Raw genomic sequence first — 57,089 nt, 5'->3', positions numbered from 1 at the left:
GCAGGTACGCGGCCGCGACCACGTCGCCCGTGCCGATCGCGCCGGCCGCGACGCGGTGCGTGCCCACGAGCAGCACCAGGAGCGTGCCCAGGTTCGGCAGCAGGTCGATCACCGGGTCGAACACCGCACGCACGACGCCGACGCGCACGTTCGCGTCGCGCAGCGCCCGGGCACGCGCGGTGAACCGCGCGTCCTCACGGTCCTCGGTACCGAGCGACTTCACGAGCGTCGCGGCCTCGAAGCTCTCGTGCGCGACGTCGGCGACCTCGGCGCGCAGCTGCTGGGCGTGCGTGATGGCCGGCGTCATGCGGCGCTGGAAGACCAGGTTGGCGACGACGGCGAGCGGCAGCACGACGAGCGCCGCGACCGCGAGCCACACGTCCGTGCGCAGCAGCGCGACGGTCGCGACCGCGATCATGACGACGACGCCGAGCGCGAACGGCAACGGGTTGAACACGCCCGTCGCCGCCTCGACGTCGGACCCGGCGTTCGACAGCAGCTGACCCGTGGGGTGACGCCGGTGCCACGACATCGGCAGGCGCAGGTACTGCCGGGTCACGGCGCGCCGGTGGTCCGCCTGGAGGTCCGCCACGCCCATCCCCGCGAGGATGCGTCGCCCGGCGACGGCCGCCGCGAGCGACAGCGCCACCAGCGCGAGCGCGAGCCCGGCCTGCCAGATCCGCCCCTGCGCCTCCTGCGACCCCGCGAGCGCGGGCACCACGACGTCGTCCGTCGCCCGCCCGAGCACGCGGCTCACGGCCACGGTGAGCGCACCGAAGGCGCCCGAGGTCGCGATCGCCGCGGCGTACGTGCGCGGGTGCGAGCGCAGCCCGCGCCACAGCAGCCCGACCGAGCGCCGGGCGACGGAGCCGCGGAGCATCGAGCCGGCAGGGGCGTCGGCGGGCCGGGGGCGCGCGGGCACGGGGGATCACACTCCTGACGGAAAGGGGATACCGCGATCCTCTCACGGGGGTCCGACACGTCGACGGCCGGTCTCGCGCCACGCGCGCGGGTCCCCGACGTGGCACGATCCCGTGGCATGACCTGGCACGAGACCGAGCGCGCGTGGCTGTCCGACGCGCTGCGCGCCGCCGACCCGCACGACCCGACGCTGTGCCGCGGCTGGCAGGCACGCCACCTCGCCGCGCACCTCGTGCTGCGCGAGCACCCCGTCGCCGCCGCGGGAGCCGTGCGCGGCGGTCTCGCCGCGGCGACCGAGCGGCTGGCCGGCACCGCCGCCGACGCCGACGGCTATGCGACGCTCGTCGACCGCGTGGCGCGCCCGCCGGCGCGCTGGAGCCCGCTCGCGTGGGCAGGCGACGCCGTCAACGTCAGCGAGTACTTCATCCACCACGAGGACCTGCGCCGCGGCGACGGGCCCGTGCCCCCGCGCGACCTGCCCGACGAGCTGGTCGAGGTGCTCTGGGCGCAGCTCGTGCGCACGGCCCCGCTGCGGCTGCGGCGGCTGCCGGTCGGGACCGTGCTGGTCCGCGACGACGGCAGGCGCGCCGCCGTCCGCTCGCCGCGGTCCGGCCACGGGTCGGTGGTCCTGCGCGGCGACGTCGGCGAGCTGGTCCTCGCGGTGTCGGGCCGCCTGCAGGCCGCGGACGTGCGTCTCGTCGGCGCCGACGACGACGTCGCGGCCGTCCGCGAGCTCCTCACCGGACCGTGAGCGCGGCGCCGGGCGCCTCGCCCGGGCGCCGCGCGGCGGCGGTCAGCGCACCACGACGTCCGCGGCGCGCAACGCGTCCTTGACCTGCCCGACCGTGAGCGTCCCGAAGTGGAAGACGCTCGCGGCCAGGACGGCGTCGGCGCCCGCCCGGGCGGCCTCGACGAAGTGCTCCACGGTGCCCGCGCCGCCCGACGCGATGAGGGGCACCCGCACGCGCGCCCGCACGTCGGCGATCATCTGCAGGTCGAAGCCCGCGGTCGTGCCGTCGGCGTCCATCGAGTTGAGCAGGATCTCCCCCACCCCGAGCTCGGCGGCACGGTGCGCCCACTCGACGGCGTCGATCCCCGTGCCGCGGCGGCCGCCGTGCGTCGTCACCTCGTAGCCGGACGCGGTGCGCACGTCGCCCGTCGTGCGGCGCGCGTCGACGGACAGGACGAGCACCTGCGACCCGAAGCGGTCGGCGATCTCGGTGATGAGCTCGGGCCGGGCGATCGCGGCCGTGTTCACCCCGACCTTGTCGGCGCCGGACCGCAGGAGCCGGTCGACGTCCTCGGGCGAGCGGACGCCGCCCCCGACGGTCAGCGGCACGAACACCTCCTCGGCCGTGCGGCGCACGACGTCGTAGGTCGTGGCCCGGTCGGACGACGACGCCGACACGTCGAGGAACGTCACCTCGTCGGCGCCCTCGGCGTCGTAGCGGCGCGCGAGCTCGACCGGGTCGCCCGCGTCACGCAGGTTCGCGAAGTTCACGCCCTTGACGACCCGACCCGCGTCGACGTCGAGGCACGGGATGACCCGCAGCGCGAGGCTCACGGCGTGGCCTGCGCGGGGGCGCCGGTCGCGAGGATGTCGATGACGAACACGACGGTCTTGCCCGCGAGCTCCTCGGCGTCGGTGACGCCCAGCGGGTAGGACGGTGGCACGACGAGCATCACGCGGCTCCCGGTCGGCTGGTCGACGAGTCCCTCGGCCCACGGCGGCACGTCCGAGAGCAGGAACGACACCGGCAGGCCGCGCTGCCACGTCGAGTCGAACAGGGCGCCGTCGTCCCACGCGAACCCGCCGTACTGGACCGTGATGACGTCGCCGGCGTTGACCTGCGGACCCGTGCCCCGGACCAGCGGCTGCACCACGAGGTCGTCGGGCGGCGGCGTGCCCGTCGCCGTGAGCGTCGGCACGCCGTCGGCCTCCTCGACCACGGGCAGCGAGGCGTCGGGCGTCACCGGCTCGCCCTCGGCCCGCGTGGGCAGGACGTCGAGGACCGTGACGGTCGGGTAGTCGGCGCCCGACCCGCCCGGCGCGATCTGCAGCAGCCGCGCGCCGACCTGCTGGCCCTTGAGCGTCTCGTACAGGTCGGTGCCCAGGTCCTCGACCGTGAGCATGCGCGGCGTGGGGCTCGTCGAGTAGCTCTCCTTCACCAGGCTCGCGTCGGTCGCGTTCTCGAGCCAGAAGTCGATGAGGACGGGCGCGCCCTCCACGAGCTCGGCACCGGTCCCGGGCCACACGACCTCGCGGTGCGTCGCGTCGACCGACAGCGGCGTGAGGTACGTGACGGTCGGGGCCTGGCCCGCGCTCCCGGTGACCGTGACCTTCGGGGCGTCCGTGACCACCGTCCCGCACGCCGCGAGCAGCAGCCCGAGGACCACCAGGACCACCGCCCGGCGTGCACCCGCCAGCACCCGCACGTCCGCGCCTCCCGAGCTCGTCCGACGCCGCGTCACCTGGTCGCGGCTCGTCCGGCGCTCGCCGGACGGGGCCTCACTGTACGGGAGCACGCTGGGCGTCGTGCCTGCTCGTCCGCGGTCCGTGACGGTGGCGGGCACCACCGTCACATGGACTCGATGAGCCGCTCGACGCGCTCGTCGACGTTGCGGAACGGGTCCTTGCACAGGACCGTGCGCTGCGCCTGGTCGTTGAGCTTGAGGTGCACCCAGTCCACCGTGTAGTCGCGTCGCGCGTCCTGCGCCGCGCGCACGAAGTCGCCGCGGAGCTTGGCGCGGGTCGTCTGCGGCGGCACGGCCGTGGCCTCGAACACGTCGAGGTCGGTCGTGACGCGCTCGACGAGACCACGCGCCGCCAGCAGGTTGTACAGCCCCTCGGTGCGCGAGATGTCGTGGTAGGCGAGGTCGAGCCGCTGCACCCGCACGTCCGAGAGCTCGAGGTCGTGCTTGGCCCGGTAGCGCTCGATCATGCGGTACTTGATGACCCAGTCGAGCTCGCGCTCGACCAACGACAGGTCGCCCGTGCGCAGGGCCCGCAGCCCGCGCTCCCACAGGTCGAGGACCTGCTTGGTGTCGGGGGTCGGGCCCACCTCCGACGCCACGAAGTCCGAGACGCGCGCGAGGTACTCCTCCTGCAGGTCGATCGCGGTGACCGTGCGGCCGGTCGCGAGCGTCACCGGGTGGGTGCCGGTCATGTCGTGGCTGATCTCACGGATCGCCCGGATCGGGTTCTCGAGGGTCAGGTCGCGCATCGGGACCCCGGCCTCGATGAGTCGCAGCAGCAGGTCCGTCGACCCGACCTTGAGCATCGTGGTCGTCTCGGACATCGAGGAGTCCCCGACGATCACGTGCAGGCGGCGGTAGTGCTCGGCGTCCGCGTGCGGCTCGTCGCGCGTGTTGATGATGGGCCGCGAGCGCGTGGTGGCGCTCGAGACGGCCTCCCAGATGTGGTCGGCGCGCTGCGACAGGCAGTAGACCGCACCGCGCGGCGTGGTCAGCACCTTGCCCGCGCCGGTGAGCACCTGGCGCGTGATGAGGAACGGCACGAGGACGTCCGAGAGCCGCGCGAAGTCGCCCTGCCGCCGCACCAGGTAGTTCTCGTGGCAGCCGTAGGAGTTGCCCGCCGAGTCGGTGTTGTTCTTGAACAGGTGGATGCGCCCCGGCAGCCCCTCGTGCTCGAGACGCTGCTGCGCGTCCTCGACGAGCCCCTCGAGGATCCGCTCGCCCGCCCGGTCGTGCGTGACGAGCTGGCGCCAGTCGTCGCACTCGGCCGTCGCGTACTCGGGGTGCGATCCGACGTCGAGGTAGAGCCGCGAGCCGTTGCGCAGGAAGACGTTCGAGGACCTGCCCCACGCCACGACCTTGCGGAACAGGTACCGGGCGACCTCGTCGGCCGACAGCCCGCGACCGTCCTGCGCCGCGCACGTCACCCCGTACTCGGTCTCCAGACCGAAGATGCGCCTGTCCATGCGTGCCTCCCCGTCGGCTCGTCCGCGTGCCCCGTCCGCCTCAGGCGGACGACGGACCCTGTCCAGCGCCCGGCGTCCCCGCACCGTCGAGCACGTCCTCCAGCAGCGCACCCGTGAGCCGGCGGAAGGCACGGCGCGGGCGCGTGCGGTCGAGCACGGCGACCTCGAGCTGCGCCGCCCCCAGCGCGCGCGGCTCGCCGTCGTCGCCCGACGACCCGAGCGCACGCACCGCGACCCCCAGCACCTCCGACAGCGTCATGCCCGGGCGCCACCCGCCCTCGAGCACGCCCGCGAGGCGCTCGGCCTGCCCGCCCATGACGACCCAGCCGTGCTCGTCGGTCACCGAGCCGTCGTACGACAGCCGGTAGATCTGGTCGCCCGCAGGCTCGCGCCCGACCTCGACGACCACGAGCTCGACCTCGAGCGGCTTCGACTCGGTCGTGAACACCGTGCCGAGCGTCTGCGCGTACGCGTTGGCCAGGCCGCGCGCCGTGACGTCGACACGGTCGTAGGAGTACCCGCGCAGGTCGGCGTACCGGACGCCCGCGACGCGCAGGTTCTCGAACTCGTTGTACTTGCCGACCGCGGCGAACGCGATGCGGTCGTAGATCTCGGAGATCTTGTGCAGCGCGCGCGACGGGTTCTCGGTCGCGAACGCGATGCCGTCGTCGTACTGCAGCACGACGACCGACCGCCCGCGGGCGATGCCCTTGCGGGCGTAGTCCGCGCGGTCCTTCATGAGCTGCTCGGGCGAGACGTAGAACGGCATGCTCATCGGACGTCCTCCTCGTCGGTCGCGCCGCGGCGGGCACGCTCGACGCCCGCGACGGCGGCCGCGAGCTCGTCGTCCGCGACCCGCAGGTAGCCGGCGGCCGTCACGGTCGCCACGACCGGCCAGATCTGGCGGACGTGGTCGGGGCCGCCCGTCGCGGAGTCGTCGTCGGCGGCGTCGACCAGCGCCTCGACCGCGACGCGCACCGCGTCCGCGGCGTCCATGCCCGCCTGCCAGCGCTTCTTCAGCGAGCCCCGCGCGAAGACCGACCCCGACCCGACCGCGTGGTGGTCGTGCTCCTCGTAGCGGCCGCCCGTGACGTCGTACGAGAACAGCCGCCCCACGCGCCGGTCGAGGTCGTAGCCTCCGAACAGCGGCACGACCGCGAGGCCCTGCATCGCGAGGCCGAGGTTGCCGCGGATCATCGTCGCGAGACGGTTGGCCTTGCCGTCGAGCGACAGCAGGCTGCCCTCGATCTTCTCGTAGTGCTCGAGCTCGAGCTGGAAGAGCCGCACCAGCTCGATCGCGAGGCCCGCCGTGCCGGCGATGCCCACCGCGGAGAACTCGTCCGCCGGGAACACCTTCTCGATGTGCCGGCTGGCGATCATCGACCCCATGGTGGCCCGCCGGTCCCCCGCCACCACGACGCCGCCGTCGAAGGTCAGCGCGACGATCGTGGTGCCGTGCGGCGCGTGCACCTCACCCGCCGGCAGCGGCCGGTTCCCGGGCAGCAGCTCGGGTGCGTGCCCCGCGAGGAACTCGACGAACGACGACGACCCGGGCGTGGTGAAGGCGTGCGGCAGCCGACCGGACGAGGGCTGCGCGGGACCGGACCAGGAGTGCACCATCGGCGATCACTGACCGCCCTTCTGCACGAAGCCGCGGACGAACTGCTCGGCGTTCTGCTCGAGGACGTCGTCGATCTCCTCCAGCAGCGCGTCGACCTCCGCGTCGCGGGACTGCGCGCTCGCCGCCGCGGGGGCCGGCGTCCCCGGCTCGTCGACCGGCTCGTCGTCGTGACGGCGCCTGACGTGTTCCTGCCCAGCCATGGTGACCTCCGTCCCTGCGGGAACGTGCCGCGTGCCCGCGTGGCCCACCCTAGGCCCAACCACCCGCGCCCGTACCTCGGGCGGCCGCGTCGTGGACGCCGCGCGGCACCGTCGGGACACCCCGGGGCGCCCGGCTGTGGACAACCTGAGCGTCGCGCGCGCCACCTGGCACGATGCGCGCATGACCCACGCCGACTCGTTGTACGCGCGCACGCTCGCCGCGCTGCAGGACGCCACCGTGTGCCCCGCGTGCACGACGCCGCTGCGCGCGGGGCGCTGCCCGGCGTGCGGCCTCGACGTCTCGGGGCCCGACGGGCTCCTGGTGTGGCAGGACAGCCAGGCAGCCGTGCGCGCGCTCGTGGCGCGCGAGCACCGCATCGCGGCCGTGCGGGCCGCGCAGGTCGCGCGGCCCGTCCTTGCCGCACCGGCGGCCGCCCGGCCGGTCGCACCCGCGGCGGTCACCCCGGGCGCGCCGGCGGTCACCCCGGGCGCGCCGGCGGTCGCGCCCACCGCACCGCCCGCGGCGGCCCCGGCTCCCGCACCGACGCCTGCCGCGCCGGTGCCGCACGTCGCCGCCCCGCACGTCGCCGCCCCCGCCGCCGCTCGCCCGGCGCGTCCGAGCGTCCCGGCGCCGGCCGCGCCCGCGCGCCGCCCCTGGCGCGTGCAGACCGTCCTGCAGGTGGTGGGCGCGTCGCTGCTCGCGGCCGCGAGCATCACGTTCCTCGTCTTCGCGTGGGACGTCATGGGGCTGCGCGGCCGCGCGGCCGTCGTCGCCGTCGGCACGCTCGTGGTCTTCGCGCTCGCGTCGTGGCTGCGCGCCCGCGCCCTGCGCCAGGGCGCCGAGGCGGTCGGCGCGGTCGCGGTGGTGCTGCTGCTGCTCGACGCGTGGGCGCTGCGGGCGACCGGTGCCGTCGCCCCGGGCGACGGCACGGCCCAGGCCGCGGTGTCGCTGCTGGTGAGCGCACTGCTCCTCACGGCATGGGGCCGACGGTCGCGCCTGCGCGTCGGGTCCGTCGCGGGCGCGGTCCTGCTGCCGCTGGCGCCGCTCGCCTGGCTCCCGGTGGTCCCCCGCCCGGACGGCGTCGTCGCGCTCCTGCTCGCGGCGTCGGCCACGACGCTCGTGCGGGCGACCGGGCCCTGGGCGTCCGGACGCGCCGAGACGCTGGTCCTGCGCACGCTCGCGGCGCTCACCCTCGGCGTCGCGGTCCCGACGGCGGCCGTCTCGCAGCTCGTCACGCTGCCGTCCGGCGCCTGGCCGTCGGTGGCGCTGCTGCTGGGCGCGGTGCCGCTCCTGGTCGCGCAGGGGCTCACCGACCTCCGTGCCGCGACCGGGGCCGCCCCGCCCCGCCCCGGGACGGTGCTCGCTTGGACCCGTGCCGCCGGGTGCACGCTGACGCTGGCCGGCGCCGGCGCGGTCGCCACGCTCGTCGCGCCGGCCGCCGGGACGTTCGTGGCCACCCAGGCCGGCGCGGCCGCCGCGTGCGCCGTGGCAGCGGCCCTCCTCGTCCGGAAGGGCTCGCCGGACACGCCGGCGGGTGTGGACGCGGACCCCACGGCCCACGGAACGGTGTCGACCACCGCCACCCCGCGCCGGGACGTCCGGGCTCCCGACGTCGCAGCCCACGTGCGTGCGGCGTCCGGGGCGGCGCTCGTGACCGCCGCGACGCTCGCGACCTGGTCGGTCCTCGCGCTCGTCGCGCAGACGGCGACGCGGCTCGCCTTCGGCGCCGACGCGGGCACGGCGCCGCTCGTCGTGCTCGCCCCGACGCTCGCCGTCGCAGCCGCCGTGGGGCTCGCCGTGCTCACGACGCGCCGCACCGGCACCGGCCCCGAGGGCCGCCGGCTCGCGCGCACGTGCGCCCACGGCGGGACGGCGCTCGTCATCGCCACCCTGCCCGTCACGACCTCGGGACTCGTGCCGCCCGCGGCGTCCGTCCTCGTGCTCGTGCTCGGTGCGGCGGCGGCGACCGCCGCGCTGCACGTCGGCGAGCGACGCCTGCACCCGACCGCCGCACGCGCCGGCGCCGTGCTGGCCGGGACGCTGGGCGTCCTCGGGGCGCTGCCCGGGCCGGGGTGGGTCGCCGGTGCGCTCGTCGCGCCGACGGTCCTCGCGGTGCTGGCCCGTCGGTGGTCGCGTGCACCCGGCTCGGCCGGCTCGTCGACCCTGGTCGCGGCCACGCTGCTGCTCGTCGCCGGCACGTGCACCGGCGTCGCCGCCGGGGCGGCCGCCGTCGTGGCGGCCGCCCTGACGGTCGCCCCGGTGGGTGCCGCGCTCCTCGCGCGCGCCGGGGCGCGGCGCACGGGGGCGGCGGAACGGGACTGCGCCCTGACGGGCGTCGCCCTCGCCGGCGCCGCGACGTGGGCCGCGGCGGCGCACCACGCCGCGACGACACCCGGAGCGACGGCGCTCGCGGTCGCCGCGCCCCTCGTGGCGGCCGCCACGTGCGCCGGGCTCGTGGTCGCGCTGCTCGCGGGCTCCCGGCGGTGGGGGCCGCCCCACGCGGTCGTCGGCTCCGCGGCGGTCGCCCCCGTGCTCGCGCTCGCGGTCCTCACCGTGCACCGGTCGGCGGGCGTGCCGCCCGTCGACGCGACCGCTCTCGCGGCCGTCGCGGTCGGCGGCCTGACCGCCGCCGCAGCGGTGCTGCTGGCCCGCACCGGCACGCCCGTCGCGCGGTACGCGGCCGAGGTGAGCGGGTGGCTCGTCGCAGCCGCGGGCGTGGGCGCCGCGGCCGCGACCGGCGCACCCGGGCCTGCACTGGTCGTCGCCGCCGCGTGCGCCGCCGCCTGGGCGCTCGCCCCCGGCCGCGCGCAGGGGTGGTGGCTCACGCTCGCGCTCGGCACCGGTGCCTGGTGGTCGCTGCTGGGCACGCGCGAGGTCGGCGTCGTCGAGCCGTACACGGCGGTCCCCGGTCTCGTCGTCGCGGCCGTCGCGGCGTGGCGCCTGGTGCGCGCACGCCCGCGCGCGTCGCGGCTGCTCGCCGCGGGGCTCGCGGTCGCGACGCTGCCCACGTCGGTGCTGCCGGGCGCGCTCGCCGTCGGCCCCGTGGTCGTCGACCGCGCCACGCTCGCGGCCGCGCTCGCGGCCGCCGTGGTCGTCGCCGGGCTGCTGCTGCGCCGGCGCCCCGCGGCCGCCGAGCTGCTGGCCGGGCTCGGTGGGGCGCTCGTGGTCCTCGGACCCGTGGCTCGCGCCACGGCCGCCGCGATCGGGCTGCCCGGGGCGGTCCCGGGTCCGGAGCTGCCCGACGGCACCGTGCTCGTCGAGGTCTGGACGTGGCCCGCGGCCGTCGCGCTCGCCGCGTGCGCGGTGCGCGCCCGCACCGCGGCGTCCCGGCGTGCCGTCGACACCGGGACCCCGTGGCTCCTGCTGACGGTCGGCGCGCTGCCGACGCTCGTGGCCGCACTCGCCGCGCCGGCGGGCGGTGCGGCAGCCGTCCGCGTGACGGCGCTCGCCGCCGTCGCCGCGACCCTGGCCCTCCTGGGCGGCGCGACAGGGCACCGGCTGCGCGCGCCCGGCGCGCGCGGCGCGGGTCACCCCGGGACGCCGCTCGCGCACCTCGGGCTCGCGCTGACGCTCGCGCTCGTCCCGGTCGCCACCGTCGTGCTCGTCGCGCACCACCCCGCACGCGCGGCCGAGCTGGGCGGGGCCGCGGACGTGCCGGCGACCCTCGCCGCGCTGCTGGTGCTCGCGACGGTCGCGCTCACGGCACGGCGCGCGGCAGCGCCGCGCCCGTGGCTCACGGTGGGGTCCGCGTTGCTCGTGCCCCTCGTGCTCGTCCGTGCCGGCGACGCGCGCCCCGTGCTCTGGGCGTGCGTGACCGCGACGCTGCTCGGGCTCGCGTGGCTCGCGGGCGGCCGCCGACGCTCCTCGGGCGGCCCGACCGACCGCGACGCGCGGCGCCCCCTCACGGCCGCGGCCGCCGGCGTCGCCCTCGCGGGCCCCTGGTGCGCCGGCGTCGCCGCCGCCGTCGCACCGGGCACCGCGACGCCGTGGCGCGTCGAGCTCGTCGCGGTCCTCACGGCGGTCGTCGTGGCGGTCGCCGCGCGAGCGTGGTCGCCCGTCCCGGACCGTCGCGTGACGCGCGCCGCGCTGACCGTGGTCCTCGCGCTGCCCGTCGTGCTGGCCGTCGACGCGACCGGGCTCGGGACGGTCCGTGCGCTCGCCCTGCTCGCCGGCGCGGCCGCGTTCGCGTGGTGGCGGCCGTTCCGGGGCGACGTCACGCTCGGCCTCGCGGTCGCGACCGCGACCGTGGTCGCCGTCGCGCTGCGCGGCGGACCCGAGCCCGTCGACCTCCCGTGGGCCGTCCTCGGGCTGCTCGCGTGCGCGCTCGGCGCCCGGCACCTGCGCGAGCAGCCTGCCGCCGGCTCGTGGTCGGCCCTCGGCGCGCCCGTCGCGCTCGCGGTCGGCGCGCCGCTCGCCGCGCTCTGGCTCACCGGCCCGGGGGCCGTGCGCCTGGCGGTCCTGCTGGCGCTGGCGCTGGCGGCGACGTCCGTCGGCGCCGCGCAGCGCTGGCAGGCACCGTTCGTGCTGGGTGTCGCCGCGACGCTCACGACCCTCGCGGTCGTGCTCAGCCCACTCACGGTGCGCGCGCTGGCCGACGTCGACGGGTGGGTGCTCCTCGCCGTCGGCGGTGCGGTCGTGCTCGGGCTGGGCCTCACCTACGAACGACGCGTCCGGGAGGCGAAGGAGGCCGTGCGCTTCGTCGGCGACATGCGCTGACCGCGCGCACGGGGCACGGGCCGCGCACGGTCCGCCCGGTGCGGGCGCACCGGCACGGTCCTCCCGAGCGTGCTGCCGCGGTCCGCACCGCCCCGCACGCCTGACCGGGCAGCGGGGGTCGGCGCCGCGTACTCAACCGCCCAGGGCGGCCAGCAGCGCGCGGGCGTCGGGGCTGGTGTCCAGCAGGTCGCCCACGTGCGCCCGCGTCCCCCGCAGCGGGTCGCGCATGGGGACGCGCTGCAGCGCCCGCGCCCCGGGCACGTCGAACACCACCGAGTCCCAGCTGGCCGCCGAGATCTGCGTGCCGTACCGCGCGACCGCCTCGCCGCGGAAGTACGCGCGCGTGTCCTGCGGGGCGTGCACCACGGCGTCCTGCACCTGCTCGGGCGTCACCAGCCGCTCGACGGCGTCCGCCGCCACCAGCCGGTGGTACAGCCCGCGCTCGGGGCGCACGTCCGACCACTGCAGGTCGACGGCCGCCAGGCGCGGGTGGTCCCACGCGAGGTGGTCGCGCCGGCGCATGCCGTCGAGCAGCCGCAGCTTGGCGACCCACTCGACCTCCCGCGCGCACGTCGCGGGCTCGTCGGCGAGCCGGTGCAGCAACGACTCCCACCGGTCCAGCACGTCGAGCGTCTGGGCGTCGGACGCGCCCTCCGTCCCGTCGAGCGCGGCGCGCACGGCGGCGACGTACTCGCCCTGCACCTCGAGCGCCGTCAGCCGTCGACCGTCCGCGAGCTCGAGGCGCTCGGTCAGCGTGAGGTCGTGGCTCACGGCGTGCACGGCGCCGACCGGGTCGCGCAGCGCGAGCCGGTCCACCGCCCGCACCGCACGGCACGCCGCGGGGACCCCCGCCTCGGCCTGCTCGACGAGCCACAGCACGAGCGCCGCCGTCCCGAGGCGCAGGTAGGTCGCGACCTCGAGCATGGTCGCGTCACCGATGATGACGTGCAGGCGCCGCCAGCGCGTCGGGTCGGCGTGCGGCTCGTCGCGCGTGTTGACGATCGGACGGCGCAGGGTCGTCTCGAGGCCGACCTCGGCCTCCATGTAGTCGGCGCGCTGGGACAGCTGGAAGCCCGGGTGCTCGCCGCGCTGACCGAGCCCGACGCGCCCGGCACCCGTGAACACCTGGCGGGTCACGAGGAACGGCGTGAGCCGCGCGACGAGGTCGCCGAACGGCACCGCGCGGTCCACGAGGTAGTTCTCGTGCGTCCCGTACGTGGCGCCCTTGCCGTCGACGTTGTTCTTGTACAGCGACACGTCGGGCAGCGCCGGGTTGCTCGCGAGCATCCGGACCGAGTCGAGCATGACGAGCTCCCCCGCGCGGTCCCAGCGCACCGCGTCCAGGGGGTTCGTCACCTCGGGCGAGGAGTACTCGGGGTGGGCGTGGTCGACGTACAGGCGCGCGCCGTTGGTGAGGATGACGTTCGCGGCACCCGGGTCCTCGTACTCCTCGACGTCGGAGCGCGGGAGCTCCTGCGGCGCGTCGCCCGAGGGCGCGGGCACGGTCGGCGAGTCGGTGAGCAGCGACGGGTGCGCCGACGCGCGCTGCAGGTGGAACCCGCGGGCGTCGTGCAGCGGGTCCTCGTCGTCGTAGTCCCACCGCGCGCGTCCCCGGCCCGCCTCGCGCGCCGCGGCGTGGACGGCCACGACGTGGCTCGACAGCAGCATCGGGTTGGCCATGGGCCTGCCCGGCTGCAGGACGCCGTACTCGGTCTCGATCCCCATCACGCGGCGCACGGTCACGCCGACCACCCTAGGTGAGCACGCCGACGGCGGCGGCGCGCGTCCGCGGCCCGCGCACCGCCGCCGCGCGCGGCGGCGGTGCGACCGTCAGAGGTACTGGCCGGTGCTCGTGACGTTCTCGATGGTCCGCGACGCCTCGACGCCCTTCTTGCCCTGCACGATGGTCCGGATGAAGACGATGCGCTCGCCCTTCTTGCCGGAGATGCGCGCCCAGTCGTCAGGGTTCGTGGTGTTGGGCAGGTCCTCGTTCTCCTTGAACTCGTCGACGCACGCCGCGAGCAGGTGGTCCACCCGGATGCCGCGCTGACCGGTCGCCAGCAGGTCCTTGATCGCGGTCTTCTTGGCGCGGTCGACGACGTTCTGGATCATCGCGCCCGAGTTGAAGTCCTTGAAGTACAGGACCTCCTTGTCCCCGCTCGCGTACGTGACCTCGAGGAACCGGTTCTCGTCGGCCTCGGAGTACATGCGCTCGACGACGCGCGCGATCATCGCCTCGACGGCCGCGGCGGCCGACCCGCCGTGCTCGGCGAGGTCCTCGGCGTGGATCGGCAGCGCGGGCGTGAGGTACTTCGCGAAGATCTCGCGCGCACCCTCGGCGTCGGGGCGCTCGATCTTGATCTTCACGTCCAGGCGCCCGGGCCGCAGGATCGCGGGGTCGATCATGTCCTCGCGGTTCGACGCGCCGATGACGATGACGTTGTCGAGCCGCTCGACGCCGTCGATCTCGGCGAGCAGCTGCGGCACGATCGTCGTCTCGACGTCGCTCGACACGCCCGTGCCACGCGTGCGGAACAGCGACTCCATCTCGTCGAAGAACACCACGACGGGATGGCCCTGCGACGCCTTCTCGCGTGCGCGGGCGAAGATGAGACGGATGTGCCGCTCGGTCTCGCCGACGTACTTGTTGAGCAGCTCGGGGCCCTTGACGTTGAGGAAGTACGAGCGCGCGTCGGCCACGTCCTCGCCGCGGGCCGCGGCCGCGGTCGCGGCGAGCGAGTGCGCGACCGCCTTGGCGATGAGCGTCTTCCCGCAGCCCGGCGGGCCGTACAGCAGGACGCCCTTGGGCGGCTTGAGCCCGTGCTCGCGGAACAGCTCGGGGTGCAGGAACGGCAGCTCGACGGCGTCGCGGATCGCCTCGATCTGCGGGCCGAGGCCGCCGATGTCGCCGTAGTCGATGTCGGGGACCTCCTCGAGCACGAGGTCCTCGACCTCGGCGCGCGGGATCACCTCGAACACGAAGCCGCTGCGCGAGTCGATCGTGAGCGCGTCGCCCACGCGCACGCCCGCGTCCGCCACCTGCCCGGCGAACCGCACGACGCGCTCCTCGTCGCCTCGGCCGACCACGAGCGCGCGGCCCTCGCCGAGCATCTCCTTGACGGTGACGAGCTCGCCGACCTGCTCGTAGCCGCCGGCCTCGACGACCGTGAGGGCCTCGTTGAGCATGACCTCCTGCCCGGGGCGCAGGCGGTGCACGTCGAGCGTGGGGCTCGCGCCGACGTGCATCTTGCGCCCCGCGGAGACGATGTCGACCGTGCCGTCGTCACGCGCACGCAGGAACGTCGCGTACGTGCCGGGCGGCTTGGCGAGGTCGTCGACCTGACGCTTGAGCTCGAGGATCTGCTCGCGCGCGGCCACGAGCGCCTCGCTCAGGCGCTCGTTCTTGGCGGCGAGGACCGTGAGCTCGCGTTGCAGGTCACGCCCGCCGGCAGCAGGTTCCGTCATGGTGATCGGCCTCCGTTCCGCGTCGCGGTGCGCCCTTCCTCCGGTCCACCGAGCACCACGCTGTGCCTGCTGGTCCGTCGACCCTAGCCGCCCGTGTCAACGGTGACGCCGCGACGACCCCGTGTCTCGCGACCGTCCCGAGGCGTGGACGCGCTCAGTCGTCCTCGGGCGGCGTGCCGTCCTCGCGCGCGGCGAGGTCGTCGGGCGCGACGTGCAGCTCACGGCGCACGCGGCGGATCTTCTTGGCCGACGTCTCGCGCTCGCCCATCGCCTCGGGCGACCACAGCTCGGCGTCCGGCGCGGGCGTGCCGTCGGGGGCCACGGGGTACGAGCCCTTCGCGGGCCGGCGCTTGCGCTGCGGCGGCTGCACGCCGTCGGCCAGCCGACGCGTCGTCAGGAGGAAGCCGGTGTGCCCGATCATGCGGTGCTGCGGGCGGACCGCGAGCCCCTCGAGGTGCCAGCCGCGCACCATCGACTCCCACGCCTCGGGCTCGGTGTACCGACCGTCGGCGCGCAGGTCCTCGGTGAGGCGCGACAGCTGGGTCGTCGTCGCGACGTAGCAGACCAGCACGCCGCCGGGTGCGAGCGCGGTGGCGACCGCGTCGAGGTTCTCCCACGGCGCGAGCATGTCGAGCACGACGCGGTCGACCGTGCCGGGTGCGGCGGCGTGCGGCAGCTCGTCGGCGAGGTCGCCCAGCCGCAGGTCCCACGCGGGGTGCTCGCCGCCGAAGAACTGCTCGACGTTGCCGCGCGCGATCGCCGCGAAGTCCGCGCGCCGCTCGATCGACACGAGCCGGCCCGCGTCGCCGACGGCCCGCAGCAGCGACAGCGTGAGACCGCCCGACCCGACGCCCGCCTCGACGACCGTCGCGCCGGGGAACACGTCGCCCATCGTGACGATCTGACCCGCGTCCTTCGGGTAGACGACCGCCGCGCCGCGCGGCATGGACAGCACGTGGTCGGACAGCAGGGGCCGCAGCGCCAGGTACTCGATGCCCGACGTGTTCTGGACCACGACCCCCTGCGACGCACCGATGAGCTCGTCGTGGCGGAGGTAGCCGCGGTGCGTGTGGAACGTCGCCCCGGGCTGCAGCGTGATGGTGTGCAGGCGTCCGCGCGGGTCGGTCAGCTGGACGCGCTCGCCGACGCGGAACGGGCCGCGGCGCACGTCCGCCCCGGTCGGTGCGGCGGCGGGCACGCGGTCGTCCGCGGTCTGGTCGGTGGTCACGTGCGCCGAGTCTAGGGGCGGCGTCAGCCGCGCAGCGCCGCGACGACGTCCGCCGTGCGCACCAGCGCGACGACGCGCCCGTCGACCAGGGCCGCGATCACGGGCCCGTGCCGCGACGCGTCGCTGAGCGCGCGCAGCAGCGCGTCGCCCTCGAGCGCGCCGTCGACGGTCGCGCCGACGGGCAGCGGCGTCGCGACCGCGACGACGTTCGTCGTGCCGGCCAGCTCGGCCGGCACGCGCGCGGCCGCGTCGGTGTCGACGTACGCCGCGGGGCGGCCGTCAGGTGCGAGCACGACGACCTCGGCGGCCTGCGCCGCGGCGGCGGTCGCCCGGGCGTGCGCGAGCGACGCCTGCGCGCCGACGACGACGGCGGGCCGCCCGACGGTCCGCAGCGTGAGCGTCTGCACGACCCTGCCGGTGCGTCCGCCCCGGATCGCCGCGGTCGCGCCGGACCACAGGAACGCGCCGATGAGCGCCGCCCACGCGACGGTCACGAGGTCGGGCGTCAGGCCGAGCACGAACGGGCGGCCCAGCACGACGAGCACGAGCCCGACCGCGACGGCACGACCGGCCCACCCCGCGACCACGGCGCCGCGGTGCCGGTCGCGCGTGACGGCCCACACGCCGGCCTCGAGCACGCGTCCGCCGTCGAGCGGCAGGCCCGGCACGAGGTTGAACAGCCCGACGAACCCGTTGGCCGCGGCACCGGCCCACAGCAGGGTCTGCAGCAGCGACCCGGCGGGTGCGAGGTGGTTCGACACGAGCAGGAAGGCGCCCGCGAGCGCGATGCTCGCGACGGGCCCGACGACCGCGACGAGCGCGCTCGTGCCGGGCGTGGCCGCGGCGCTGCGGAACGTGGTGTGCCCGCCCCACAGCGTGAGGACGAACGCCTCGGGCTGCTCGCCGCGGGCCTTGCCGACGAGCCCGTGCGCGAGCTCGTGCACCAGGACCGACGCGAAGAGCAGCACGACGAACGCGAACGCCACGACGTAGGGCAGCGCGCCGCCGCCGGTGGTCCAGGTGGCCGCGGCGGGCGCGAAGACGAACGTGAGGACGACGGCGGCGAGAGGCCAGCTGCGCGCGACGACGACGGGCGCGCCCGCGACGTGGCCGAGCAGCCAGCCGGCGGGACGGTCGTGCCGGGGTGCGTTCACGCACGCCAGCCTACGGTCGTGGGCACGCCACGACCGTCGCCCGGCGCCCGCGGTCGCGACCGGTGCGACCCGTGCGGCAGGAGCGACCCGTGCGGCCTGGCGCGGGACGTCCTGGCGGCGTTGTGGGCGGCGGCGCCTACCCTCGTCGCGTGAGCGTGGACACCGACCGCCCGACCGACCTCGCCGAGCCGCAGCACCCTGTGCCGACGGACGGCTCGGGCCCGGCTGCCGAGCCGCGCGTGCCGGGGCTGTCGCCGTCGCGCGCGAACGACTTCCTGCAGTGCCCGCTGCTGTTCCGGTTCCGCGTGGTCGACCGGCTGCCCGAGCCGGCGTCGCCCGCCGCCGCGCGGGGCACGCTCGTGCACGCCGTGCTGGAGCACCTGTTCGACCTGCCCGCGGCGGAGCGGACCCTGGAGGCCGCGAGCGCGACGCTCCCGGCGCGCTGGGACGCGCTGCTCGACGAGGAGCCGCGCTACCGCGAGCTGCACGCCGACGACGCCGCCCGCGAGGAGTTCCTCGCGGGAGCACGACGCCTGCTGGAGACGTACTTCACGCTCGAGGACCCGACGCGCCTGGAGCCGCGGGCACGGGAGCTGCACGTGCGCCACGACCTCGAGGACGGGCCGCGGCTGCGCGGGGTCGTCGACCGGGTCGACGTCGCGCCGAACGGCTGGGTCCGCGTCGTCGACTACAAGACCGGTCGGTCGCCGCGCCCGGGCTTCGAGAGCTCGGCGCTGTTCCAGATGCGGTTCTACGCGTACGTCGTGTGGCGCACGCGCGGCGTGCTGCCCAAGCGGCTGCAGCTCGCGTACCTGGGCGACGGCGTGGTGGTGAGCCACGAGCCCACCGAGTCCGAGATGCACACGCTCGAGGCGCGCGTGCGGTCGATCTGGGCGGGCATCGAGGACACCGCCCGCAGCGGCGACTGGCGTCCGCGCACGTCGCGGCTGTGCGACTGGTGCTCGTTCCGCGACCGCTGCCCGTCGTTCGGGGGCACCCCGCCGCCCGTGCCGCCCGGTGCGGTCGAACGGGCGATCGGCGTCACACCCGTCTCCTGAACGCCCGCCCATCCGTCGGGCCGTCGGCTCCGAACCCTCCACGACAGGCGAGCGACAAGGAGCGACCCTAAGATGCCCGGCCCCCACCCGACGGACCTCCGCGACGGCGGTGCGGTGCGCACGCGCCGCGCCGGTGACGTGCGGCGTCCGTGCGCGTCGGCGCCGGGCGTGCACCGGCACCGGGCGGCGCCCGCGCACCGGCCCGGTCCGCACCGCGCGCGCCGCGTCCGCCGCACGTCCGCCGCGCCGGGCCCGGCCGGGTGGGGCACACTGGCGCCCGTGCCTGCACCTTCCACCCCGCCACCCGCGGTCGGCTCGGTCGAGGAGCACCTCCTGCGCGTCGCGGGGGGCGACCAGGACGCGTTCGTGCACGTCTACGACACGCTGTCGCCGGTCGTGCACGGCACGGCCCTCGCGGTGCTGCGCGACCCGCACCACGCCGCCGAGGTGACCCAGGAGGTCATGGTCGAGGTGTGGCGCACCGCGGCGCGGTTCGAGCCGGCCAAGGGCTCCGCCCGCACGTGGGCCGCGACCCTCGCGCACCGGCGCGCGGTGGACCGCGTGCGCTCGGTGCAGGCGCAGCGCCGGCGCGACCAGGCGGCGCTGGACGCCGACGTGCCGCGCCCGTACGACGAGGTCGCCGAGGAGGCCGAGGGCAACCTCGAGGCGGCCCGGGTGCGGCACTGCCTCGGCGGCCTGACGGACACGCAGCGCACCGCGGTCGAGCTCGCCTACTACGGGGGCCTGAGCTACCGCGAGGTCGCGGCGCGCCTCGACGCCGCGCTGCCCACGGTCAAGAGCCGGATCCGCGACGGCCTGCTGCGGCTGCGCGACTGCCTGGGGGTGGTCGCGTGAGCGAGCGACCGACCGACGACGCGACGCGCGACCTGCTCGGCGCGTGGGCGCTCGACGCGGTCTCGGACGACGAGCGGGCGGCCGTCGAGGCGCTGCTCGCGCGCGACCCGGACGCCGCGCGCGAGGCCCGCGAGCTGCGGGCCGTCGCGGCGACGCTCGCCGCCGCGACCGCGCGGCCCGCGCCGGAGCACGTCCGGGCCGCGACGCTCGCGGCGGTCGCGGCGACCCCGCAGGTCGGCACCGGCGCTGCGGCCGCCGGTGCCGTCGACCTCGCCTCGGAGCGCGTGCGGCGACGGCGCGCCCCCGTGCGCACGGCCCTCGTCGCGGCCGTGGCCGCCGCGGTGCTCGCGGTGCCGGTGACGGTGGCGTGGCGGCAGGCCGACCGTGCCGCGGTGGCCGAGCAGCGGCTCGCGGCGGTCGAGCGCCTGCTCGGCGCACCCGACGCCCGGCTCGTCGCGGCCGACGTCGCGGGCGGCGGGCGCGCCGTGGCGGTCGTGACGGACGACATCGCGCTCGTGACGGCGTCCGGCGTGAGCGACCCCGGGTCCGACCGGGTCTACCAGCTGTGGCTGCTGCGCGACGGCGCGGCGCTGCCGTCGAGCACGTCGCCCGTGACGGCGGGCGGCTTCGACGTCACCACCGCCGAGTTCCGGCCGGGCGACGCGCTGGCCGTGACCGTCGAGCCGCGGGGCGGGTCGACGGCCCCGACCACGGACCCCGTGGTGGTCCTCGAACCGGCCTGACGTCCGCGCGCGGCGCGCCTCAGACCGAGCGGCGCAGGTCGAGCGTCTCCCCCGCGGCCACGCGCTCGATCGTCGGCAGGTCGACGCGCGCGAGCGAGCCGACGCGCGAGACACCCGCGGGCGGGTCGATCGTCACGTGCGAGTCGACGGCGACGACGCGCGCACCGCTCGAGACCGCGGACGCGAGGCCCGTCGCGGAGTCCTCGAACGCGACGCACGCGCGCACGTCGACGCCCAGCAGCCGCGCCGCCGTGAGGTAGGGCTCGGGGTCGGGCTTCGGGCGCGTCACGTCGTCGCCCGCGACGACCACGTCGAACAGCCCGACAGTCTGCGCGAACGGTGCGGCCAGCACGCCGAACGACGAGGTCACGAGCGCCTGCGGCACACCGGCCGCGTGCAGCGCGCGCAGCAGCTCGAGCGCCCCGGGGCGCCACGGGACACCGGCCGCGACCGCGGCACCCACCGCGGTGTTGAGCTGGTGCGCGATCTGGTCGACCTCGAGCCGCACGCCGCGTGACTGCAGCAGCGCGGCCGACACCGACATCGAGCTGCCGACCATCGCGGCCGCGTCGGACGGCGTCCACACGCCGCCGTGCTCCTCGACGAGCGCGATCTCGGCCGCCATCCAGTGCGGCTCGGTGTCGATGAGCGTGCCGTCCATGTCCCACAGCACGGCGGCGGGCGACGCGCTGCGCTGAGGGGCGGACGGGCGGTGGGCGGGCGACGACAGCGTGCTCAGGACGGCCTCCGATGCCGGGACGGGTGGGTGCGGACCACGGGGGTCGTCCCCCATCATCCCCGCTCGCCGCACGTCCGCCACCGCCGTGCGGCCGGACGTGAGGCGCGCCACGTCCGGACGCGCGGGGACGCCGCGCGCGCGCCGAACGGCACGGTCGCACGCCTCGTCGGCCGCCCCAGCCCTACGCTGGGACCGTGAGCGAGCACGCAGCACCCGACCTCCCGGCCCGCGAGACCGTCCTGCTCGCGGCCTTCGAGGGCTGGAACGACGCGGGCAGCGCCGCGACGGCCGCGCTCGAGCACCTGTACGACGTGTGGGGCGCCGAGCAGGTCGACGAGCTCGACCCCGAGGAGTACCACGACTTCCAGGTGAACCGTCCGGTGGTCGGCCCGGGGCCGGACGGCACGCGTGAGATCACGTGGCCGACGACCGCCGTGGCCGTCGCGACCACGCCGCGCTCGGGCCGGCAGGTCGTGCTGGTGCACGGCATCGAGCCGTCGATGCGCTGGCGCCGGTACTGCAGCGAGCTCCTCGACATCGCCGCGGGACTCGGCGTGCGCGCGATCGTCACGGTCGGCGCGCTGCTCGCGGACGTCCCGCACACGCGACCGATCCCCGTGAACGCGACGAGCGAGGACGAGGAGGTCCGCGAGCTGCTGGGCCTCGAGCCCAACACGTACGAGGGTCCGACGGGCATCGTCGGCGTGCTCCAGCACGAGGCCGGCGTGCGCGGCCTGCAGGCGCTGTCGTTGTGGGCGGCGGTGCCGCACTACGTGGCCGCTCCCCCGTCGCCGAAGGCGACGCTCGCGATCCTGCACCGCCTCGAGGGCCTGCTGGGCGAGCCCGTGCCGCTCGGCGACCTGCCGGACGACGCCGAGGCCTGGCAGCACGGCGTCGACGAGCTCGCGGGCGACGACTCGGAGATCGGCGAGTACGTGCGTCAGCTCGAGGAGGCCAAGGACACCGCCGAGCTGCCCGAGGCGAGCGGCGAGGCGATCGCGCAGGAGTTCGAGCGCTACCTGCGACGGCGCGACAAGGGCACGGGCGGCTGAGCCCGGCGGGTGCCGTCGCGACGCGCGGGCGGGCCTAGAGCCGGACGCCCAGCAGCGCGTCGACCGTGCGCGCGACGACGCCCGGGGCGCCCTCGTGCGTGGGCCCCTGCCCCGCGAGCGCCGCGGCGGCCCACGCGTCGACCACGGCGATCGCGCGCGGCGTGTCGAGGTCGTCGGCGACGGCGGCGCGCACGCCCGCGAGCACGGGCGTCGCGTCGGGCCCGCCGTTGCCGGACATCGCCCGGCGCCACGTCGCGAGCCGCTCGCGCGCCTGCGCGAGGCCGCCGTCGGTCCACTCCCAGTCGTCGCGGTACCGGTGCGCGAGCACCGCGAGCCGCACGGCCATCGGCTCGACGCCGTCGGCGAGCAGCCGCGACACGAGCACGAGGTTGCCGCGCGACTTGCTCATCTTGTGGCCCTCGTAGCCGACCATGCCGCCGTGCGCGTGCACGCGGGCCGCCTGCCCGTCGTCGAGCAGGCGCAGGTGCGACGCGCTGCACTCGTGGTGCGGGAACACCAGGTCGGAGCCGCCGCCCTGCACGTCGTACGGCACGCCGAGCCCGTCGGCGGCGATGACGGCGCACTCGACGTGCCAGCCGGGCCGGCCGCGCCCCACACCCGGGGCGTCCCACGCCGGCTCGCCCGCGCGCTCGGCGCGCCACAGCAGCGGGTCGAGCGGGGACCGCTTGCCGGCGCGGTCCGGGTCGCCGCCGCGCTCGGCGCTTAGCGCGAGCATGGTGGCCTCGTCGAGGCGCGCGACCGTGCCGAACGCGGGGTCGGCCGCGAGGTCGGCGTAGACGTCGTCGCCGCCGTCCGGGGCGGGCACGCGGTAGGCCGCCCCGCGGTCGAGCAGCGTGCGCACGGCGGCGGCGACGCGGTCGACGGACTCGACGACGCCGCGGTACACGTCGGGCGGCACGACGCCCAGCGCGGTCATGTCCGCCGCGAACAGGGCGGTCTGGTCCGCCGCGAGGTCGCGCCAGTCCACGCCCGTCGCGGTCGCGCGCTCGAGCAGCGGGTCGTCGACGTCCGTGACGTTCGACGCGTAGGTGACCTCCTGGCCCGCGTCGCGCCAGGCGCGCCCGAGCACGTCGAACGCGACGTACGTCGCGGCGTGGCCCATGTGGGTCGCGTCGTAGGGCGTGATCCCGCACACGTACAGGCGCGCGGTCGGACCGGGAGCCGCGACGACGACCTCGCCGGTCGACGTGTCGAGCAGGCGGACCGGCTCACCGGTCCCCGGCAGCCGCGGGATCTGAGGGGCGGGCCAGGTCAGCACGTCGGGAAGCCTAACCGCCGTGCCGGGGAGCGGCGGACGCACAATGGGCGGGTGATGGAGCAGGGTGCGGCCCGCGGGGTCGACGACGAGGCCGACGACGGGACGCCGCGCGCGGCGCCGACCCGACCCGTGCGGGTCCGCGGGCGCGCGTGGGTCGAGCGCACGGGGACGTGGCTCCGTGTCGAGCCCGACGGCGACGGCATGCTCGACCTGGCCGCGCTGCCGACCGACGTGCGGACCACGTGGGTCGTCACCGACGACGAGGCGGGGCTGCTCACGGCCACGCGCGCGCTGGCCCCCGACGACCGCACGGTGCACCTGCTGGGGCGGCACCTGCACCGCGAGGGGCGGCCGCGCGCCAAGGTCGTGCGCGGCCACGACGACGCGATCGTGCTGACCGCGCCCACGGTGTCGTTCGTCGACCGCACGGCCGACGTGCACACCGGCTGGATCACGGGCGTCGTGCACCCGGGGCTCGTGCTCATGACCGAGCAGGGCGACGCGGGCGTGCTGGCCGCCGCGGCCGAGCGGCTCGAGGACGACCTGCCAGACCCCGACGACTGCGAGCACGCGGTGCTCGCGACGGTGCTGCTGACGCTCACGCAGGCCGCGGGGGACGTCGAGGCGGAGATCGGCGACGCGGTCGCGCGGGTCGAGCGCACGGTGTTCTCGCAGCACGCGCACCGCGACGTGCTGGCGGACCTGTACGACCTCAAGCGCGAGATCGCGGAGGCGCGGCGCGCGCTCGGCCCGGTCGCGACCGCGCTGCCCGAGCTGGTGGGCGCCGCCGAGGCGCACGCGCGGCGTCCCGAGTGGCTGCGGCGCGTGGAGGCGGCGGTGGACCGCATCGACCGGCACCTGGACGCGCACGACGCGCTGCTGGGCGACATGCTCGCGGTGCACCTCGCGCAGGTGTCGGTCCAGCAGAACGAGGACATGCGCAAGATCTCGGCGTGGGCCGCGATGATCACGGTGCCCACGCTGGTCGCCGGCATCTACGGCATGAACTTCCGCCACATGCCCGAGCTGGGGTGGACGTTCGGGTACCCGCTGGTGCTGCTGGCGATGGCCGGGGCGTGCGTCGCGCTGTGGCGCGCCTTCCGCCGCTCCGGGTGGCTGTGACGCGGTGGCCGTGACGCGTCAGACGCTCGTCAGCTCGGAGACCGGCTCGAGCACGCCCGTGAGCAGCAGCAGCACGACGAGCGCCGCGAGCCCCAGGCGGTAGTACACGAACGGCTTGTAGCTGAACGTCGACACGATCTTGAGGAACGCGATGATCACGACGTACCCGACGACGAACGCGACGAGCGTGGCGACGAGGGTCGCGCCGGCACCGGGCGTGCCCGCGGTGCCGAAGTCGCCGAGGCTCTTCACGAGCTGGAACAGGCCGGACCCGAAGACGGCGGGGATCGCGAGCAGGAACGAGTAGCGCGCCGCCGCCTCCCGCGTGTAGCCCATGAGCAGGCCGCCCGTGATCGTGCCGCCCGAGCGCGAGACGCCGGGCACGAGCGCGAGCGCCTGCCAGAACCCGAACGCGAGCGCGTGCCGGGGCGTCAGCTCGTCGAGCGCGCGCCGCTTCTCCCCCACCTTGTCCGCCCAGCCGAGCACGAGCGCGAACACCGCGAGCGTCAGCGCGACCAGCCACAGGTTGCGGAACGGCCGCTCGATCGCGTCCTGGAACGCCAGGCCCAGCACGACGATCGGCAGCGTGCCGAGCGTGATGAACCACGCCATGAGCGCGTCGTGGTCGACCGGTCCGCCCGCGGGCATGCCGAGCCGCGAGCGCCAGTCCGTGCCGTGGGCGCCGCGCACGGCGGCCCACCACGCCAGGACGATCCGCTTGATGTCGCGGCGGAAGTACAGCAGCACCGCGGTCTCGGTGCCGAGCTGCGTGATCGCGGTGAACGCCGCGCCGGGGTCGCCGGACCCGACCAGCTCCCCCACGATCCGCAGGTGCGCGCTCGAGGACACCGGCAGGAACTCGGTGAGCCCCTGGACCAGCCCGAGCAGGATCGACTCACCCGTACCGATGCCCGTCGTCACGAGGCGCAACGATAGCGCCGCGACCCCGCGGCACGTCACGCGTGGGACGCACGGCCCGCGCGGCTAGGGTGGCGCCCCATGGAGCACCGTCGTCTGGGCCGCACCGGTCTGCGCGTGTCGTCGCTGGCCCTGGGCACGCTGACGTGGAGCCGCGACACCGACGACCACGAGGCCACCGACCAGCTGCGCGACTTCACGGAGGCGGGCGGGACGCTCGTCGACACGTCCGCCGCGTACGCCGACGGCGGCGCCGAGGAGCTGCTCGGCACGCTGCTGGGCGACGTGGTGGACCGCGACGACGTCGTGATCTGCACCAAGGCCGGCGTGCGCCGCACCGCCACGGGCGGCGTGGTCGACGCGTCGCGCGGCGCGCTGCTCGACTCGCTCGACGCGTCGCTGCGACGGCTGCGTACCGACCGCGTCGACCTGTGGCTCGCGACGCCCGACCCCCGCACGCCGCTCGAGGAGACCGTCTCGGCGCTGCGTCACGCGGTGCAGGCGGGCAAGGCGCGCTACGTCGGGCTGTCCAACCACGCGGGCTGGCAGGTGGCACGCGCCGCGACGCTGCTCGAGCCGGACCCGGGGCTCGCGGCCGTCGAGGCCGAGTACTCGCTGCTGCAGCGCGGCGTCGAGCGCGAGGTGCTGCCGGCGTGCGCCGCGCTCGGCGCGGGCCTGGTCGCGTGGTCGCCGCTGGGCCGCGGCGTGCTCACCGGCAAGTACCGCCGCACCATCCCGTCGGACTCGCGCGCCGCGTCGGCGCACCTGGCCGGGTTCGTGCAGCCGTACCTCACGGCGGACGCCGCGGGCGTGGTCGACGCGGTCGTCACCGCGGCCGCGGGGCTCGAGCGCTCGCCGCTCGAGGTCGCGCTCGCGTGGGTGACGTCGCGGCCGGGCGTCGCGTCCGCCGTGGTCGGCGCACGCACCGCCGCACAGCTGCGCGGCGCGCTGGCGGTCGAGGACCTGCGCCTGCCGCCGGAGATCACGGTCGCGCTGGACGAGATCACGGCGCCGCCCGCGGGCTACCCGGAGCGCCCCGGGCGCTGACCGCACGTCGCGCGACGCGCGGGGTCTCGGCGGGCGGGCGCGGCGTCAGGCCCGCGCGTGCGCCGGGTCGTCGTCGAGGTCGAGCTCGTCGTCCTCGTCGTCGTCGTCGTCCTCGAGGTCGTCGTCGTCCTCGTCGAGGTCGTCCTCGTCGTCCTCCTCGGCCAGGTAGAACGGCGTCGCCTCGCCGTGCACCGTGCCGAGCGCGTCGTCGTAGACCTCGAACGCGTCGGCGAGCACGTCGTACGCGTCGTCGACGGCGGGGTCGTCGTCGTCGTGCTTGGCTGCGACGGCGGCGTAGTGCGCCTCGAGGGCGGCCACCAGACGGTCGAGGGCGGCACGCGGGTCCACGGTCATGGCACGACCGTAGCGCCGCGCGGGGCACAATGGCACCGCATCTGCACCGACGGGGCGGCCACCGCGACGGCCGGTCGCGCCGTCGTCACGACGCGACGGGACGAGGTGGGGCGATGACGGCACGCAGGCGCAGCGACTGGGCGACGCAGGGCGGGCAGTGGGAGTACCGCATGCTGACGATCCCGCGCAGCACGTCGCGCAACGACGCCCGGCGCATGCTCACCGACGAGGCCGAGTACGGCCGGTGGGAGCTCGCCCGCACACGCCTGTACGCCGGCGGCGAGCGGCGCGTGTGGCTGCGGCGCAAGATCATCCGGGTGCGCTCGACGCTGCCCGAGACCGTCGGCTGACCTGCGCCGACGGCCCCGGGGGGCGCCGACGGCCCCGGGCCCGGGGCCGTCGGCGCCGGCTCAGCAGCTCGCGAGCAGCCGGTCCAGGACGCGCGTGCCGAACACGAGCGCGTCGGCGGGGACGCGCTCGTCGACGCCGTGGAACATGCCCGCGAAGTCGAGGTCGGCGGGCAGGCGCAGCGGCGCGAAGCCGTAGCCCGTGATGCCCAGGCGGGACAGCGACTTGTTGTCCGTGCCGCCCGAGAGCATGTACGGCAGCACGGTGGCGCCCGGGTCCTCGGCGACGACGGCCGCGACCATCGCGTCGACGAGCGCGCCCTCGAAGGGCACCTCGAGCCCGGTGTCGCGCACGAGGTCCTCGGCGCGCACGTGCGGGCCGAGGAGCGTCGCGAGCGTCGCGTCGAACTCCTCGGAGCGCCCGGGCAGGAACCGTCCGTCGATCGACGCGGTCGCGCCGCCGGGGATCACGTTCTCCTTGTACCCGGCTGCGAGGCGCGTCGGGTTGGTGGTGTGCCGCAGCGTGGCGCCGACGAATCTCGACGCCGGCCCGAGGGCGTCGACGAGCGCGTCGACGCCCTCCGGGTCCTCGGGGTCGAACGGCAGGCCCGTGAGGTCCGCGACGCCCTCGAGCAGCGCGCGCACGGTCGGCGTGAGCTCGAGCGGCCACGCGTGCTCGCCGATGCGCGCGACGGCCGCGGCGAGGTGCGTCACGGCGTTGTCGGTGTTGACCTGGCTGCCGTGGCCCGCACGCCCCTGCGCGACGAGCCGCAGCCACGCCAGGCCCTTCTCGGCGGTCTGCAGCAGGTAGACGCGCCGCCCGGCGACGTCGACCGAGAACCCGCCGACCTCGCTGACGGCCTCGGTCGCGCCGGCGAACAGCTCGGGCCGGTGCTCGACCGCCCAGTGCGCGCCGTACCGGCCGCCGGCCTCCTCGTCGGCGAACATCGCGAGCACGACGTCGCGCGCGGGCCTGCGCCCCTCGCGGACCATCTGCCGCACGACCGCCAGGACCATCGCGTCCATGTCCTTCATGTCGACCGCGCCGCGGCCCCACACCAGGCCGTCGCGCAGCTCGCCCGCGAACGGGTCGACCGACCAGTCCGGCGCGTGCGCCGGCACGACGTCGAGGTGCCCGTGCACGACCAGCGCGGGGCGCGACGCGTCGGCGCCCTCGAGGCGCACGACCACGTTCGCGCGGCCCGGTGCGCTCTCGAACAGCTCGGGCTCGAGGCCGACGTCCTGCAGCAGGCCGACGACGTACTCCGCGGCCGCGCGCTCCCCCGGCCCCGTGCCGTCGCCCGGGTTGGTGGTGTCGAAGCGGATCAGCTCGCGGCACAGGTCGACGACCTCGTCCGCGGCGGTGGGCACGGCCCCCGGCGCAGCCGCGGTCACGCCGACGCCCCCGTCAGGCCGCGACGCGCGAGCAGCGGCGCGATGTCGGGCGCGCGGCCCCGCAGGTCGGCGAACGACCGCAGCGGGTCGATCGACCCGCCGCGCGCGAGCAGCCGGGTGCGGAACGTGTCGCCGTTCTCGCGGCGCAGGCCGCCGTTCTCGGCGAACCACTCGACGGTGTCGGCGTCGAGCACCTCGGACCAGATGTACGCGTAGTACCCGGCCGAGTAGCCCGACCCGAAGACGTGGTTGAAGTACGTCGTGCGGTACCGCGGCGGCACCGGCGCGTACGCCAGGCCGACTGCCTCGAGCGCGGCGGCCTCGAACGGCTCGACGTCGTCGACGTCCGTCGGCACCTGCTCGGGCGTCAGGCGGTACCACGCCTGGTCCAGCAGCGCAGCGGCCAGGTACTCGGTCGTCGCGAAGCCCTCGCCGTCCTGGCGCGCCGCGAGCAGCGTCTCGACCCACTCCTCCGGCATCGGCTCACCGGTCTCGTGGTGCACCGCGAACGACCGCAGCACCTGCGGGTCCCACGCCCACATCTCGTTGACCTGCGACGGGTACTCCACGAAGTCGCGCGGCACGTTCGTGCCCGACTGCGACGGGTACCGCACGTGCGACAGCAGCCCGTGCAGCGCGTGCCCGAACTCGTGGAACACCGTGATGACCTCGTCCCACGTGAGCAGCGTCGGCTGGCCCGGCGGCGGCTTCGGCACGTTGAGGTTGTTGACGACGACCGGCGCGTCGCCCAGCAGCGTGGACTGCTCGACGAACGAGTTCATCCACGCGCCGCCGCGCTTGGCGGGGCGCGTCCACCAGTCGCCGAGGAAGAGGCCGAGGCCGCTGCCGTCGGCGTCGAACACCTCGAACACACGCACGTCGGGGTGGTACCCGACGAGGTCGTGCCGCTCGGAGAACGTCAGCCCGTACAGCAGGTTCGCGGCGTGGAACACGCCGTCGGCGATGACGTGCTCGAGCTCGAGGTACGGCCGCAGCGCGGACTCGTCGAGCGAGCGGTGCTCCTGCCGGACGCGCTCGGCGTAGTACGCCCAGTCCCAGGGCTCGAGCGTCGCGCCCGGGTGGTCGGCCCGCAGCGCGGCCTCGAGCTCCGCGCCCTCGGCGCGCGCGTTCGCGACGGCCGCGGGCGCGAGCCGCGCGAGCATCTGCGCGACCGCGTCGGACGACCCGGCGGTCGCGTCGGCCGCGACGTACGCGGCGTGGTGCTCGAAGCCCAGCAGACGCGCGCGCTCGGCCCGCAGCCGCACGAGCCCCAGGAGGGTGGCGCGCGTGTCGTGCTCGCCGCCCGCGCCGCGCGTGAGCGACGCGGTCATGACGCGCTCGCGCAGGCCGCGGTCGCGCAGCGACGACAGCACCGACTGCTGCGTGGGGAGCTGCAGCTCGAGCAGCCACGCGCCCTGGTGGCCGCGCGCGGTCGCGGCCTGCGCCGCGGCGTCGCGCGCGTCCTGCGGGAGCCCGTCGAGCTCGGCCTCGTCGGTCACGAGGACCGCGGCGGCGTTGGCCCCCGCGAGCAGCAGGCGCCCGAACGCCGCGTCGAGCGACGTGATCTCGGTGTTGATGGCGCGCAGGCGCTCCTGGTCGGCCTCGGGCAGGCCGACGCCGGCGCGCGCGAACCGGCGACGCGTGCGGTCCAGCAGCCAGGCCGTGTCGGGCTCGAGCGCCGTGCCGTCGGCCTCGAGCCGGGCCGCGAGCGCCTCGACGCGCGCGTGCAGCCGCGCGTCGAGCCAGATCGCGTCGGCGTGCGCGGCGAGCTCGGGGGCGAGCTGCTCCTCGATCTCCTGCAGCCCGGGCGTGGACTCGGCGCCCGACTGCACGTAGAACGCGGACGCCGCGCGCGTCAGCAGACGACCGGTGCGCTCGAGCGCCTCGAGCGTGTTCTCGACCGTCGGCTCGGTCGGGTCGGTGGCGATCGCCTCGACCTCGGCGAGCTGCTGGGCCATGCCGGCGCGCACGGCGGGCAGGTAGTGCTCCTCGCGCAGCACGCGGAAGTCCGGCAGGCCGTACGGCAGGTCGGACTCGCGGGCGAACGGGTTGGCGGGGTCGAGCGGCAGCGCGTCGGAGGTCATGGCCCCATCGTCACAGATCGCGCGCACGGTCCGGGGCGGCCGGGCGCCGCGCGTCGTGCGGCGCGCGCGGCCCCGGACCGGACCCGTGGGGCGACGGTCAGCGCGCACCCGAGGCCGCGGCGGGCAGGACGTCGGCCGGCGGCGTCCACACGTACCCGTGCGCGTGCGCGACGGGCGCGTGCAGCAGCGCGCCGGCGTGCGTCGTGAGCCCGCCCGCGAGCGCGGCGTCGGCCGTGACGGCGGCGCGCCAGCCGCGGTCCGCGAGCGCCGCGAGGTACGGCAGGGTCGCGTTGGTGAGCGCGTGCGTCGAGGTGACGGGCACGGCGCCGGGCATGTTCGCGACGCAGTACAGCACGGAGCCGTGCACGCGGAACGTGGGGTCGTCGTGCGTCGTGGGGCGCGTGTCCTCGAAGCAGCCGCCCTGGTCGACCGCGACGTCGACGAGCACGGACCCTGCCCGCATGCGGGACACGAGGTCGTTGCTCACGAGGCGCGGCGCACGGGCACCGGGGAGCAGGACCGCGCCGACCACGAGGTCCGCGTCGAGCAGCTCGCGCTCGATCGCCCACGCGGAGGACGCGAGCGTGCGCACGCGCCCGCCGAACAGGTCGTCGAGCTCGCGCAGCCGCGGCACCGACAGGTCGAGGACCGTGACGTCGGCGCGCATGCCGACGGCGATCTGCGCGGCGTGCGTGCCGACCACCCCGCCGCCGAGCACGACGACCTTGGCGCCGTCGACGCCGGGCACGCCGCCGAGCAGCACGCCCCTGCCGCCCTCGTTGCGCATGAGGTGGTACGCGCCGACCTGCGTCGCGAGGCGCCCGGCGACCTCGCTCATGGGCGCGAGGAGCGGCAGCGAGCCGTCGGGGAGCTGCACGGTCTCGTACGCGACGGCCGTGGTGCCGGCGGCGAGCAGCGCGTCGGTGCCGGGGCGGTCGGCGGCCAGGTGCAGGTACGTGAACAGCGTGAGGTCGTCGCGCAGGTACCCGTACTCCGCCGCGACGGGCTCCTTGACCTTGCAGACGAGCTCCGCGGCCCACGCGTCGGCGGCGGTGGGGACGATGCGCGCGCCCGCGGCGGCGTAGTCGGCGTCGTCGATCGCGGAGCCGGCGCCGGCGCCGGTCTCGACGAGGACCTCGTGCCCGGCCGCGACGAGGTGCTGGGCACCGGCGGGCGTGAGGGCGACGCGGTACTCGCGGTTCTTGGTCTCGCGCGGGATGCCGACCTGCATGGGGCTGCTCCTGTCGGTGACGTCCCGCGGGCGGGACGGGCGGGTGGCGGCGCGGGGCGCCGCCGCTGGGGCGGGCGTGATCCCCGTCACGTTCGAGTGTGAAGTTCGTCTGTTGCCGACGCATGACGACGGGATGATCTTCGGTAACGTCGCCTCATGAGTGCCGAGGATTCGTCGGTGGTGCCCGGCGGTGCGCGTGAGCGCCGAACACCGTTCGGCGTCCTCGACGACCTCGACCGTGCGCTGCTGCGCGAGCTCGAGCGCGACGGCCGCATCTCCAACAAGGACCTCGCCGCCCGCGTCGGCGTCGCCCCCTCGACGTGCCACGCGCGGGTCGCCGCGCTGCGGGCCCGGGGCGTGCTGCGCGGGTTCCACGCGGACGTCGACCCCGACGCGGTCGGCCGGGGCCTGCAGGCGATCATCGCGGTGCGGCTGCAGGCCGCGGCCCGCGCGCGGCTCGGCGCGTTCGCGCGCACCCTGGCGGCCCGCCCCGAGGTGCGCGACGTCTACCTGCTCGGCGGCACCGAGGACGTCATGCTGCACGTGGCGGTGCACGACTCGCGCGCGCTGCGCGCGTTCGTCGTCGAGCACCTGAGCACGCGCCCCGAGGTCGCGCACACGCAGACGAGCCTGGTGTTCGAGCACGTCCACGCCCCCACGACGGCGGTGTGAGCGTGCCGCGCGCGGCCCACCGCAAGCAGCGCGTCGACGCGCCCGCCGGGTTCTTCGCGTGCGAGGCGGCGGGCCTGCGGTGGCTCGCCGCCGCGGGCGGGGCGCGCGTCGTCGAGGTGCTCGACGTCGGCGAGCACCACCTCGACCTCGTGCGCCTCGACCCGGTGGCGCCCACCGCCGCGGCCGCGCACGCGTTCGGCGCCGCCCTCGCGCGCACGCACGACGCCGGCGCGCGGGCATTCGGCGCGCCGCCCGACGGCTGGTCGGGCGACGCGTGGTTCGGCCCGCTCGACCAGCCCCTCACGATGACGACCGGCGAGCACGCGACGTGGGGCGCGTTCCTCGCCACGGAGCGCCTGGACCCGGTCGCCGCGACGCTGCGCGACCGGGGGCTCACGACACCCGCGGACGACGCGGCGTTCGCGCGGCTCGCCGACGCGCTGCGCGACGGCCGCTGGGACGACGACGAACCGCCCGCGCACGTGCACGGCGACCTGTGGCAGGGCAACGTCGTGTGGACCGCCGACGGGGCGACGCTCGTCGACCCCGCGGCGCACGGCGGCCACCGCGAGAGCGACCTCGCGATGCTCGCGCTGTTCGGGCTGCCGCACCTCGACGCCGTGCTCGACGGCTACCGCGGCGCGCACCCGTTGCGCCGCGGCTGGCAGCACCGCGTCGGGCTGCACCAGCTCTACCCCGTCGCGGTCCACGCCGTGCTGTTCGGCAGCGGGTACGTCGAGCACACCCGACGCCTGCTGCACGCCGCGGCGGAGCGTTGACGGTCCTGCCACACCACCCGTCCGGTCCTGTCGCCGGGTCGACGCGCGTGCCACGCTCGGGCACGACCCCCGCCCCGGGGACGTCCGCGCCGGGAGGTCGCCAGGTGTCGTTCGGAGCCGTGCCGCCCACCGCGGACGAGATCCGGCGCGCCCTGGGCCCCGCGCCCGTGCGCCGGTCCCGCGTGCCGGCCCTGCTGACGACCGGCGCGCTGCTCGTCGCCGTCGCGCTCGGGGTCTCCTGGTGGGCGCGCACGTACGGCCCGGCCGCGCGGCCGCCGGCCGGTGTCGAGGAGATCCGCACACCCCTCTCGGCTCCCCCGCTGGTCCCGGCCGGCTCGGGCGCGTACGCGTTCCTGCAGACGCAGGACGACGGCTCGTCCCCCGTCGCGTGGAGCCCGTGCCGGCCGATCCACTGGGTGCTGCGCCCGTCCGGTGCGCCGGACGGCGGCGACGCGCTGCTCGCCGCCGCGTTCGCGGACGTCGCCGCCGCGACGGGCCTGACGTTCGTCGCCGACGGCCCGACCGACGAGGCCCCGGCCGACGAGCGCGACGTGTACCAGCCCGACCGGTACGGGCGGCGGTGGGCACCCGTGCTCGTCGCGTGGTCCGACCCCGGCGAGCACGCCGCGCTCGCCGGGACGGTGGCCGGCAGCGCGGGCGGCACGTCGGTCACCGCCGACGGGTACGCCGTGTACGTGAGCGGTCAGCTCGTGCTCGACGCCCCGCAGATCGCCGACCTGCTGACGTCGCCGAACGGCAGCGCGGTGGCGCGCGCGGTCGTCACGCACGAGCTGGCGCACGTCGTGGGCCTGGCGCACGTCGACGACCCCGGCCAGCTCATGCACCCGACCGCGGACGTCCGGCAGGTCGCGCTGGGACCGGGCGACAGGGAGGGGCTCGCCCTGCTCGGCGCGGGCCGGTGCGCCCCGCACCTGTGAGGACGCACGCCTGTGAGGACACCGTGCAGGAACCGTGACGCGCACCACCTTCCCAGGTTCGCCGCGTAGCCTCCCTCGCGGACACCGCCCCCGACCTCCGCAGGAGCCCGTCATCGCCAGGCCCATCGTGCTCGTCCACGGCACCCGCACGTCGTCGGCGATCTGGTCCCCGCAGGTCGACGCGCTGCGCGCCTCCGGGCACCCGACCCTGGCCATCGACCTGCCCGGGCACGGCACACGGACCGCCGAGCGGTTCACGCTCGAAGGCGCGCTCCGCGCGATCGACGACGCCGTCACGACGTGCACCGAACCGCCCCTGCTGGTCGGCCTGTCGCTCGGCGGGTACACCGCGCTCGCGTACGCCGGCCGGTACGAGCAGCGGATCGCGGGCGTCGTGCTGGCCGGCTGCTCGACCGAGATCCGCGGCAAGCCCGTCTCGCTGTACCGCCGCGCGGCGCACCACGTGACGCGCTGGCTCGGCCTCGGGCAGGGCACGTGGCACGTCGTCACCGACATGCTGACGGCGTTGGCGGGGTACTCGCCGCTGACCGACCTGCGCCGCGTGCTGCTGCCCGTGTGGCTCGTGAACGGCGCCCGCGACCCGCTGCGGCTCGACGAGCGTCGCTACCTGCGCGCCCGGCCCGGTGCCCGGCTCACGGTCGTGCCGCGCGCCGGCCACGACGTGAACTCGCACGCACCCGCCGCGTTCAACCGCGTCCTGCTGGACGCGCTGCGCGAGCTCACGCACCGCACGCCGCAGCCCGTCTGACCCGCCCGCCGCACCCCTGCGGTGCGGGCCCGGCGACGCTGCCGACGGCGGATCCGCCCACGGCAGCACCGACCCCCACGGCGTGCGCGGCGCACGCAGGGTGGGGACATGACCACGCAGACCCGATCCAGCGCCTTCGACGACGAGCTGCTCGCGCGGCTCGCCCACGACCGCGTCCTCGTCCTGGGCACCGCGCTCGACGAGCACGTCGGCAACCGCCTGTGCCACCAGCTCGTGCTGCTCGCGACCGAGGACCCCACCGCCGACATCACGCTGTGGATCAGCTCGCCCGGCGGGTCCGTCGCGGCGATGCTCGCGATCCACGACGTCATGCGGCTCGTCCCCAACGACGTGCGCACCGTCGCGGTCGGCACGGCCGCGAGCGCGGGGCAGTTCCTGCTCTCGGCGGGCACGCCCGGCAAGCGGTTCGCGCTGCCCCACGCGCGCGTGCTGCTGCACCAGGGCTCCGCCGGGATCGGCGGCTCGGCCGTCGACGTCGAGCTGCAGGCCGACGAGCTGCGCCACACGCGCGACACCGTGCTCGGCCTGATCGCGGAGCACACGGGCCAGAGCGTCGAGCGCGTGCGTGAGGACTCGCTGCGCGACCGGTGGTTCACGGCGCAGGAGGCGCTCGCGTACGGGTTCGTCGACGCGGTCGCGGAGCGGCTCGCGGACGTCCGGCCGTCGGGCACGCTGCGCGGCGTCGTCGGCATCGGCGGGACGGGGTTCGGCGCATGAGCGGCTACCTGGTGCCGAACGTGCTGGAGCGGCACGGCGCCGTCGAGCGGTCCGTCGACGTGTTCAGCCGCCTGCTGTCCGAGCGGATCGTCTACCTCGGCACCGAGATCGACGACGGGGTCGCGAACGTGCTGGTCGCGCAGCTCATCCACCTCGAGGCCGAGTCGGCGGAGCAGCCGATCCGGCTGTACGTGAACTCGCCCGGCGGGTCGCCGTCGGCGATGCTCGCGGTGTACGACGCGATGCAGTACGTGCGCCCCGCGGTCGAGACGATCTGCGTCGGTCAGGCCGCGTCGACCGCGGCGGTGCTGCTGGCGGGCGGCGCGCCGGGGCGGCGCGCGGTCCTCGCGCACGGCCGCGTGGTGCTGCACCAGCCGTCGACGCGCGGCGAGGGCACGATCCCCGACCTCATCCTCGCGGCGGACGAGGTGGTGCGCGTGCGCGGCCAGCTCGAGGAGGTGCTCGCGCGGCACACCGGCAAGGACGTGGCGACGCTGCGCCGCGACACCGACCGTGACCTGGTGCTCACGGCGGAGCAGGCGGTCGCGTACGGCATCGCGGACCACGTGCTCGCGTCGCGCGACGCGTGAGGGCGGCGGCGTCCGGGGCCGCCGGGGGTCCCGGACGCCGACGTGCGGCCTCGCCGCGGCGAGCGGCGCGTCAGGCGGCGAGCAGCGCGTCAGGCGGCGAGCAGCACCGCGGCGGCGGGCGCCGCCGGTCCGGCGCCGCTGAGCACGTCCACGGTGGGGCCGTCGGTGAGGACGACGTGCAGGGCCCGGAGCGACGCGTCCCCGGACGACGCGGCCCCCGACCGCGCGTCCCCGAAGGGCGCGGGGGCCGTGGCGTCGACGACGGCCCCGTGGAGCACGAGCGCGCCCGGCTGGACGTCCCTGCGGTCGTCGAGCGGCTGACGGTCGAACGCGCGGCGGGCGTCGTCGCGGGCGCCGTGCCCGCGGCCGTCGTGGTCCCGCTCCGTCCTGCTCGGTGCACGGTCGCGCGTGGTGCGTGCGTCGGCGTCGAGCGCGGTGGCGATGCCGTGCGCGAGGTCGACGAGGGTCAGCCCGAGCGCGTCGGTGAGCGCGGCGAGCACCTCGGAGGACGGCTCCTTGCGTCCGCGCTCGACCTCGGACAGGTACTGGGGCGAGAGCCGCGCACGGGCGGCGACGTCGACGAGGCGCAGCGCACGCTCCTCGCGGGCGGCCCGCAGGAGCGCGCCGATCGTGCGCCGCCACGACGACGGGTGGCGGTGCACGGGCGTGAGCGTCACGGCACGGGGCTCCATGGGCCGAACCTAGCGACGCCCGCCGCCGCACGCGGGTCGATCCGCTGACGGCAGAACGCCGTCAGCGGGACTCCGGGGGCGGCGCCTCGCCGCCGCGGTCGGCCGTCGTCCGCGGCGGCGGTGGATCACCGGTCCTTCTCGGCGAGCTCGCGGAACTCGTCCGGCACCGTGTGCAGGCGCGGCATCGCGGCGGGCAGGTAGCCGACGGCGTGGGCACCGAACCGCGCGCGCACGGCGTCGACGGAGCGGTCGACGGCCCAGCGCGCCGCGCCGTGCTCGGAGCCGGGGCGGCGCGGGTCGTCGGGGTGCAGCGCGAGCTCGAGCTGCAGCGCCTCCTGCTCGACGATGCCGGTGACCGACACCGCGAGCAGCGTGATCTCGACGTCGCGGCCGGGCTGGTCACGGATCGCCTGCCACGCGAGCTGCTCGGCGACCTCGGTGAGGGTGAGCGTCGTCGCGACCGGGCCCGGCAGGGTCAGCGAGCGCGTGACGGACCGCATGCCGGGGAACCGCACCCGGACGGTCACGGTGCGCCCGGCGCGGCCCTTCGCGCGCAGCCGCCCGGCGACCCGGTCCGCGAGGTGGCTGAGCACCTCACGCACGAGCGCGGGCGTCGCGACCTGCCGCCCGAGCGCCGACTGCGCACCCACCGACCGCGCGCGCCCGGCCCCCGCGACGCGGCGCGGGTCGTCGTTGTGCGCGAGGGCCGACATGCGTGCGCCGGTCGCGTGGCCGAGGATCCGCTCGACGGCGTCCGACGGGGTGCGGGCGAGCTCGCCGATGGTCGTGATGCCGCGCTCCGCGAGCCGCTCGCGCGCGACGGGCCCGACGCCCCACATGAGCCCGACGGGCAGCGGGTCGAGGAACGCGCGCTCGCGCTCGGGCTCGACGACCACGAGGCCGTCGGGCTTGGCGACCTGCGACGCGATCTTGGCGAGATGCTTGGTGCGTGCGACGCCCACCGAGATCGGCAGGCCGACCTCGGCGCGGACGCGGCGGCGCAGCAGCGCCGCGATCTGCGCGGGCGGCCCGAACAGGTGCGTCGAGCCGGAGACGTCGAGGAACGCCTCGTCGATCGAGATCCGCTCGACCGCCGGCGTGACGTCGCCGAAGATCTCCATGACGCGGTCGGCGAGCGGCTGGTACTCGCGGAACCGCCCGGGCACGAACCGCAGCGCCGGGCACAGCCGCGCGGCCCGCCACCCCGGCATGCCGCCCGCGACGCCGTACGCCTTGGCCTCGTACGACGCGGCGAGCACCACACCGCCCTGCGCGCTGCCGCCGACGGCGATGGGGCGGCCGCGCAGCGTCGGGTCCAGCAGCTGCTCGACCGACGCGTAGAACGCGTCGAGGTCGGCGTGCAGGATCGTGGCCCCGGACATGACCCGAGACTACTCGAACACCTGTTCGACCGACAACGCCCCAACACACCCGCCCCCACCCCCGCCCGCCTGCCGAGCGCGGGGTTCAGCCGGTCACGGGGCGCGAGAAGCGGCCGAACCCCGCGGTCGACCGGTGCGAGAGGGTCGAGGCCGAGGGGGTACCGGGCGGGGTCAGGTCGACGAGGCGGCGGGTCCGCCGTCGGGCGTCCGGGAGTCGGCGGGACCGGCGGTCGCGGGCTCGCCGTCGGCCTGCGTGGCGACGACCCGCTCGCCGCGAGAGTCGTTCGTGGAGTCGCCACGGACGCCCTCGTCGCGCGCGTCGTCGGCGTCGTCCTCGCCCTCGTCCATCGGCGGGTCGAGCGTGCGCAGGTGCGAGTAGACCGCCCACGCCACGGCGACCAGCGGCACCGAGATCACGGCGCCGAGGATGCCCGCGGTGAGCGTGCCGGCGGTCACCGCGAGCGCGACGACCACGGGGTGCAGGGACACCTGCTTGCCCATGATGAGCGGCTGCAGCACGTGCCCCTCGAGCTGTCCGATGAGCGCGATCCCGACGCCCACGAAGACGGCCGACCACAGCCCGTTCGCGGCGAGCGCGACGATCATCGCGACGACCATGGCGGCCGGTGCGCCGATGAGCGGGATGAACGCGCCGATGAACACGAGCACCGCGAGCGGCGCGGCGAGCGGCACGCCCATGATCGTGAGCAGCGTGAACGCGAGGATCCCGTCGGTGAACGCGATGATCACGGTGCCGCGGGTGTAGCCGGAGAACGTGTACCAGCCGGCCGCTCCCGCGGTCATCCAGGTCTCGCGGTTGCGGGCGGGGAGCTGGTTGAGGAACCACGTCCACATCGACGACCCGCGCGCCAGGAAGAAGATCGTGCAGAAGATCGCGAGCGCGAGCGCGGTGAACCCGACGGCCACGGAGCCGGCGCTGGCCGCGGCCTGGCTCGCGAGGTCGCCCGCGTGCTCCTGGACCCACTTCAGCCCGTTGTCGATCCACTCGGCGATCTGCTCGTTCGTGATCGTGAAGGGCAGCGACCCGCTCTCGAGGTACTGGGTGATCTGGTTGATGCCGCTCGCGAACTGCTTGCTGAGGTTGTCCCACTGCGTCGCGATCGAGTACCCGACGTACGTGAGCATGCCGAGGAAGAACAGGATCCCCGCGAGCAGCGACAGCGCCGTCGCCAGGCCGCGCGGCATCACCCGGTCCATGACGTCGACGAGCGGCCGCAGCACGGCCGTGAAGACGAGAGCGAGGAACACGGCGACGAACAGCAGCGTGACGCGCGACGTGGCGTAGAACACGACGACCACGGCCGCGAGCACCACGAGCAGCCGCCACGAGACCCCCGCCGAGCGGCGCAGCCACCGCGGGGCCGTCTCCTCGTGGCCCGTGACGGCCGCGTTGCGCCGCCCGCCGGCGACCTTGCGTGCCGCGGGGCTGATGGCCCCGGCCGCCGAACGGGCCCCTGCTGCCTCGCCCATGCCCTGGACCTCCCGCCCGTCGTGAACGCCGTCACGTGCAGTCTGCCCCCGGCGGCGACCTGCGGCCCGACGACCCGCCCACGTGGTGCGGGCCTCACGCACCGGTGCGAGGACCACCCCCGCACCGTGGTATGTTTTCTGCCGCGCCGAGGCGCCCGGAAGGGCACTCGACGACCACCTGTCCGGGTGGCGGAATGGCAGACGCGCTAGCTTGAGGTGCTAGTGCCCGCAAGGGCGTGGGGGTTCAAGTCCCCCTCCGGACACGGCCAGCGACACGACTCAGGTCGGCAGTCGCTGAGACGACCTGGGCCTGCGGCTGAAACTCCAGCCGCAGGCCCATCGTCGTGTACAGGGCCCCGCGCTCGTCATCTGTTGCTTCGGCCAGCGCGGATGCGATCCCACCGAGTTCCTCGATGAGCGCCGCGATCTCACGAGCCGTGAACGGGCGTGCCGGGCGCGCGACAGCGGCGATCTCCGCGCGGACCGTACCGTGCGACCAGCCACGTGGGTCGCGGTGGGTGTTGCGCGCAGGGTCGTACGCCGATGGGGAGGGGATGCCGTCGTCGGTGAGCCGCTGCGCGATGGCACGGAAGCCGTCGCCGGCCACGTAGAGGTCGAAGATGCGCCCCACGTGAGGAGCAGTCACAGGATCGGGCTCCAGGCGGTGCGCGCGTTGCCCTGCCGCGGCCTTCGAACGGTTCGGGTGTGGCCCGGCGTCGGCGAGCGCGTAACCGTACGGAGGGCGGCCGCCGAGGTGCCGGTCCGTGGTAGCAGCGAGTTCGTGCATCGACGTCTTCGTGCGCGTCTTGACTCGGTTCCGCTCACCCTTCGCCATGCCGCCGAAGAGGCCCATGCCGATTTCGTGCGCTTCGGAGTCAGGGTCGACCTGTCCGCCGACCTCGGGCACCCACAGCGTCACGCCGTGGTGCGTGAGGAGCGGGAAGGTGAGGCCGAACAGGTTGCCGTAGAAGGCGCGTTGCGGCTCGCCGACGACGATGCCGTCGAAAGAGCGTGCAGGCCTGAGACCGGCTCGCAACGCTCGTTCGCTGCGACCAGGAAGGCGCTGTAGTCGGAGGCAGTGTCGGCGTTGTAGGAGACGAACTCCTCCAGCCCGTATGCGGTGAAGTCAAAGTAGTCGTCGGCTTGCAGGCCGGCGTCCGCCATGACTGCGGGCGGGTACCCGTCCCACAGCAGATCGAAGGCCGCTGCGGCCGGAACGTTGACCGGGTAGAGCGTCTCGTCGATGACAAGCCACCCGGTGCGGTGGGCCGTGCTGCGCGCGAATGCTCCATCGCCGGCGTAGACCACGGAGACGAGCACGCCACGCCCTTTCGGGTTCTCCATCGCGGCCAGGTCATCTCGCGTCAGCAGGTCGAGGAGGTTGTTCCCGGCACCCCCTTCCTCGCCCCAGATCGGGGCCTCGGCGGGGCGGTCACGGGCCGCCAGCACGAGATTCACTGCCGCTTCCAGCTCCGGTGACTCGACGCACGGTGTCGGCGCAGGTGTTGCCTCAGCCGGAGGAGGCCCAGAGCATCCCGCAGCGCACACCACCGCCAGGACGCCTGCTGTGATTACGGGGCGTCTCATGGTTCGCGACGCTACTGCGCGAACGCGTCCCGGGCGGGTCATTCCCCGTTCCGAAGACGACCAGCAACTGATCGGGTGGTGTCACGCACTCGCCTGGCGGCTGTCCCGAATGCGACCGCGCGTGACCTCGCTGGCATCGTCTGGCCCGGTAGCGTCGAAGCAACAGACGGCGAAGGGGGCATCGTGCAGCTGAGGAGGTTGTCGAGAAGAGCACGAGGGGTGGCAGCCACCACCGCACTCATCGGTGGTGTACTCGGCGCATCGGGTTGCTCGTTTGAACAGAAGGTCGATCCGACGGTGCCGCTGGTCGACGTCACCTTCACGGACGTCCGGGCCGGGTTCGCGGCCGACGACTACGCGATCGGGTCGAGTGCGCGCGGGGTCACCGACGGTGTCGGTTCGAGGCTCACGATCAACATCAACGTCACGAACGCGAACGGTGTGGTCATCAACCCGAAGGCCGTCATCACCTACGCCGACGGGACGACCGACACCTGCCAGGAGACCGACCTGCGCCGCCTTCCGAACCTACAGGCGTCCACAACATCATGGGATCTGCCGTGCGGCGACGACTTCCCCGAGGACATCTCTGGCGCGAGCGTTGTGGTGACGGACGACTACGAGTGAGCGGGGGCCTTCCCCACGTCGGCGCTCAGCCGTCGCGGTTCATCGCCCGCGCGTAGTACGAGTCGGGGCCGTAGCCGCCGTCGTAGTCCGGCGGTGCCGGGGCGTCTTCGGTGAGGGCGTCAGCGATCTCGTCGACGATCTGCGCCCAGGTCATCCCCCGGAGCGCGGTCGCATCCAGACCGGCCTCTTCCGCCCGAGCGAGTAGCCGTGCCTTGCGTGCAGCCCGCCGAGTCCTCCAGACCTTGGGCCACTCGACCTCGTCGTCACACAGCAGCGCAGGGTCCTCGAACGTCACCCGCGTCAGGATGTGCTCACGCACCGGATCCAGCGGTGGTAGCTCGGCCTCATCGACGTCGGTGGGCATTGCGTCGGCCTGCGGCATCTGGAAGCCGCCCGGCCCGAACACGACCGCGTCGGTCTTCGCTGTGTGGCAGGACTTGCACAGGTACTGCAGGTTGCTCGGATCCGGTGAGTGCCCCGCGATGTGATCGACCTCAGCGCCGGGCTCGCTGCACTTCTCGCACCGGCCTCCGGCGCGCTCGATCACGAACGCCCGAACCTTAGGTGGAACCCTGCGGGTCTCGGCCTGGTAGCCGCCCATGACCAGCATCGCGAGCCTGACGTGCGCGGTCCGCAGCACTTCGGGGTCGTCAAGCCGGTCCCGACAGGTGACCCTGCGCATCCACCGGACGGTCTCAGCGGCCTCCGCGCACCACGAGGAGCAGAAGAGTCCTGCGATCTCTTCGGGGATCGGGCGCAGGCAGTTCGCACACGCGTCATCCACGAACGCGCGCGTCAGACCATCCAGAACCGGTAGGTGCACGCGAGCACCGTACCGAGATGGCCGGGGCCCAGGGTGCTCGATCGAGCTCCGGCCGGTCGGGAGCCGTCAGCCTCAGTACTCGAAGACGTCCCCGACGCCGAGGGTGTCGAGCTTCGCTCGGGTCGGCAGGTACTCGAACGAGGCTTCGAGCATGTCGGCGACCCCTCGTGCGACGGCTCGTTCGCGGAGTTCGGTGAGGAGCGGGACGAGGTAGCGCACGTCGTTCGCGGCGTACGCGAGCTGCTCGCGGGAGAGGTCGTGGGCGGACCAGTCCGACACCTGCTGCGTCTTATCGATCACGACCCCGAGCAGGCGCTTCAGGGTCGGCTTGAGCGAGTACATCTCGCTGGCGAGGCCCGGCTCGACGACCTTCGCTGCGACCTTGGTGCACGCGATGGATGCGGGTGCGACCTGCCAGGTCTGGACTAGGAACCGCAGGTCGAACGGTGCGTGATGGAAGACCTTGGTGACGGTGCCGTCCGAGAGAAGGTCGATCAGGCGGTCGGGACGGTCGCCTGGACCCACCTGGACGATGGCTACCGAAGAGTGGGTCGCCAGCTGGATCGTGCGGATCTGGTCGGTCCGCCAGTCCAGGCCTGTCGTCTCGATGTCGCACCCGAGCGACTCGACCGTTCGCGCGTGCTTGAGCCAGTCATCGTCGATGTCGGCACGCCGTACCACGACGTCTTGCTTGATCGCGGCCATGTGGGACTGCCTCCTACCGAAGAGTGCTCTGGGCGCAGATGGCGTCGATCTCCTGTCGCACGAAGGCGAACAGTTCACCGCCTGCCAGGACCCAGGTTGGCACAGAGGTCCGACGTTCCCGACCGTGCGAGTACAGCGTGAGCACCGCTCGGCCGTCGAAGCGGTAGGCGCTGAACAGCGCGTCACCTGCTCTGACGTACACCTCGACCACTCCTCCGCCCGGCTGAGCGAGCGACTTGTACTCGGTGATCGCCTCGTTGATCTTCGCTACGACCGACTCCGGGGTGGTGTCGAAGCGTTGGGCGAGGTTGCTCATCGTCTGCGGGTCGTCCGGGTCCGGAAGGAACACCCGGATGCGGGAGTCCTTCGCTCTCGCGACGCGTTCGAGACGCTGCCGGTGCGTGTTGCGCCACGTGTTCGCGTAGGCCACGACGATGTCGATGTGGGCTGCACCTTCGAACAGGTCGCTCCACTCGACGTCGTCGAGGTACTGGTCGGTCACGCGCGTGATCCCGGACTCAACGACGTCGGCGGAGAGTTTCGCCTTCGCGAGCACCTCGGTCGCAAAGGATCGCCGCCCGAACAGGTCCCACACGACCGTGAGCAAGCCGGACGCGACGAGCAGCCCACCTACCTGGCCTAGGAACGCTTCCCAGGTCCCCTCCGCCCAGCGCTGCACGGACAGGTACATGAGCACGAGCCCGACGACGAAGATCGCGCCCGCGATCAGGACTGTCGCCAGGGAGGTGACTTTGCTCTCGATGGGCTGCCGCTTCCTGCGCACGTCCTGAACGTAGGGCCCGCGCATCTGCGCTGGTGTGAGCCGCGCCGGATGCGGGGCTGGAGTGGCGGTGGACCGAGGACTCAGCATGCGGTCCACCGCCACCGATCAGCCCTTGCCGAGCGTGGAGCCGGCCTTCGACTTCGCGCCCTTGCTCGAACCGCTCGACGCGAGCGTCGACCCGGCCTTCGACAGCGCAGCCTTCGACGGCTTGCCCATGTCCTCACCTCCCTCCCCGTGGGGGTCCGACACCAACGACGGTAGGGCGAGGGTCCGACATCGCGTTCCCACAAACGACCGGTTCTGCGACGCCGCTTCCGGCGACGTCGGCTGAGCGTGCGGGCGTGTGCCACAAACGCCTCCACAACCACCCGTGTGGCTTAACCTCCCTCGACCGTTTTTGACGCACCGGTGCGGTGCCGGTAGACCGCGGGGTAGACCCACCCGGCGGCATCAGGAGGACGGATGGCCCAGCTCGGCTACGCACGCGTCTCGACCCGCGACCAGGATCCGACCCGGCAGCACGACGACCTCGCCGCTGTCGGCTGCGACCGGGTGTGGACCGACGCCGGGGTGAGCGGCACGACGACGAGCCGGCCACAGCTCGACGCGCTCCTCGACTACGCCCGCGACGGCGACACGATCGTGGTTACCGAGCTCAGCCGCCTCGGGCGCACGGTTCGGCAGCTCGTCGTTCTCGTCGACGACCTCGGTGCACGTGGGATCGGCGTCCGCAGCCTCACCCAGGCGATCGACACCACCCCCGGCCAGGGCGGCGGCATCGGCACCCTGCTCTTGAGCCTCTTCGCTGCGCTGGCCCAGCTCGAGCGGGAGGTTCTTGTGGATCGCACGATGAGCGACCTCGCAGCGGCGCGTGCACGCGGCCGGGTGGGTGGTCGCCCGACGGTGCTCCCGCCAGACAAGTTGGCTGCCGCTCACGCACTGCTGGCTGCCGGCACACCCAAGACCGAGGTCGCCGCCGCCCTCGGCGTATCACGCTCGACTGTCTACCGCGCCATCGAGCGCGAGCGGGTCGCCATGACGGCTGGTGTCCGATGACCACGCCGGGGCAGATCGGGCCGTACTCGCTCGCACAGGTTCGGGTCGCCGGCGAGGACGAGACGCTCATGTTCGAGGCCGTGCTGCTCTGCGACGGGCAGCCGATCGCGGTTGTCAGCAACAGCGGTACGGGCGGCTGCCACATGTACAGGCCGCTCGACCGGGACGGCTGGGCGGCGATCAGGACCTTCGAGGAGTACGTAACCGAGTGGGGTCGCCAGCAGACGCCGGCGGTCCGGTTCGAGCCGAACGACGCCCTCGTCTACGAACTCATCGACGACTGGTGGGACGGACAACCGATCTACCAGCGATCGAGCGGGCGGTGGCGGCCCTCGTGTACTGCACTCGTCGTGCACACATTCGGGCAGCTCGCTCCCATTCGTCGCAGTGCTTTCAGGCTCTCTCAGCGACGGCCAGGGGTGAGCCGCAGTTCCGGGGGTCGGGTGGACAGCCTTGCGTGTGCCGTGAACAGGGCCTTCAGCCGTGCATCCGTATCGGCTCCGCCACGGAGGCTGAAGGCCCGGTCGACCGCTGCATCTAGCGAGTGATGCGCGCGCAGCAAACCCGGGCTCATGGCGCGGGGGTTGTAGTGCTCCGCAAGGGATCGCTCCGGGTGTTGAGCTCGTGCTTCGAGTACTCCTTGACCTGCCGCGATGATCGAGCCGCGGAGATCGTCAGAGACCTTGGGCAGCGGCAGCGTGTTCCAGACCAGGGTGTTGGCGAAGTTCGGATCCGACTTGAGCCGCCCGCCCACGGTCTTCTGCCACAGGATGAACGCCGCGGACGAGAAGATGGCGAAGGCGAAGCCGTCCGGGTCTTCGCACTTGTAGACCTTGTTGCCTGCGATCACGTTCGGCTGAAGCAGGTCGCAGGTGGCCCAACGCCGGGCCTCTGCGAACACGCTTGGGATCCCGACGTACGACACATCGGGCTGTGAACGCTGCCCGAAGAGGTGCGGGGTCTCGGCCATCTGCCGGGTGGAGGCTGCTCTGCTGGCTAGCCGGAAGTCGCGTACCGCGTCTAGGCGAGCTCTGAGGACGGGGGAGCGCTGGACGTCAGACGGCTCCAGGTCGACGAGCCAGAGGCACCACCGCGGGAGATTGTTGATGAGTTCCTTGCCCATGATGAAGCGGCGCAGGTACTTCGCCGCATACGGATCCGCGGCTACCTCGGTGTGTTCGTCTGGGCCGATGATCAGATGCCCGCCGTCTCGCGGCATGCTGCCCATCGTCACGGCCGGCAACTGCGGAGACAACGGCTCCCTGCGCTGCTCAACGAGCACGTCGGGACCGTCGACGAGGTACGGGTTGATGCGCTCGGACACTGCGTGCCGCTCAGGCTCACCCCGGAGCGTCTTGTAGTCGAAGAGCCACGCCGGCCGACGGGGGTGCTTGTCGAAGCCGACCACGACGCAGTGCACCGCGGCTGCCCCTGGTGCTTCCGAGGTCCACGCGAAGGTGCGATGAGCGAACTTGACGCGCCAACCGGCGTCCAGCACCGGTTTGAACAGCGCGGGGACTGGCTCGCCCTGGGTGATCGAGTTGGTCGAGACGAACGCGAACTCGCCCGCGTAGCCAGGCTTGGCGAAGAGCTGGAGCGCCTTCGCGTACCAGCCGGTGACGTAGTCGAGCCGGCCAATGTCGTCGCGGTGCCAGACGAGTCGGAGTTCGTCGGCTTGCTCGGGTGTCCGAGTTGCGTGACCGAGGAACGGGGGGTTCCCGAAGATGTAGAGGTTCTCCGTGGGAGGCACGACCCCCGTCCAGTCGAGAGTCAGGGCGCTCTCGTTCGCGTGGATCGTGTCGACCTTCTCCAACGGCAGCGTGTCCGGGCCGACGCCGAGTGCGAGCTCCATCGCCTGGTTGGCTTGATGCTCGACGAGGTGGAGCGCTGTGGCCGCGATACGAGCCGGCCACTCCTCGATCTCGATGCCGTGGAAGTTCTCAAGACGCACCGGGAGGTCTTCGGCATCGAACAGCATCCCGGCTGCGGCCTCGCGGCCACCAAGTTCCTGGAGTCGGGTGAGAACCTGAAGGTCGAGTGACCGCATCTCGCGGTAGGCGACGACGAGGAAGTTGCCGCACCCGCACGCGGGGTCAAGGAAGCGCATCTTCCCCATGTCCGTGCGGAGCTTGCGCAGCGCCTTCGCGTCGTGCTGGCTGTGCGCGAAGCGATCCCGGAGGTCGTCGAGGAACATCGGCTCGATGACCTTCAGGATGTTCGTCTCGGTCGTGTAATGCTCGCCCAACTCGCGACGTGCACGCTTGTCCTTCACCGCCTGGAACAGAGACCCGAAGATCGCAGGGCTGATCGCAGACCAGTTGAACTCGCACGCGGAGAGCAAGCGGCCGCGCATCGAGGCGTCGAACGAGGGGATGCTCAGGGTCTCGTTGAACACCCCACCGTTGACGTACGGGAACCGTGCGATCAGCTCGTCGAGGTTGCGCTGACGCTCCTCGGGTCGTCGCGCCATGACCTGGTACAGGAACGAGAGCTGCGAGCCAAGGTCAGCGCCGTCCTCTGCTGTCCGGGTCTCGAGGAACTCGTAGAAGAGGTCCCGCTCCCAGACGCCAGCGTCGTCCGCGTACAGCGCGAAGAGGGTTCGCACCAGGAACACCGACGCCTCATGGTCGGAGTAACCCGTGCCTTCGAGCTCTTCCCAGAGGCCGGCCATGAGCCGCGCGGCGTCGATCGACGCCTGCTCCTGATGCTGGGAGCCGAACTGTCGCACGCCGTACCCGGCGAAGAACGCCAGCCGGTCCGCGTTGAGCGCGAACTCACTGATCGGGAACTCCGCCAGCGGGTCGAACTCCGCCGGCGCGTCAAGGTCGAGCACGCGCATCTGCCGAAAGTCGCTGGTGATCACCCATCGAGGCATCTCGGCGTCGGTGAGGGCGTTGAGGTAGTCCAGCGCCTGGCGCTCGGCCTGCTCGAGGTCTCGCCCGGCAGACTTCATCTCGATGACGGCGACCCCAGGCACCAGGGCGTCGATGTAGCCACGGCCTGCCGTCGAGGCTCGCGTCACACGCTTCTCGTATAGCGCGGCACGTGTCTTCGTGATGCCGTACACCCCGAGCAGGTCTCGGATGAAGCTCTGAGCGTCCTGGCGTTCGTCGCCGGGGGAGTCCTTCCAGTCGAGGGCGAACTGAGCCGCACGGCTTCGGATCTCGTTCAGGGCTAGCGCCTTGGGCATGTTGCCAGGCTATCGGCGCGAGCGTGTCGCCCGTGGCGGGTCACGCTGTTGCCGCCCAGATGGCGGCGGTGCGGCGCATACCGCGTAGGCTGGCCCAGAACTTCCGGGCGATTGCTCGGTACAGGACCGTTGAGACAGCGGACCTGAGGGCGGCGCCGGTACTCCCCGGTGCCGCCCTCAGCGTTTCCGCAGTTCAACGCCTGATCGTGATCACGGTCGACCGTGTCGCTAACGGCCAAGTCCCCCTCCGGACACTCGTTGAGACAGCGACCTGAAGGCCCCTGCACCGCGGAGACGTGGAGCGGGGGCCTTCGTGGTTCCCGCGGTCGTCGTGGTTTCCGGCGTCGCAGCGTCGCGCCCGTCGGGTGTGCCGACCGTCACGCCGCGCCGGCGCCGCTCCCCCGCAGGATCGACGTCATCTTCTTGCCGCGCGCGACCTCGTCGACGAGCTTGTCGAGGTACCGGATCCGCTGCATGAGCGGGTCCTCGACGTCCTCGACGCGGATCCCGCAGATCAGCCCGGTGATGAGCGACGCGTCGGGGTTCATGCGCGGCGCGGCGGCGAAGAACTCCTCGAACGTGACCTCGTCGGCGAGGGCCCGGGCCAGGCCGTCGGCGTCGTAGCCGGTGAGCCACGTGATGACGCGGTCGACGTCGGCCGCGTCGCGGCCCTTGCGCTCGACCTTCGCGACGTACAGCGGGTAGACGCTCGCGACGCTCGTGCCGAAGATGCGGTGACCGGCCATGGTAGTCCTCCCTCGTCGTGCACGATCGTACGGACGGTGGTGTCGTGTCCCGAGCACCCCCGCCGCCCACCTACGCTGTCCCGCGATGATCTCTCGTGCCGAAGGGGCGTTCCTGGGTGCCGTCCGGGCGTTCCAGAACCCCATGCTGGACCTGCTCCACAAGCGGCACGCCCCGCTCGTCGTCGCGCTGCTCTCGCTCGTGTTCACGGCGGAGCGCCCGACCGTGCCCGTCGCCGACGCGCACACCGAGGTCGGCGACGCGCTCGACCAGCTGCGCGCGGCGGGGCACGGCGACGCGCTGCCGGTGGGCAGCGCGCGCGACCTGTGCCGGCAGTGGGCGGACGCGGGGTGGCTCGTGCGGCAGGTGCTCGACGACGACGTCGAGGTGTACCGGCTCTCGGCGCACGCCGTGGGCGCGCTCGAGGTCGCGGGCCGCGCGGGCGGGGCGCGGGCGCGCGTGTCGCAGTCGCGCGTGCGGACGCTGCTGGACGCGGTCGAGCGGCTCGCGGCAGACGCGGACCCGGACGTCATGGTGCGCATCGCGCGGCTCGACGCCGAGGTGAAGCGGCTGCAGGCGGAGATCGCGCGGCTCGAGCGCACGGGCGTGGTCGAGGAGGTCGACGACGACGAGCTGCTCGAGGAGGCCGAGAACGTCCTGCACCTCGTGCGCGAGCTGCCCGCGGACTTCGCGCGCGTCGCCGAGTCGATCAAGGCCATGCAGCGCGACGTCGTGACGGCGCTGCGGCAGGACGAGCGACCGACGGGCGACGTGCTGCGCGAGTACCTGCAGCGCGGCGAGCAGGTCATGGACGCGACGCCCGAGGGCCGCGCGTTCTCGGGCGCGCTGCGCCTGCTGGGCGACCCGCACCGGCTCGACGAGCTCGCGACGCAGCTCGACACCGTGCTGCGGCACCGGTTCGCGGCACGTCTGCCGTCGCCGCGGCGGGCCGAGCTGCGCGACGTCGTGCGGCGCATCGAGCAGGGCCTGGACCAGGTGTTCGCGGCGCAGCGCGAGGCGTCGTACGTCATCACCGCGCAGGTGCGCAACCACGACCCGCTGCGCGACCGGCAGGTCGACGACCTGCTGCGCGACGTCATGACGGGCCTGCAGGAGTGGCTGCCGGGCACGCGCCGCGCGCAGGGCGTCGCACCGCTGCGCCGCCTGCCGGTGGCGGACGTCGAGCACCTGCGGCAGACGCCCGGGGACCTGCGCCCCGCGCAGGCGCCCGACGCGCTGCCCGAGTGGGACGACGACGTGGCCGTGACGGACGCGGACGCGCGCGCGTGGGGCGGCCCGCACTACGCCGACCTCGACGCGCACCTGCGCGCGTTCGGCGCGGACTCCCCCGCGGTCGACCTCGCGGCGGCGTTCAGCGCGGCGCCGCCCGAGCTGCGGCGGCCGGTGGACCTGCTGGGCCTGCTGGAGCTCGCGCACCAGCGCGGCATGACGGAGAGCGACGAGCTGGCGTTCGTGGACGCGGTCCGGCCGGACGGCACGCGCCGCCGGTTCGCGTTCGGCGCGACGAGCACGAGGACGAGGGACGAGAGCGATGACTGACACCGACGTCGTCCGGGACGACGCCGACGGGGACACCGCGGACGGCGGCTTCATCGCGCCGGTCGCGATGGAGGACGACCCGGCCGAGCTGTTCGCGGGCGACACGGGCACGCTCGACGCCGACGTGCGGCGCGTGCTCGTGCGGCTGCTGCAGCGACGGTTCCTGCTGGCCGAGCGGCACCGCGCGCAGTGGCGCACGCTGCTGGAGAACCAGCAGGTCATCGAGTCGCGCCTGCACGACCTGTTCGTGCACCTCGTCGTCGACCACGAGCGCGGCATCGCGTACAAGCGGCAGGTGCGCTCGGCCGAGCTCGACGTGCCGGTGCTGCTGCGCGACGAGCCGTACACGCGCGCCGAGACGCTCGTGCTCGTGCACCTGCGCACGGTGTTCCAGCGCGAGCGCGGCGCCGGTGAGACGTCGGCGCGCGTCGACGTCGAGGAGCTCGAGGCGACGGCGCTGACGTACTTCGACCCCGACGACACGAACGTCGCGGCGCACCAGCGCGAGATCCGCACCGCGATCGCGCGCCTGGTCAAGGACGGCGTGGTCGACGAGGAGTCCGAGGGCCGCTACCGCGTGACGCCGCTGGTCGAGGTCGTGCTGAGCAACGAGCGGCTCACCGAGCTGCGCGAGTGGCTGCGCACGCGCGACGACGCGGGCGCCGCCGCAGGCACGGCGGGCGTCGCCGGCACGGACGACGACGCCCCCGACGACGCGACGGACGAGCCCACGGACGCGGAGCCGGACGACGAGCCGGACGACGACGCGGATCCTGCCGACGGTCGGACCGCGCCGGACGACGAGGACGACGAGGACGGGTCCGGCCCGGGCGCGATCACGCTCGACGACGCCGTGCGCGACGACGGCGTGCGCGACGACGGCGTGCGCGACGACGAGGTCGTCGCGGGCGACGTCGTCGACGGCGGCCCCGACGACGACGCTGCCGGCGACGAGGCGCACGACGACGCGACGTCGGCCGGCGCCGACGCGCCCACCGAGCAGGCGCGCCTGCGCGAGGACGAGGACGAGGACGAGGAGACGGCACCGTGACGATGGTCGACTCGCTGTTCGGGCTGATCCCCGCGGCGTCGACGGGTCAGCAGTGGGTCGCGCTCGACCTGCAGCTCGTCAACTGGGGCGGGTACGACGGCTACCACCGCGTGCGGCTGGCCTCGACGGCGACGCTGCTGTCGGGCGGGTCGGGCTCGGGCAAGTCGACGCTCATGGACGCGTACATCGCGCTGCTGATGCCGCACACGACGCCGTTCAACGGCGCGTCCAACGGCGGCGTCGTGGGGCGTCCGCGCGGCAAGGACCAGCGCAACATCCTGTCCTACGCGCGCGGCAAGCTCGACGAGTCCCGCACCGAGGAGGGCACGCGCGAGCGCGTGCTGCGCGGCGACGGCAAGGACACGTGGTCGGCGATCGCGATGACGTGGGCCGACCAGTCGGGCACGCGGTTCACGGCCGTCCGCGCGTGGTACGTGCCGTCGGCGGCGCGCACGCTCGAGGACGTCGGCGCGGTCCGCGCGACGTGCGACGGGCCGTTCGACCTGCGCGACCTCGAGGCCGCCGCGGGTCAGCGGCTCGTGCGCACGGCGGTCGGCGCGGCGGGGCTCACGTGCTTCGACACCGACCGCGAGTTCACGTCGCGCCTGCACTCGACGCTCGGCATCGGCGCCGCGGGCGACGGCGCCAAGGCCGTCGCGCTGCTGGGTCGCATCCAGGCCGGGCAGCAGATCACGACGGTCGACGCGCTGTACAAGGCGATGGTCCTCGAGGAGCCGGACACGTTCGCGACGGCCGACGCCGTGGTCGAGCAGTTCGACAAGCTCAGCGGCACGCGCGAGCAGATGATCACGGCGCGCCAGCAGGTCAAGGCGCTCGAGCCGATCCGCGAGCACCGGGCCGCGATCGAGGAGGCCGCGGCACGCCTGCGCGTGGTCGACGCGGTCGGCGGGTTCGACGACGGCACGTCGCCCGCCGCGGTGTGGCGCCACGAGCGGCGGCTGGGGCTGCTGCGCGAGGTCGAGGCCGACCTGCAGGGGCGGCACCGCGAGGCGCAGCGGCTCGCGGCCGAGACGTCGGCGCGGGTCACGGCGGCACGCGCCGAGCTCGACGGCGTCAAGGAGACGCTGTGGGCGTCGGGCGGCGACCGGCTCGCGACCGCGCAGCGCGAGCTGCGGGGCGTCGCGGCACGGCTCGAGGAGGTCACGCGGGCCCGCGCACGGCTCGACGAGGTGCTGACGTCGACGCTCGGCGCGTCGGTCGCGTCGCTCGACGAGTTCACCGACCTCGTCGCCCGCGCGCGGCACGCGCTGGCCGACACCGACGCGAAGGCGAACGCGCGGCAGGCGCTGTTCGACGCGATGTCGGAGCGCAAGGAGGCCGCGGCCGACCTCGCGGTGCTGCGCCGCGACCACGGCGACGCGCGGCACCGGCACGACAACGTGCCGGGCGACCTGCACGCGACCCGGGCCGCGGTGGCCGAGGCTGCGGGCCTGACGCCCGAGGACCTGCCGTTCGTCGCCGAGCTGGTCGAGGTGCGCACCGAGCACGAGCCGTGGCGCGAGGCGTTCAACCTCGCGCTCGGCGGGTTCGCGACCCTCATGCTCATCGACGTCGCGCACCTGCAGTCGTTCCGCCGCGCGATCGACCAGGTCCGCACGGGGCGTCGTCTGCGGTTCGAGGGCGTGCCGACGGGGCTGCGCGACGACGTCGGCCTCGACGGGCGCACGATGCCCGGGCGGCTGGACTACCGGCAGAGCCCGTTCACGGGATGGCTCAAGGGTGAGCTCGCGTCGCGGTTCGCGTACGTGTGCGTCGACACGCCGGGCGAGCTCGCGCAGCACGAGAAGGCGCTGACGCGCGGCGGGCAGGTGTCCGAGGGGCGCCGCGGCGCGCACGGCGGGCAGGGCAAGCCGAACGTGCTGGGCTTCACCAACACGCGTCGGCTCGCGGACCTCGAGCGGCAGCTCGAGCGCGCCGAGGAGCGGCTGGCGGCCGCGACCGCGCGCGTCGACGAGGCCGAGGCCGCGTGGGACCGGCACGACTCGACGCTGCGCGCGTACACCGCGGTCGTCGAGCTCACGTGGGACCAGGTCGACGTCGAGGGCGTCACGGCCGAGCAGGCGCGCTGGGAGCGGGTCGTCGGCGAGGTCACGTCGGGCAACCCCGACGTCGTGCAGCTGCAGCGTCGCGCGTCCGAGCTGGAGGTGCTGATCCAGGACCTCACCGAGCAGCTGGGCCGCACCAAGGGCACGGCGACGAGCCTCGGCGAGCAGTGGTCGACGACCACGGACGCGGTCGACGCGGCGCAGGGCGCGCTCGACACCGCGCAGGACGCGGGCACGCAGCTCGACGCCGAGCAGCGCGCGTACCTCGAGCGCGTGCTCGGCGGCGCGGAGCCCGACCTGCCGCGTGCCGGTGAGCACGCGAGCGACCCGGCGGCGGCGCTCGCGACGTTCGACGCCGTGGTGGCACGCGCGGCGGACCTGCTGCGCGCCGACCGGCAGTCCGCGCAGCAGACCGTCGCGGGCGGCCGTGACGCGCTGCGGCGCACGTTCGAGACGTTCGTCGAGCGCTGGCCCGACCCGAACCTCGGCACCGACCCGGACGCGTCGTACGGCGACTTCGAGCGGATCCTCGTCGAGCTGGAGACGCAGGGGCTGCACGAGCTCGAGGCGGAGTGGCGCGCGAGCCTGCTGCGCCTGTCGGGCAACGACCTCGCGGACCTGCACACGGCGCTGTCGCGGTCGGTGCGCGAGATCAAGGAGCGCATCCGTCCGGTCAACGACATCCTCGCGGACCTGCCGTTCGCGGACGACGACCACCGCCTGCGGATCGACGCGCGCGACACGCAGTCCACCGTGGTGGCGCGGTTCCGCAAGGAGCTGCGCGACCTGCGCGAGGTGCTCGCGACCGACGCGACCGACGCCGAGCGCGAGCGCCGCTACCACCGCATGGCCAAGGTCATCGACCGGATCCGGCGCACGTCCCCCGACTTCGTCGACCTCGTCGACGTGCGCCGGCACGTGCGGCTGTCCGCCGAGAAGGTCGACCTCGAGGGGCAGCACGTCGCGCTGTACGACCACATCGGCGAGAAGTCCGGCGGCGAGTCGCAGGAGCTCGTGGCGTTCATCGTGGGCGCGGCGTTGCGCTACCAGCTCGGCGACGCGGGTGCCGCGCGCCCCCGGTACGCGCCGGTGTTCCTCGACGAGGCCCTCATCAAGGCCGACGCGCGGTTCACGGGTCGCGCGATCGGTGCGTGGCGCGGGCTGGGGTTCCAGCTCATCATCGGTGCGCCGAACGACAAGTTCAGCGCGCTCGAGCCGCACGTCGACCTCAAGTACGTCGTGCTCAAGGACGGTGCGGGCCGCTCGCGGACCAAGGCCGTCGCGGGCGTCGCGGCGGACGCGTCGTGACCGCGCACGCCGGCACCGACGTCACGGCCATGTCCGCGCGGGCCGTCGCGGTGCGCGAGCTGTTCGCGCGGCGCGAGGCCGACGCGCACGGGCGCGCGTGGACGACCGAGGAGATCATGCTCGGATTCGTCGGCGACGTGGGCGACCTCGCCAAGATCGTGCAGGGCAAGGAGGGCGTGCGCCCGCGCGCCGACCTCGACGCCGCGCTCGCGCACGAGCTCGCCGACTGCCTGTGGTCGGTGCTCGTGCTGGCCGACGCGTACGACGTCGACCTGCCCGCGGCGTTCGACGCGACGATGGACGACCTGACGGCGCGGCTGTCGTCGCCCCGGTCCTCGACGCCCGGTCCCGGCCCGGCCTGAGGGTCACCCGCGGGCGCCATCGGGGCGAGCCGCTCGCGCGTCTCGACGGCGTGAGCAGGGGCGTCGTACGTGAGCGGGTGAGATGGCGGGCGAAGGCGGTCACGCACCGTTGCGTGCCCGATTCCGCCGCGCCTAGCGTGTGACGCAAGTCACAGTTCGGGGGCGCTGCGACCGGGTCATCCCAGCCCCCGAGGGGGCACGGATGGACCAGCAGAGCTTTGCCCGGATCGTCGAGCGTGCGCAGAAGGACCCGGAGTACCTGAGAGCGCTCGTCTTCGCGCCCGAGACCCTGGTGCCGGACGTCAAGGATCACCTCACGCGACGCCAGCTGGGCGCCGCACTGTCCAAGAGCCCGGCCGAGGTCATCGCCCGGACGATCGGGATCGACCAGTACTGCGGCAACACCTGTACGTCGAGCTGCGACAACACCTGCGGCGGCAGCTGCGGCTTCACGACCAACCTCACGGACGAGGTGGCCGCACGGGTCACGTACTTCGCACGCGACCTCGAGCAGATCGCGGAGTGCGGGAACACCTGCACGTCCAGCTGCGACAACACCTGCGGCGGCAGCTGCGGGTTCACCACGAACCTCACCGACTTCGGCAGCATCGCCGCGCGCGGCGGTCAGGCCTTCCGCTGAGACCGTGGACGCCGAGTCCTTCCGGCGACTCGTCGCCGAGGTCGAGCGCGACCCCGCCCTGCTCGCCGCCCTCCTGACCGGCGGCACGCAGGACACCCGGCTCGTCGACCTGCTGCCCGAGGGGCGCCGCCGCGCCGCCGCGGGCGGTGCGGGCGCCGTCGTGCAGGCACGCCTCGCCCCGGTCCTCGACCGGCGCCGGCTGCTCCTCACGGCGGTCGGCGCGTCGTGCGACGGCAACGTGACGTGCTGCTGCACGTCCGGCACGTGCGGAGGGGTCACGTGCGGGGGCAGCACGTGCGACGTCACGTGCTCGGGCGACAGCTGCGGCAGCACCTGCGGCGACTCGTGCGGCACGACGACGAACCTGCAGTCCGTCGCCGAGCAGGTCACCCGGGGGGCACGCCCCGGGGGCCGCACCGGGAGCGGCTTCCGGTGACGGACGTCGTCACCACCCCCGGGGTCGGCGTGCCACGCACCCGCGCGGACGCCGGCCCCGGGGTCGTCGCCGCGCTCACGGCCGCTGGCCTGGACGTGCGGGTCGCGTGGCCGTGGGCGAAGGTCGGGCGCACCGACCGGCCGTCGGGGTGGAAGCTGCACCTCACGTGCGTGCCGACCCGGCTCGACCACCTGGTGCAGGTGCTGCTCGACGTCGTCGCACCCACGGGCGCGCCGTTCAAGGTCGCGCTCGACGCGACGGTCGTCGCGCTGCTCGACGAGGGCGGTCTCGGTGACAGCCAGGTCGGCAAGGCCGCCACCGTGTACCCCCGCACCGACGCCGAGCTCGGTGCGCTCGCCGCCGCGCTGCGCGAGGTCGACCTGCCCGGTCCGCACGTGCCCGACGACGTCTGGCTGGGCGGCCCGGTGCACGCGCGCTGGGGCACGTTCGACGGCGTCGTCACGCGCGACGTCCTCGGCCAGAGCGTCGTGCAGGTCCGCGCACCCGACGGGAGCCTCGTGCCCGACGCGTACGACCGCGACCTGGCACGGGCACGCTTCGCCACCGCGTTCGCCGGGACGCCGCTGGCCGGTCTGCAGCAGGACCCGCCGCCCGACCCGAGCGGGGT

52 protein-coding genes and 1 tRNA gene (2 of these 53 running past the window's edge) are annotated in these 57,089 nt (G+C 74.7%); 25 read left to right on the top strand and 28 right to left on the bottom strand.

Translation table 11 applies throughout. The features are described 5' to 3' along the window. On the bottom strand, positions 1–880 hold the beginning of the coding sequence (locus tag E4A51_RS03380) for an ABC transporter ATP-binding protein (RefSeq protein WP_134850914.1). 992 nt of this gene lie to the left of the window's left edge; 880 of the gene's 1,872 nt are visible here — the first part of the coding sequence; its start codon is at positions 878–880; its stop codon lies off the left edge, out of view. Between the two features lie 159 nt (positions 881–1,039). Between E4A51_RS03380 and E4A51_RS03375 the strand changes: the two genes are divergently transcribed. Then, on the top strand, positions 1,040–1,672 hold the full coding sequence (locus tag E4A51_RS03375) for a TIGR03085 family metal-binding protein (protein WP_134850852.1): 633 nt from the start codon (positions 1,040–1,042) through the stop codon (positions 1,670–1,672). 42 nt (positions 1,673–1,714) lie between these two features. Here the strand turns inward: E4A51_RS03375 and hisF are convergent, their stop codons facing one another. The 6 genes from hisF to E4A51_RS18215 all read right to left on the bottom strand — a co-directional run bounded on the left by hisF (position 1,715) and on the right by E4A51_RS18215 (position 6,683). After that, complete coding sequence (hisF, locus tag E4A51_RS03370) at positions 1,715–2,485, bottom strand: imidazole glycerol phosphate synthase subunit HisF (RefSeq protein WP_070319654.1); 771 nt, start codon at positions 2,483–2,485, stop codon at positions 1,715–1,717. After that, positions 2,482–3,327: an FKBP-type peptidyl-prolyl cis-trans isomerase gene (locus E4A51_RS03365; RefSeq protein WP_240465651.1), complete on the bottom strand. Its 846-nt coding sequence runs from the start codon at positions 3,325–3,327 to the stop codon at positions 2,482–2,484. Before E4A51_RS03365 ends, hisF begins: the two co-directional genes overlap by 4 nt. Positions 3,328–3,500: 173 nt before the next feature. Continuing rightward, on the bottom strand, positions 3,501–4,862 hold the full coding sequence (gene pafA / locus E4A51_RS03360; RefSeq protein WP_046528510.1) for a Pup--protein ligase: 1,362 nt from the start codon (positions 4,860–4,862) through the stop codon (positions 3,501–3,503). A gap of 40 nt (positions 4,863–4,902) precedes the next feature. Next, entirely contained in the window at positions 4,903–5,637 is a 735-nt protein-coding gene (gene prcA, locus E4A51_RS03355) for a proteasome subunit alpha (RefSeq protein WP_134850851.1), read from the bottom strand. Continuing rightward, complete coding sequence (gene prcB / locus E4A51_RS03350; protein ID WP_134850850.1) at positions 5,634–6,482, bottom strand: proteasome subunit beta; 849 nt, start codon at positions 6,480–6,482, stop codon at positions 5,634–5,636. The genes prcA and prcB overlap by 4 nt, the downstream gene beginning before the upstream one ends. Before the next feature lie 6 nt (positions 6,483–6,488). Continuing rightward, entirely contained in the window at positions 6,489–6,683 is a 195-nt protein-coding gene (locus tag E4A51_RS18215; protein ID WP_046528513.1) for a ubiquitin-like protein Pup, read from the bottom strand. Positions 6,684–6,864: 181 nt separating this feature from the next. Between E4A51_RS18215 and E4A51_RS18210 the strand changes: the two genes are divergently transcribed. Then, positions 6,865–11,400, top strand: a complete 4,536-nt coding sequence (locus tag E4A51_RS18210) for a zinc ribbon domain-containing protein (RefSeq protein WP_167748806.1) — start codon at positions 6,865–6,867, stop codon at positions 11,398–11,400. 132 nt (positions 11,401–11,532) lie between these two features. Here E4A51_RS18210 and dop read toward each other — a convergent pair whose 3' ends face one another. The 4 genes from dop to E4A51_RS03315 all read right to left on the bottom strand — a co-directional run bounded on the left by dop (position 11,533) and on the right by E4A51_RS03315 (position 17,247). Then, positions 11,533–13,143: a depupylase/deamidase Dop gene (gene dop / locus E4A51_RS03330; RefSeq protein ID WP_070320712.1), complete on the bottom strand. Its 1,611-nt coding sequence runs from the start codon at positions 13,141–13,143 to the stop codon at positions 11,533–11,535. An 87-nt stretch (positions 13,144–13,230) separates the two neighbouring features. After that, positions 13,231–14,865 carry a proteasome ATPase gene (gene arc, locus E4A51_RS03325; RefSeq protein ID WP_046528515.1) on the bottom strand — a complete coding sequence of 545 codons (1,635 nt, stop codon included), beginning with the start codon at positions 14,863–14,865 and terminating at the stop codon, positions 13,231–13,233. A gap of 154 nt (positions 14,866–15,019) precedes the next feature. Then, complete coding sequence (locus tag E4A51_RS03320) at positions 15,020–16,093, bottom strand: tRNA (adenine-N1)-methyltransferase (protein WP_240696355.1); 1,074 nt, start codon at positions 16,091–16,093, stop codon at positions 15,020–15,022. A gap of 23 nt (positions 16,094–16,116) precedes the next feature. Then, positions 16,117–17,247 (bottom strand): site-2 protease family protein, encoded by a 1,131-nt coding sequence (locus E4A51_RS03315; protein ID WP_134850847.1) that lies wholly within the window; start codon positions 17,245–17,247, stop codon positions 16,117–16,119. Between the two features lie 200 nt (positions 17,248–17,447). On the opposite strand from E4A51_RS03315, the gene E4A51_RS03310 reads away from it, so the two are divergent. The 3 genes from E4A51_RS03310 to E4A51_RS03300 all read left to right on the top strand — a co-directional run bounded on the left by E4A51_RS03310 (position 17,448) and on the right by E4A51_RS03300 (position 19,903). Then, the gene (locus E4A51_RS03310) at positions 17,448–18,305 is read left to right on the top strand and encodes a PD-(D/E)XK nuclease family protein (RefSeq protein ID WP_087508595.1); all 858 of its coding nucleotides are present in this window, start codon (positions 17,448–17,450) and stop codon (positions 18,303–18,305) included. A 279-nt stretch (positions 18,306–18,584) separates the two neighbouring features. Beyond that, positions 18,585–19,160: an ECF RNA polymerase sigma factor SigK gene (sigK, locus tag E4A51_RS03305; RefSeq protein ID WP_070320709.1), complete on the top strand. Its 576-nt coding sequence runs from the start codon at positions 18,585–18,587 to the stop codon at positions 19,158–19,160. Next, a complete protein-coding gene (locus E4A51_RS03300; protein WP_167748805.1) occupies positions 19,157–19,903 on the top strand; it encodes an anti-sigma factor in 747 nt (248 codons plus the stop codon). The genes sigK and E4A51_RS03300 overlap by 4 nt, the downstream gene beginning before the upstream one ends. Positions 19,904–19,922: 19 nt before the next feature. Here E4A51_RS03300 and E4A51_RS03295 read toward each other — a convergent pair whose 3' ends face one another. Next, positions 19,923–20,564: an HAD family phosphatase gene (locus E4A51_RS03295; RefSeq protein WP_070321000.1), complete on the bottom strand. Its 642-nt coding sequence runs from the start codon at positions 20,562–20,564 to the stop codon at positions 19,923–19,925. A gap of 272 nt (positions 20,565–20,836) precedes the next feature. Between E4A51_RS03295 and E4A51_RS03290 the strand changes: the two genes are divergently transcribed. Further along, positions 20,837–21,694, top strand: a complete 858-nt coding sequence (locus tag E4A51_RS03290) for a PAC2 family protein (protein ID WP_134850845.1) — start codon at positions 20,837–20,839, stop codon at positions 21,692–21,694. Positions 21,695–21,728: 34 nt separating this feature from the next. Here the strand turns inward: E4A51_RS03290 and mshC are convergent, their stop codons facing one another. Then, positions 21,729–22,973, bottom strand: coding sequence for a cysteine--1-D-myo-inosityl 2-amino-2-deoxy-alpha-D-glucopyranoside ligase (gene mshC / locus E4A51_RS03285; protein WP_134850844.1), 1,245 nt, complete (start codon positions 22,971–22,973; stop codon positions 21,729–21,731). Between the two features lie 54 nt (positions 22,974–23,027). Here mshC and E4A51_RS03280 point away from each other — a divergent pair, with 54 nt between their 5' ends. Continuing rightward, entirely contained in the window at positions 23,028–24,095 is a 1,068-nt protein-coding gene (locus tag E4A51_RS03280; RefSeq protein WP_070320110.1) for a CorA family divalent cation transporter, read from the top strand. Between the two features lie 18 nt (positions 24,096–24,113). Here E4A51_RS03280 and E4A51_RS03275 read toward each other — a convergent pair whose 3' ends face one another. Continuing rightward, a complete protein-coding gene (locus E4A51_RS03275) occupies positions 24,114–25,016 on the bottom strand; it encodes an undecaprenyl-diphosphate phosphatase (RefSeq protein ID WP_046528521.1) in 903 nt (300 codons plus the stop codon). A gap of 78 nt (positions 25,017–25,094) precedes the next feature. On the opposite strand from E4A51_RS03275, the gene E4A51_RS03270 reads away from it, so the two are divergent. After that, positions 25,095–26,060 (top strand): aldo/keto reductase, encoded by a 966-nt coding sequence (locus E4A51_RS03270; RefSeq protein WP_046528522.1) that lies wholly within the window; start codon positions 25,095–25,097, stop codon positions 26,058–26,060. Positions 26,061–26,105: 45 nt separating this feature from the next. Here E4A51_RS03270 and E4A51_RS18205 read toward each other — a convergent pair whose 3' ends face one another. Further along, positions 26,106–26,414: a primosomal protein gene (locus E4A51_RS18205; RefSeq protein ID WP_167748804.1), complete on the bottom strand. Its 309-nt coding sequence runs from the start codon at positions 26,412–26,414 to the stop codon at positions 26,106–26,108. A 113-nt stretch (positions 26,415–26,527) separates the two neighbouring features. Here E4A51_RS18205 and E4A51_RS03265 point away from each other — a divergent pair, with 113 nt between their 5' ends. Continuing rightward, positions 26,528–26,764: a DUF5703 family protein gene (locus tag E4A51_RS03265; protein ID WP_046528524.1), complete on the top strand. Its 237-nt coding sequence runs from the start codon at positions 26,528–26,530 to the stop codon at positions 26,762–26,764. Positions 26,765–26,824: 60 nt separating this feature from the next. Here E4A51_RS03265 and E4A51_RS03260 read toward each other — a convergent pair whose 3' ends face one another. From E4A51_RS03260 to ald, 3 genes are all read right to left on the bottom strand, one after another. Beyond that, positions 26,825–28,156 (bottom strand): M20/M25/M40 family metallo-hydrolase, encoded by a 1,332-nt coding sequence (locus E4A51_RS03260; protein ID WP_134850843.1) that lies wholly within the window; start codon positions 28,154–28,156, stop codon positions 26,825–26,827. Next, a complete protein-coding gene (locus E4A51_RS03255; protein ID WP_134850842.1) occupies positions 28,153–30,240 on the bottom strand; it encodes a M3 family metallopeptidase in 2,088 nt (695 codons plus the stop codon). The genes E4A51_RS03260 and E4A51_RS03255 overlap by 4 nt, the downstream gene beginning before the upstream one ends. Positions 30,241–30,337: 97 nt before the next feature. Next, complete coding sequence (gene ald, locus E4A51_RS03250) at positions 30,338–31,471, bottom strand: alanine dehydrogenase (protein ID WP_134850841.1); 1,134 nt, start codon at positions 31,469–31,471, stop codon at positions 30,338–30,340. Positions 31,472–31,627: 156 nt separating this feature from the next. On the opposite strand from ald, the gene E4A51_RS03245 reads away from it, so the two are divergent. The 6 genes from E4A51_RS03245 (at position 31,628) to E4A51_RS03220 (ending at position 35,957) form a co-directional block, all read left to right on the top strand. After that, the gene (locus E4A51_RS03245; protein WP_070320115.1) at positions 31,628–32,143 is read left to right on the top strand and encodes an Lrp/AsnC family transcriptional regulator; all 516 of its coding nucleotides are present in this window, start codon (positions 31,628–31,630) and stop codon (positions 32,141–32,143) included. Then, the gene (locus E4A51_RS03240; protein WP_240696354.1) at positions 32,140–32,922 is read left to right on the top strand and encodes a fructosamine kinase family protein; all 783 of its coding nucleotides are present in this window, start codon (positions 32,140–32,142) and stop codon (positions 32,920–32,922) included. The genes E4A51_RS03245 and E4A51_RS03240 overlap by 4 nt, the downstream gene beginning before the upstream one ends. Positions 32,923–33,026: 104 nt before the next feature. Next, positions 33,027–33,860, top strand: a complete 834-nt coding sequence (locus E4A51_RS03235) for a matrixin family metalloprotease (protein WP_167748803.1) — start codon at positions 33,027–33,029, stop codon at positions 33,858–33,860. A gap of 127 nt (positions 33,861–33,987) precedes the next feature. After that, positions 33,988–34,629 (top strand): alpha/beta fold hydrolase, encoded by a 642-nt coding sequence (locus E4A51_RS03230; RefSeq protein ID WP_087509457.1) that lies wholly within the window; start codon positions 33,988–33,990, stop codon positions 34,627–34,629. Between the two features lie 108 nt (positions 34,630–34,737). Then, the gene (locus E4A51_RS03225; RefSeq protein WP_087509459.1) at positions 34,738–35,367 is read left to right on the top strand and encodes a ClpP family protease; all 630 of its coding nucleotides are present in this window, start codon (positions 34,738–34,740) and stop codon (positions 35,365–35,367) included. Continuing rightward, complete coding sequence (locus E4A51_RS03220) at positions 35,364–35,957, top strand: ClpP family protease (protein ID WP_046528531.1); 594 nt, start codon at positions 35,364–35,366, stop codon at positions 35,955–35,957. The genes E4A51_RS03225 and E4A51_RS03220 overlap by 4 nt, the downstream gene beginning before the upstream one ends. Positions 35,958–36,046: 89 nt before the next feature. Here the strand turns inward: E4A51_RS03220 and E4A51_RS03215 are convergent, their stop codons facing one another. From E4A51_RS03215 to E4A51_RS03205, 3 genes are all read right to left on the bottom strand, one after another. Continuing rightward, on the bottom strand, positions 36,047–36,649 hold the full coding sequence (locus E4A51_RS03215; RefSeq protein WP_134850839.1) for a helix-turn-helix domain-containing protein: 603 nt from the start codon (positions 36,647–36,649) through the stop codon (positions 36,047–36,049). Between the two features lie 125 nt (positions 36,650–36,774). Beyond that, positions 36,775–38,031 (bottom strand): DNA polymerase IV, encoded by a 1,257-nt coding sequence (dinB, locus tag E4A51_RS03210; protein WP_134850838.1) that lies wholly within the window; start codon positions 38,029–38,031, stop codon positions 36,775–36,777. A gap of 171 nt (positions 38,032–38,202) precedes the next feature. Next, entirely contained in the window at positions 38,203–39,522 is a 1,320-nt protein-coding gene (locus E4A51_RS03205; RefSeq protein ID WP_082740173.1) for an AI-2E family transporter, read from the bottom strand. A 180-nt stretch (positions 39,523–39,702) separates the two neighbouring features. Here E4A51_RS03205 and E4A51_RS03200 point away from each other — a divergent pair. Continuing rightward, positions 39,703–39,785, top strand: a tRNA-Leu gene (locus tag E4A51_RS03200). Here the strand turns inward: E4A51_RS03200 and E4A51_RS03195 are convergent. Both E4A51_RS03195 and E4A51_RS18515 read right to left on the bottom strand, forming a co-directional pair. Beyond that, positions 39,767–40,441 (bottom strand): recombinase family protein, encoded by a 675-nt coding sequence (locus tag E4A51_RS03195; RefSeq protein WP_206119940.1) that lies wholly within the window; start codon positions 40,439–40,441, stop codon positions 39,767–39,769. The genes E4A51_RS03200 and E4A51_RS03195 overlap by 19 nt on opposite strands. Continuing rightward, positions 40,438–40,980 (bottom strand): hypothetical protein, encoded by a 543-nt coding sequence (locus tag E4A51_RS18515; RefSeq protein ID WP_206119939.1) that lies wholly within the window; start codon positions 40,978–40,980, stop codon positions 40,438–40,440. The genes E4A51_RS03195 and E4A51_RS18515 overlap by 4 nt, the downstream gene beginning before the upstream one ends. A gap of 348 nt (positions 40,981–41,328) precedes the next feature. Between E4A51_RS18515 and E4A51_RS03190 the strand changes: the two genes are divergently transcribed. After that, on the top strand, positions 41,329–41,736 hold the full coding sequence (locus E4A51_RS03190) for a hypothetical protein (RefSeq protein ID WP_134850836.1): 408 nt from the start codon (positions 41,329–41,331) through the stop codon (positions 41,734–41,736). 25 nt (positions 41,737–41,761) lie between these two features. Here the strand turns inward: E4A51_RS03190 and E4A51_RS03185 are convergent, their stop codons facing one another. The 3 genes from E4A51_RS03185 to E4A51_RS03175 form a co-directional block, all read right to left on the bottom strand. Next, the gene (locus tag E4A51_RS03185; protein WP_206119938.1) at positions 41,762–42,559 is read right to left on the bottom strand and encodes an HNH endonuclease; all 798 of its coding nucleotides are present in this window, start codon (positions 42,557–42,559) and stop codon (positions 41,762–41,764) included. Positions 42,560–42,631: 72 nt separating this feature from the next. Beyond that, a complete protein-coding gene (locus E4A51_RS03180) occupies positions 42,632–43,264 on the bottom strand; it encodes a ribonuclease D (RefSeq protein ID WP_134850835.1) in 633 nt (210 codons plus the stop codon). A 13-nt stretch (positions 43,265–43,277) separates the two neighbouring features. Continuing rightward, positions 43,278–44,048, bottom strand: a complete 771-nt coding sequence (locus tag E4A51_RS03175) for a hypothetical protein (RefSeq protein ID WP_134850834.1) — start codon at positions 44,046–44,048, stop codon at positions 43,278–43,280. A gap of 462 nt (positions 44,049–44,510) precedes the next feature. Here E4A51_RS03175 and E4A51_RS03170 point away from each other — a divergent pair, with 462 nt between their 5' ends. After that, the gene (locus E4A51_RS03170) at positions 44,511–45,104 is read left to right on the top strand and encodes a recombinase family protein (protein WP_134850833.1); all 594 of its coding nucleotides are present in this window, start codon (positions 44,511–44,513) and stop codon (positions 45,102–45,104) included. Between the two features lie 403 nt (positions 45,105–45,507). Here E4A51_RS03170 and E4A51_RS03165 read toward each other — a convergent pair whose 3' ends face one another. Together E4A51_RS03165 and E4A51_RS03160 are read right to left on the bottom strand one after the other, a co-directional pair. Further along, positions 45,508–48,294 (bottom strand): DNA methyltransferase, encoded by a 2,787-nt coding sequence (locus E4A51_RS03165; RefSeq protein ID WP_240696353.1) that lies wholly within the window; start codon positions 48,292–48,294, stop codon positions 45,508–45,510. Between the two features lie 377 nt (positions 48,295–48,671). Continuing rightward, the gene (locus tag E4A51_RS03160; RefSeq protein WP_134850832.1) at positions 48,672–49,040 is read right to left on the bottom strand and encodes a DUF2200 domain-containing protein; all 369 of its coding nucleotides are present in this window, start codon (positions 49,038–49,040) and stop codon (positions 48,672–48,674) included. Positions 49,041–49,125: 85 nt separating this feature from the next. Here E4A51_RS03160 and E4A51_RS03155 point away from each other — a divergent pair, with 85 nt between their 5' ends. From E4A51_RS03155 to E4A51_RS03120, 7 genes are all read left to right on the top strand, one after another. Further along, positions 49,126–50,598, top strand: a complete 1,473-nt coding sequence (locus tag E4A51_RS03155) for a DUF3375 domain-containing protein (protein WP_070320123.1) — start codon at positions 49,126–49,128, stop codon at positions 50,596–50,598. Further along, positions 50,591–51,649: a DUF4194 domain-containing protein gene (locus E4A51_RS18945; protein ID WP_370297444.1), complete on the top strand. Its 1,059-nt coding sequence runs from the start codon at positions 50,591–50,593 to the stop codon at positions 51,647–51,649. The genes E4A51_RS03155 and E4A51_RS18945 overlap by 8 nt, the downstream gene beginning before the upstream one ends. Next, a complete protein-coding gene (locus E4A51_RS03140; RefSeq protein ID WP_134850831.1) occupies positions 51,646–55,023 on the top strand; it encodes an ATP-binding protein in 3,378 nt (1,125 codons plus the stop codon). The genes E4A51_RS18945 and E4A51_RS03140 overlap by 4 nt, the downstream gene beginning before the upstream one ends. Then, positions 55,020–55,385, top strand: a complete 366-nt coding sequence (locus E4A51_RS03135) for a MazG nucleotide pyrophosphohydrolase domain-containing protein (RefSeq protein ID WP_240696352.1) — start codon at positions 55,020–55,022, stop codon at positions 55,383–55,385. Before E4A51_RS03140 ends, E4A51_RS03135 begins: the two co-directional genes overlap by 4 nt. Before the next feature lie 202 nt (positions 55,386–55,587). Then, positions 55,588–56,025: a hypothetical protein gene (locus E4A51_RS03130; RefSeq protein ID WP_070320126.1), complete on the top strand. Its 438-nt coding sequence runs from the start codon at positions 55,588–55,590 to the stop codon at positions 56,023–56,025. Positions 56,026–56,029: 4 nt separating this feature from the next. Continuing rightward, on the top strand, positions 56,030–56,461 hold the full coding sequence (locus E4A51_RS03125) for a hypothetical protein (protein WP_134850830.1): 432 nt from the start codon (positions 56,030–56,032) through the stop codon (positions 56,459–56,461). Between the two features lie 29 nt (positions 56,462–56,490). Then, a protein-coding gene (locus E4A51_RS03120; protein ID WP_134850829.1) for a lanthionine synthetase LanC family protein crosses the window boundary here: on the top strand, positions 56,491–57,089 show its beginning. 2,158 nt of this gene lie beyond the right edge of the window; the window shows 599 of its 2,757 coding nt (coding positions 1–599); its start codon is at positions 56,491–56,493; its stop codon lies off the right edge, out of view.

This window comes from Cellulomonas sp. HD19AZ1 (genome assembly GCF_004535805.1).
GTDB lineage: Bacteria > Actinomycetota > Actinomycetes > Actinomycetales > Cellulomonadaceae > Cellulomonas > Cellulomonas iranensis.
The sequence above is the reverse complement of the archived record's forward strand: the minus strand, read 5'-3'. Positions and strand labels throughout refer to the sequence as shown.

Bases quoted from the DNA above. Each gene is read 5' to 3' on its own strand.
- E4A51_RS03255 (WP_134850842.1), bottom strand. From the start codon at position 30,240: ATGACCTCCGACGCGCTGCCGCTCGACCCCGCCAACCCGTTCGCCCGC.
- prcA (WP_134850851.1), bottom strand. From the start codon at position 5,637: ATGAGCATGCCGTTCTACGTCTCGCCCGAGCAGCTCATGAAGGACCGC.
- E4A51_RS03205 (WP_082740173.1), bottom strand. From the start codon at position 39,522: ATGGGCGAGGCAGCAGGGGCCCGTTCGGCGGCCGGGGCCATCAGCCCC.
- E4A51_RS03265 (WP_046528524.1), top strand. From the start codon at position 26,528: ATGACGGCACGCAGGCGCAGCGACTGGGCGACGCAGGGCGGGCAGTGG.
- E4A51_RS03270 (WP_046528522.1), top strand. From the start codon at position 25,095: ATGGAGCACCGTCGTCTGGGCCGCACCGGTCTGCGCGTGTCGTCGCTG.
- E4A51_RS03225 (WP_087509459.1), top strand. From the start codon at position 34,738: ATGACCACGCAGACCCGATCCAGCGCCTTCGACGACGAGCTGCTCGCG.
- E4A51_RS18205 (WP_167748804.1), bottom strand. From the start codon at position 26,414: ATGACCGTGGACCCGCGTGCCGCCCTCGACCGTCTGGTGGCCGCCCTC.
- E4A51_RS03280 (WP_070320110.1), top strand. From the start codon at position 23,028: ATGGAGCAGGGTGCGGCCCGCGGGGTCGACGACGAGGCCGACGACGGG.
- E4A51_RS03220 (WP_046528531.1), top strand. From the start codon at position 35,364: ATGAGCGGCTACCTGGTGCCGAACGTGCTGGAGCGGCACGGCGCCGTC.
- E4A51_RS03215 (WP_134850839.1), bottom strand. From the start codon at position 36,649: ATGGAGCCCCGTGCCGTGACGCTCACGCCCGTGCACCGCCACCCGTCG.
- E4A51_RS03245 (WP_070320115.1), top strand. From the start codon at position 31,628: ATGAGTGCCGAGGATTCGTCGGTGGTGCCCGGCGGTGCGCGTGAGCGC.
- E4A51_RS03180 (WP_134850835.1), bottom strand. From the start codon at position 43,264: ATGGCCGCGATCAAGCAAGACGTCGTGGTACGGCGTGCCGACATCGAC.
- E4A51_RS18215 (WP_046528513.1), bottom strand. From the start codon at position 6,683: ATGGCTGGGCAGGAACACGTCAGGCGCCGTCACGACGACGAGCCGGTC.
- E4A51_RS18945 (WP_370297444.1), top strand. From the start codon at position 50,591: ATGACTGACACCGACGTCGTCCGGGACGACGCCGACGGGGACACCGCG.
- prcB (WP_134850850.1), bottom strand. From the start codon at position 6,482: ATGGTGCACTCCTGGTCCGGTCCCGCGCAGCCCTCGTCCGGTCGGCTG.
- E4A51_RS03155 (WP_070320123.1), top strand. From the start codon at position 49,126: ATGATCTCTCGTGCCGAAGGGGCGTTCCTGGGTGCCGTCCGGGCGTTC.
- E4A51_RS03295 (WP_070321000.1), bottom strand. From the start codon at position 20,564: ATGGACGGCACGCTCATCGACACCGAGCCGCACTGGATGGCGGCCGAG.
- dinB (WP_134850838.1), bottom strand. From the start codon at position 38,031: ATGTCCGGGGCCACGATCCTGCACGCCGACCTCGACGCGTTCTACGCG.
- arc (WP_046528515.1), bottom strand. From the start codon at position 14,865: ATGACGGAACCTGCTGCCGGCGGGCGTGACCTGCAACGCGAGCTCACG.
- E4A51_RS18210 (WP_167748806.1), top strand. From the start codon at position 6,865: ATGACCCACGCCGACTCGTTGTACGCGCGCACGCTCGCCGCGCTGCAG.
- E4A51_RS03170 (WP_134850833.1), top strand. From the start codon at position 44,511: ATGGCCCAGCTCGGCTACGCACGCGTCTCGACCCGCGACCAGGATCCG.
- pafA (WP_046528510.1), bottom strand. From the start codon at position 4,862: ATGGACAGGCGCATCTTCGGTCTGGAGACCGAGTACGGGGTGACGTGC.
- E4A51_RS03375 (WP_134850852.1), top strand. From the start codon at position 1,040: ATGACCTGGCACGAGACCGAGCGCGCGTGGCTGTCCGACGCGCTGCGC.
- E4A51_RS03160 (WP_134850832.1), bottom strand. From the start codon at position 49,040: ATGGCCGGTCACCGCATCTTCGGCACGAGCGTCGCGAGCGTCTACCCG.
- ald (WP_134850841.1), bottom strand. From the start codon at position 31,471: ATGCAGGTCGGCATCCCGCGCGAGACCAAGAACCGCGAGTACCGCGTC.
- E4A51_RS03130 (WP_070320126.1), top strand. From the start codon at position 55,588: ATGGACCAGCAGAGCTTTGCCCGGATCGTCGAGCGTGCGCAGAAGGAC.
- E4A51_RS03165 (WP_240696353.1), bottom strand. From the start codon at position 48,294: ATGCCCAAGGCGCTAGCCCTGAACGAGATCCGAAGCCGTGCGGCTCAG.